Source organism: SAR202 cluster bacterium (genome assembly GCA_009392515.1).
GTDB lineage: Bacteria > Chloroflexota > Dehalococcoidia > Lucifugimonadales > UBA6952 > UBA6952.
The window spans coordinates 1-57,671 of record VFGE01000026.1; the positions used below are offsets into that span (position 1 = coordinate 1).

Annotated in this window: 62 protein-coding genes and 1 tRNA gene (1 of these 63 running past the window's edge); 37 read left to right on the forward strand and 26 right to left on the reverse strand. The window is 33.2% G+C overall.

The window, feature by feature from the left end:
- From FI695_03055 to FI695_03110, 12 genes are all read left to right on the forward strand, one after another.
- Positions 1–243: ATP:cob(I)alamin adenosyltransferase (locus FI695_03055; GenBank protein ID MQG50938.1), on the forward strand; the 243-nt coding region annotated here is incomplete at its 5' end.
- A gap of 30 nt (positions 244–273) precedes the next feature.
- A complete protein-coding gene (gene hisH, locus FI695_03060; protein MQG50939.1) occupies positions 274–879 on the forward strand; it encodes an imidazole glycerol phosphate synthase subunit HisH in 606 nt (201 codons plus the stop codon).
- 14 nt (positions 880–893) lie between these two features.
- Positions 894–1,619 (forward strand): 1-(5-phosphoribosyl)-5-[(5-phosphoribosylamino)methylideneamino]imidazole-4-carboxamide isomerase, encoded by a 726-nt coding sequence (gene hisA, locus FI695_03065; protein MQG50940.1) that lies wholly within the window; start codon positions 894–896, stop codon positions 1,617–1,619.
- The gene (hisF, locus tag FI695_03070) at positions 1,619–2,395 is read left to right on the forward strand and encodes an imidazole glycerol phosphate synthase subunit HisF (protein MQG50941.1); all 777 of its coding nucleotides are present in this window, start codon (positions 1,619–1,621) and stop codon (positions 2,393–2,395) included. The genes hisA and hisF overlap by 1 nt, the downstream gene beginning before the upstream one ends.
- 28 nt (positions 2,396–2,423) lie before the next feature.
- Positions 2,424–3,125, forward strand: coding sequence for an HAD-IIIA family hydrolase (locus FI695_03075; GenBank protein MQG50942.1), 702 nt, complete (start codon positions 2,424–2,426; stop codon positions 3,123–3,125).
- 28 nt (positions 3,126–3,153) lie between these two features.
- Complete coding sequence (locus FI695_03080; GenBank protein ID MQG50943.1) at positions 3,154–3,774, forward strand: bifunctional phosphoribosyl-AMP cyclohydrolase/phosphoribosyl-ATP diphosphatase HisIE; 621 nt, start codon at positions 3,154–3,156, stop codon at positions 3,772–3,774.
- 3 nt (positions 3,775–3,777) lie between these two features.
- On the forward strand, positions 3,778–3,990 hold the full coding sequence (locus tag FI695_03085; protein ID MQG50944.1) for a hypothetical protein: 213 nt from the start codon (positions 3,778–3,780) through the stop codon (positions 3,988–3,990).
- Positions 3,983–5,059, forward strand: coding sequence for a glycine cleavage system aminomethyltransferase GcvT (gene gcvT / locus FI695_03090; GenBank protein ID MQG50945.1), 1,077 nt, complete (start codon positions 3,983–3,985; stop codon positions 5,057–5,059). The genes FI695_03085 and gcvT overlap by 8 nt, the downstream gene beginning before the upstream one ends.
- A 3-nt stretch (positions 5,060–5,062) precedes the next feature.
- Positions 5,063–5,446, forward strand: a complete 384-nt coding sequence (gene gcvH, locus FI695_03095) for a glycine cleavage system protein GcvH (GenBank protein ID MQG50946.1) — start codon at positions 5,063–5,065, stop codon at positions 5,444–5,446.
- Positions 5,447–5,456: 10 nt separating this feature from the next.
- Positions 5,457–6,776: an aminomethyl-transferring glycine dehydrogenase subunit GcvPA gene (locus FI695_03100; GenBank protein ID MQG50947.1), complete on the forward strand. Its 1,320-nt coding sequence runs from the start codon at positions 5,457–5,459 to the stop codon at positions 6,774–6,776.
- A gap of 13 nt (positions 6,777–6,789) precedes the next feature.
- Entirely contained in the window at positions 6,790–8,247 is a 1,458-nt protein-coding gene (locus tag FI695_03105; GenBank protein MQG50948.1) for a glycine dehydrogenase subunit 2, read from the forward strand.
- Positions 8,248–8,256: 9 nt separating this feature from the next.
- On the forward strand, positions 8,257–8,619 hold the full coding sequence (locus FI695_03110; protein ID MQG50949.1) for a hypothetical protein: 363 nt from the start codon (positions 8,257–8,259) through the stop codon (positions 8,617–8,619).
- Between the two features lie 2 nt (positions 8,620–8,621).
- Here the strand turns inward: FI695_03110 and FI695_03115 are convergent, their stop codons facing one another.
- From FI695_03115 to moaD, 3 genes are all read right to left on the reverse strand, one after another.
- Positions 8,622–9,062 (reverse strand): Lrp/AsnC family transcriptional regulator, encoded by a 441-nt coding sequence (locus tag FI695_03115; protein MQG50950.1) that lies wholly within the window; start codon positions 9,060–9,062, stop codon positions 8,622–8,624.
- 138 nt (positions 9,063–9,200) lie between these two features.
- Positions 9,201–9,629 carry a molybdenum cofactor biosynthesis protein MoaE gene (locus FI695_03120; GenBank protein ID MQG50951.1) on the reverse strand — a complete coding sequence of 143 codons (429 nt, stop codon included), beginning with the start codon at positions 9,627–9,629 and terminating at the stop codon, positions 9,201–9,203.
- The gene (gene moaD, locus FI695_03125; protein ID MQG50952.1) at positions 9,619–9,864 is read right to left on the reverse strand and encodes a molybdopterin converting factor subunit 1; all 246 of its coding nucleotides are present in this window, start codon (positions 9,862–9,864) and stop codon (positions 9,619–9,621) included. Before moaD ends, FI695_03120 begins: the two co-directional genes overlap by 11 nt.
- 197 nt (positions 9,865–10,061) lie before the next feature.
- Here moaD and FI695_03130 point away from each other — a divergent pair, with 197 nt between their 5' ends.
- Entirely contained in the window at positions 10,062–13,187 is a 3,126-nt protein-coding gene (locus tag FI695_03130; protein MQG50953.1) for an isoleucine--tRNA ligase, read from the forward strand.
- Between the two features lie 10 nt (positions 13,188–13,197).
- Here FI695_03130 and FI695_03135 read toward each other — a convergent pair whose 3' ends face one another.
- Entirely contained in the window at positions 13,198–14,385 is a 1,188-nt protein-coding gene (locus tag FI695_03135; protein ID MQG50954.1) for a trypsin-like serine protease, read from the reverse strand.
- A gap of 25 nt (positions 14,386–14,410) precedes the next feature.
- Positions 14,411–15,145 carry a ribonuclease PH gene (locus tag FI695_03140; protein MQG50955.1) on the reverse strand — a complete coding sequence of 245 codons (735 nt, stop codon included), beginning with the start codon at positions 15,143–15,145 and terminating at the stop codon, positions 14,411–14,413.
- Between the two features lie 168 nt (positions 15,146–15,313).
- Between FI695_03140 and FI695_03145 the strand changes: the two genes are divergently transcribed.
- A complete protein-coding gene (locus tag FI695_03145; protein MQG50956.1) occupies positions 15,314–16,231 on the forward strand; it encodes a branched-chain amino acid transaminase in 918 nt (305 codons plus the stop codon).
- Here FI695_03145 and FI695_03150 read toward each other — a convergent pair whose 3' ends face one another.
- From FI695_03150 to FI695_03190, 9 genes are all read right to left on the reverse strand, one after another.
- Positions 16,232–17,440, reverse strand: a complete 1,209-nt coding sequence (locus FI695_03150; GenBank protein ID MQG50957.1) for a glycosyltransferase family 1 protein — start codon at positions 17,438–17,440, stop codon at positions 16,232–16,234.
- A gap of 14 nt (positions 17,441–17,454) precedes the next feature.
- Positions 17,455–18,438, reverse strand: a complete 984-nt coding sequence (locus FI695_03155) for a GNAT family N-acetyltransferase (GenBank protein MQG50958.1) — start codon at positions 18,436–18,438, stop codon at positions 17,455–17,457.
- A gap of 9 nt (positions 18,439–18,447) precedes the next feature.
- A complete protein-coding gene (locus tag FI695_03160; GenBank protein MQG50959.1) occupies positions 18,448–19,506 on the reverse strand; it encodes a threonine synthase in 1,059 nt (352 codons plus the stop codon).
- A gap of 91 nt (positions 19,507–19,597) precedes the next feature.
- Positions 19,598–20,902: a homoserine dehydrogenase gene (locus tag FI695_03165; protein MQG50960.1), complete on the reverse strand. Its 1,305-nt coding sequence runs from the start codon at positions 20,900–20,902 to the stop codon at positions 19,598–19,600.
- 10 nt (positions 20,903–20,912) lie between these two features.
- Entirely contained in the window at positions 20,913–21,941 is a 1,029-nt protein-coding gene (locus tag FI695_03170) for a hypothetical protein (GenBank protein MQG50961.1), read from the reverse strand.
- Positions 21,942–21,946: 5 nt separating this feature from the next.
- A complete protein-coding gene (gene rpsR / locus FI695_03175) occupies positions 21,947–22,288 on the reverse strand; it encodes a 30S ribosomal protein S18 (GenBank protein MQG50962.1) in 342 nt (113 codons plus the stop codon).
- A 24-nt stretch (positions 22,289–22,312) separates the two neighbouring features.
- Entirely contained in the window at positions 22,313–22,759 is a 447-nt protein-coding gene (locus FI695_03180) for a single-stranded DNA-binding protein (GenBank protein ID MQG50963.1), read from the reverse strand.
- 31 nt (positions 22,760–22,790) lie between these two features.
- Entirely contained in the window at positions 22,791–23,075 is a 285-nt protein-coding gene (gene rpsF, locus FI695_03185; GenBank protein ID MQG50964.1) for a 30S ribosomal protein S6, read from the reverse strand.
- Positions 23,076–23,164: 89 nt separating this feature from the next.
- Positions 23,165–24,058, reverse strand: coding sequence for a homocysteine S-methyltransferase family protein (locus tag FI695_03190; GenBank protein MQG50965.1), 894 nt, complete (start codon positions 24,056–24,058; stop codon positions 23,165–23,167).
- Between the two features lie 79 nt (positions 24,059–24,137).
- Between FI695_03190 and FI695_03195 the strand changes: the two genes are divergently transcribed.
- Positions 24,138–24,836 carry an HAD family hydrolase gene (locus FI695_03195; GenBank protein MQG50966.1) on the forward strand — a complete coding sequence of 233 codons (699 nt, stop codon included), beginning with the start codon at positions 24,138–24,140 and terminating at the stop codon, positions 24,834–24,836.
- A 9-nt stretch (positions 24,837–24,845) separates the two neighbouring features.
- Here the strand turns inward: FI695_03195 and FI695_03200 are convergent, their stop codons facing one another.
- From FI695_03200 to FI695_03210, 3 genes are read right to left on the reverse strand one after another with little or no spacing between them, the layout of a single operon-like run.
- Entirely contained in the window at positions 24,846–25,436 is a 591-nt protein-coding gene (locus tag FI695_03200) for a CDP-alcohol phosphatidyltransferase family protein (protein MQG50967.1), read from the reverse strand.
- Positions 25,411–26,523: a glycosyltransferase family 4 protein gene (locus FI695_03205; protein ID MQG50968.1), complete on the reverse strand. Its 1,113-nt coding sequence runs from the start codon at positions 26,521–26,523 to the stop codon at positions 25,411–25,413. Before FI695_03205 ends, FI695_03200 begins: the two co-directional genes overlap by 26 nt.
- 8 nt (positions 26,524–26,531) lie before the next feature.
- A complete protein-coding gene (locus FI695_03210; protein ID MQG50969.1) occupies positions 26,532–27,614 on the reverse strand; it encodes an inositol-3-phosphate synthase in 1,083 nt (360 codons plus the stop codon).
- 143 nt (positions 27,615–27,757) lie between these two features.
- Here FI695_03210 and gatA point away from each other — a divergent pair, with 143 nt between their 5' ends.
- Positions 27,758–29,209, forward strand: a complete 1,452-nt coding sequence (gene gatA, locus FI695_03215) for an Asp-tRNA(Asn)/Glu-tRNA(Gln) amidotransferase subunit GatA (protein ID MQG50970.1) — start codon at positions 27,758–27,760, stop codon at positions 29,207–29,209.
- On the opposite strand, the gene FI695_03220 is transcribed toward gatA, so the two are convergent.
- The 3 genes from FI695_03220 to FI695_03230 all read right to left on the reverse strand — a co-directional run bounded on the left by FI695_03220 (position 29,195) and on the right by FI695_03230 (position 32,872).
- Positions 29,195–29,458, reverse strand: a complete 264-nt coding sequence (locus FI695_03220; protein ID MQG50971.1) for a MoaD/ThiS family protein — start codon at positions 29,456–29,458, stop codon at positions 29,195–29,197. The two genes, gatA and FI695_03220, sit on opposite strands and share 15 nt — an antisense overlap.
- A 10-nt stretch (positions 29,459–29,468) precedes the next feature.
- On the reverse strand, positions 29,469–31,766 hold the full coding sequence (locus FI695_03225) for a xanthine dehydrogenase family protein molybdopterin-binding subunit (GenBank protein ID MQG50972.1): 2,298 nt from the start codon (positions 31,764–31,766) through the stop codon (positions 29,469–29,471).
- Between the two features lie 134 nt (positions 31,767–31,900).
- On the reverse strand, positions 31,901–32,872 hold the full coding sequence (locus FI695_03230; GenBank protein ID MQG50973.1) for a CPBP family intramembrane metalloprotease: 972 nt from the start codon (positions 32,870–32,872) through the stop codon (positions 31,901–31,903).
- Positions 32,873–32,987: 115 nt separating this feature from the next.
- On the opposite strand from FI695_03230, the gene FI695_03235 reads away from it, so the two are divergent.
- From FI695_03235 to FI695_03255, 5 genes are all read left to right on the forward strand, one after another.
- Positions 32,988–33,959: a hypothetical protein gene (locus FI695_03235; GenBank protein MQG50974.1), complete on the forward strand. Its 972-nt coding sequence runs from the start codon at positions 32,988–32,990 to the stop codon at positions 33,957–33,959.
- Between the two features lie 10 nt (positions 33,960–33,969).
- Entirely contained in the window at positions 33,970–34,803 is an 834-nt protein-coding gene (locus FI695_03240; protein ID MQG50975.1) for an alpha/beta hydrolase, read from the forward strand.
- Between the two features lie 164 nt (positions 34,804–34,967).
- Positions 34,968–35,513, forward strand: coding sequence for a hypothetical protein (locus tag FI695_03245; protein ID MQG50976.1), 546 nt, complete (start codon positions 34,968–34,970; stop codon positions 35,511–35,513).
- Positions 35,514–35,578: 65 nt separating this feature from the next.
- Positions 35,579–35,656, forward strand: a tRNA-Asp gene (locus tag FI695_03250).
- 46 nt (positions 35,657–35,702) lie between these two features.
- The gene (locus FI695_03255; protein ID MQG50977.1) at positions 35,703–36,908 is read left to right on the forward strand and encodes a CoA transferase; all 1,206 of its coding nucleotides are present in this window, start codon (positions 35,703–35,705) and stop codon (positions 36,906–36,908) included.
- Here FI695_03255 and FI695_03260 read toward each other — a convergent pair whose 3' ends face one another.
- Positions 36,909–37,937 (reverse strand): putative sulfate exporter family transporter, encoded by a 1,029-nt coding sequence (locus FI695_03260; protein ID MQG50978.1) that lies wholly within the window; start codon positions 37,935–37,937, stop codon positions 36,909–36,911.
- 148 nt (positions 37,938–38,085) lie between these two features.
- Between FI695_03260 and FI695_03265 the strand changes: the two genes are divergently transcribed.
- Positions 38,086–38,997 (forward strand): NAD-dependent epimerase/dehydratase family protein, encoded by a 912-nt coding sequence (locus FI695_03265; GenBank protein ID MQG50979.1) that lies wholly within the window; start codon positions 38,086–38,088, stop codon positions 38,995–38,997.
- Here the strand turns inward: FI695_03265 and FI695_03270 are convergent.
- Positions 38,994–39,923 carry a YvcK family protein gene (locus FI695_03270; GenBank protein MQG50980.1) on the reverse strand — a complete coding sequence of 310 codons (930 nt, stop codon included), beginning with the start codon at positions 39,921–39,923 and terminating at the stop codon, positions 38,994–38,996. The two genes, FI695_03265 and FI695_03270, sit on opposite strands and share 4 nt — an antisense overlap.
- Positions 39,924–39,986: 63 nt before the next feature.
- Here FI695_03270 and FI695_03275 point away from each other — a divergent pair, with 63 nt between their 5' ends.
- The 6 genes from FI695_03275 to FI695_03300 all read left to right on the forward strand — a co-directional run bounded on the left by FI695_03275 (position 39,987) and on the right by FI695_03300 (position 45,830).
- Positions 39,987–40,667: a (d)CMP kinase gene (locus FI695_03275; GenBank protein MQG50981.1), complete on the forward strand. Its 681-nt coding sequence runs from the start codon at positions 39,987–39,989 to the stop codon at positions 40,665–40,667.
- On the forward strand, positions 40,664–41,275 hold the full coding sequence (locus tag FI695_03280) for a 1-acyl-sn-glycerol-3-phosphate acyltransferase (GenBank protein ID MQG50982.1): 612 nt from the start codon (positions 40,664–40,666) through the stop codon (positions 41,273–41,275). Before FI695_03275 ends, FI695_03280 begins: the two co-directional genes overlap by 4 nt.
- 3 nt (positions 41,276–41,278) lie before the next feature.
- Positions 41,279–43,123: a glutamine--fructose-6-phosphate transaminase (isomerizing) gene (glmS, locus tag FI695_03285; GenBank protein MQG50983.1), complete on the forward strand. Its 1,845-nt coding sequence runs from the start codon at positions 41,279–41,281 to the stop codon at positions 43,121–43,123.
- A 1-nt stretch (position 43,124) separates the two neighbouring features.
- Positions 43,125–44,291, forward strand: coding sequence for an acyl-CoA dehydrogenase (locus FI695_03290; protein MQG50984.1), 1,167 nt, complete (start codon positions 43,125–43,127; stop codon positions 44,289–44,291).
- A 23-nt stretch (positions 44,292–44,314) separates the two neighbouring features.
- Positions 44,315–45,508: a CoA transferase gene (locus tag FI695_03295; GenBank protein ID MQG50985.1), complete on the forward strand. Its 1,194-nt coding sequence runs from the start codon at positions 44,315–44,317 to the stop codon at positions 45,506–45,508.
- Between the two features lie 103 nt (positions 45,509–45,611).
- Positions 45,612–45,830, forward strand: a complete 219-nt coding sequence (locus FI695_03300; protein ID MQG50986.1) for a hypothetical protein — start codon at positions 45,612–45,614, stop codon at positions 45,828–45,830.
- A gap of 1 nt (position 45,831) precedes the next feature.
- Here FI695_03300 and FI695_03305 read toward each other — a convergent pair whose 3' ends face one another.
- The 4 genes from FI695_03305 to FI695_03320 all read right to left on the reverse strand — a co-directional run bounded on the left by FI695_03305 (position 45,832) and on the right by FI695_03320 (position 49,749).
- A complete protein-coding gene (locus FI695_03305) occupies positions 45,832–46,248 on the reverse strand; it encodes a hypothetical protein (protein ID MQG50987.1) in 417 nt (138 codons plus the stop codon).
- Between the two features lie 19 nt (positions 46,249–46,267).
- On the reverse strand, positions 46,268–47,170 hold the full coding sequence (locus FI695_03310; GenBank protein MQG50988.1) for an ABC transporter permease subunit: 903 nt from the start codon (positions 47,168–47,170) through the stop codon (positions 46,268–46,270).
- 130 nt (positions 47,171–47,300) lie between these two features.
- Entirely contained in the window at positions 47,301–48,341 is a 1,041-nt protein-coding gene (locus FI695_03315) for a betaine/proline/choline family ABC transporter ATP-binding protein (GenBank protein ID MQG50989.1), read from the reverse strand.
- A 373-nt stretch (positions 48,342–48,714) separates the two neighbouring features.
- Positions 48,715–49,749, reverse strand: coding sequence for a hypothetical protein (locus tag FI695_03320; GenBank protein MQG50990.1), 1,035 nt, complete (start codon positions 49,747–49,749; stop codon positions 48,715–48,717).
- A gap of 231 nt (positions 49,750–49,980) precedes the next feature.
- Here FI695_03320 and FI695_03325 point away from each other — a divergent pair, with 231 nt between their 5' ends.
- The 9 genes from FI695_03325 to FI695_03365 all read left to right on the forward strand — a co-directional run.
- On the forward strand, positions 49,981–50,694 hold the full coding sequence (locus FI695_03325) for a response regulator transcription factor (GenBank protein ID MQG50991.1): 714 nt from the start codon (positions 49,981–49,983) through the stop codon (positions 50,692–50,694).
- A 10-nt stretch (positions 50,695–50,704) separates the two neighbouring features.
- Positions 50,705–52,114 carry a PAS domain-containing protein gene (locus FI695_03330; GenBank protein MQG50992.1) on the forward strand — a complete coding sequence of 470 codons (1,410 nt, stop codon included), beginning with the start codon at positions 50,705–50,707 and terminating at the stop codon, positions 52,112–52,114.
- Positions 52,115–52,290: 176 nt separating this feature from the next.
- On the forward strand, positions 52,291–53,202 hold the full coding sequence (locus FI695_03335) for a PstS family phosphate ABC transporter substrate-binding protein (protein ID MQG50993.1): 912 nt from the start codon (positions 52,291–52,293) through the stop codon (positions 53,200–53,202).
- A gap of 14 nt (positions 53,203–53,216) precedes the next feature.
- On the forward strand, positions 53,217–54,149 hold the full coding sequence (gene pstC / locus FI695_03340) for a phosphate ABC transporter permease subunit PstC (GenBank protein MQG50994.1): 933 nt from the start codon (positions 53,217–53,219) through the stop codon (positions 54,147–54,149).
- Positions 54,149–55,039 (forward strand): phosphate ABC transporter permease PstA, encoded by an 891-nt coding sequence (pstA, locus tag FI695_03345; GenBank protein MQG50995.1) that lies wholly within the window; start codon positions 54,149–54,151, stop codon positions 55,037–55,039. The genes pstC and pstA overlap by 1 nt, the downstream gene beginning before the upstream one ends.
- Positions 55,036–55,812, forward strand: a complete 777-nt coding sequence (gene pstB / locus FI695_03350) for a phosphate ABC transporter ATP-binding protein (GenBank protein ID MQG50996.1) — start codon at positions 55,036–55,038, stop codon at positions 55,810–55,812. The genes pstA and pstB overlap by 4 nt, the downstream gene beginning before the upstream one ends.
- An 89-nt stretch (positions 55,813–55,901) precedes the next feature.
- The gene (phoU, locus tag FI695_03355) at positions 55,902–56,564 is read left to right on the forward strand and encodes a phosphate signaling complex protein PhoU (GenBank protein ID MQG50997.1); all 663 of its coding nucleotides are present in this window, start codon (positions 55,902–55,904) and stop codon (positions 56,562–56,564) included.
- Between the two features lie 148 nt (positions 56,565–56,712).
- Positions 56,713–57,309: a CvpA family protein gene (locus FI695_03360; GenBank protein ID MQG50998.1), complete on the forward strand. Its 597-nt coding sequence runs from the start codon at positions 56,713–56,715 to the stop codon at positions 57,307–57,309.
- Positions 57,310–57,333: 24 nt separating this feature from the next.
- Positions 57,334–57,671: the 5' end (the start) of an MBL fold metallo-hydrolase gene (locus FI695_03365; GenBank protein MQG50999.1), read on the forward strand. Its footprint extends 520 nt past the window's final position; 338 of the gene's 858 nt are visible here — the first part of the coding sequence; its start codon is at positions 57,334–57,336; the stop codon falls past the right edge of the window.

Below are 57,671 nucleotides of genomic sequence, written 5' to 3' on the forward strand. Positions count from 1 at the left end.
TCTTTTGTTATTCCTGGATCTAATTCTTGTTCGGCTGCTATAGATGTAAGTCGATCCGTTGCCAGACGAGCTGAACGTTTAGTAGTAAATATGCATGAACAGAATTTATTGAATAATGATCTAATATTGGTTTATTTAAACCGGTTAGCTGACACACTTTTTGCATTAGCCAGATATGCTGAAATCGATACAGGATTTGATTCTTTGGATAAGGCAAAAATTGATTATGACTTGGGTAGATAGTATCTATAAATAAAGCTTTGGGGTGTGAATTTGGATACTGCGATTGTAGATTATGGTACAGGAAACATACGAAGTGTCCTGAAAGCAATTGAATCTTTAGGATACTCTGCTGAGGTTATTGATACGCCAGAAAAAATCAATTCTGCAAAATCCCTCATAATACCTGGTCAAGGATCCAGTGGATATGCTATGAAAAAACTTAGAGAAAAGGGACTGATCAACCCTATTATTGATTATATAAAAGCTCAAAGACCTTATTTTGGCGTTTGCTTAGGTCTGCAACTTTTAATGCAAACATCTGAAGAAGACCCTGAACCATGTTTAGGCGTAATACCTGGAGAGGTGAAAAAATTTCAACACGAATTAAAAATTCCTCACATGGGATGGAATCAAGTAGAATTTACAAACCACAACTCTGTTTTTTCAGATATTCCAGATGAATCTTTTTTTTATTTTGTGCATAGCTATTATGTAGACCCATTAGATAAGAATATTGTGATAGGAAAAACAGACTATGGATTGAATTTTTGTAGCGCTATTGCTATGGACAATGTTATTGCCACACAATTTCATCCAGAAAAAAGTGGAGAAATTGGCTTGAGCTTATATAAAAACTTTTTAGCTAATATTAAATAATTTAAGGAATTATTATGGAAATTATTCCTGCTATAGACCTCTTAGATCATAATGTTGTTCGTTTATATCAAGGAGATTTTAATAAAAAAACGATTTACTCTGCAAACCCGATTGAGTTGGTTAAAAAATGGGAAAGTTTAGGTATCAATCGTGTCCATATTGTGGATTTAGAGGGTGCAAGATACGGTAAATTTACTAACATCAATGTGATTGAACAAATATGTAAACTTTCTACTCTTGATGTAGAAGTTGGTGGCGGTATAAGAAATCGTGATGTTGCTCATTCATTGATTGATGCTGGAGTAGATACAGTAATAGTTGGAACAATAGCTATACGTGACAAAGAAGAAGTGTTAACAATTGCTCAAGAAATAGGAGCTAGTAGAGTTGCTATTGCTTTAGATGCTAGAAATGACAAAGTAGCAGTAGATGGTTGGGAAAATAATACTGAAACAACAATTTCGAATATAATCCATGATTACCAAAAATATAATATAAATAAATACATCTATACAGATATCGACAAAGATGGCACTGAAGAAGGACCAAATCGTTTAAAATTAATTGAACTGTTAAATACAAAAAATATAGAATTAATTGCTTCAGGCGGTATTGGTTCTATTCAAGATATAGAAAATTTATCTTCTTTATCTTTGTTTGGACTTATTATAGGAAAAGCCTTATACAGTGGTACAGTAGATATTTCCGAGGCAATTAAACTCACCAAGAAAGGTTATTAATGCTTACAAAGAGAATAATTCCTTGTTTAGATGTGAAACTAGGTCGCGTTGTCAAAGGTGTTCAATTTCTCGATCATGTAGATGCTGGTGACCCTGTTGAACTTGCTAGATATTATAATCAACAAGGTGCCGATGAATTAGTTTTTTACGATATTACAGCTTCTTCTGATGATCGTAATATTATGATTGAAGTGGTTTCTCAAACTGCGGAACAAGTATTTATACCCCTAACTGTAGGAGGAGGTATAAGGACAATAGAAGATGTGAACAAAATGTTACTTGCTGGAGCAGATAAAGTTTCAATAAATACAGCAGCTGTTCAAAGACCTGACTTTATTGAAGAGTCTGCTAAAGCTTTTGGTAGCCAATGTATTGTGGTAGGCATCGATGTTATTCGTTATAAAAATGGAAAAGAAGTGAGTTGGACTGTTAAAACCCATACAGGTAGAGATGGGGGAAGATCTACAGGTCTAGATGCTGTTGAATGGGTTAAACAAGTTGTGGAACTTGGTGCAGGGGAAATTGTTTTGAATAGTATTGATTCAGATGGTATGTTGTCTGGATATGATATTGAACTTTTACAAGCTGTTTCTGAATATGCAACAATACCAGTTGTAGCTAGTGGAGGAGCGGGAACACTTGGTGACTTTTCAGAAGCTATAACTTATGGTAATGCTGATGCTGTTTTAGCAGCCTCTATATTCCATTTCAATAAATATTCAATCATGGATGTGAAAAAACACTTATTTTCACAAAATATATCAGTACGGATTTGACTGCTTATATAAAGAATAGGAAGTAAAAATGGTAGAAAAAAAAGTATTAATATTTGATATGTATGAAACTTTAGTTATCAATACAACTGAACTCTGGACCCCAACATTTAATTCAATAGTTAATGAATTAGGTTTACATGTTTCTGGAAAATCTTTATGGGATTTATGGAAACCTCTAGAGGTAACATTTCGTGAGGAAAGATATGGGCCTGATTATCCATTTAAATCATATAGGCAAGCTTGGACTGAATGTTTTGAAAAAGTTTTTAATGATATGGAAGATGTTAAGGAAGGTGCTTCAGATTATGCAGCTGAAATGTGTGTGGAAGGATGGTCAACCAGAGACGCTTACCCTGAATCAAAAAAGGTCTTAGATGTTTTGAAAGAACATGGATTTCTTATTGTTCTCTTATCAAATGCAGATATTGACTCAATTGAAAATCTAATTAAACTTCATAAATTTGATTTTGACTTTGTGGCGTGTTCAGAAAAAATTCAATCTTATAAACCAGAAGAAACTGCATACAATTATGTTTTACAAAATATGGGTATTTCTCCAGAATCCTGTCTTTATATCGGCGATTCTCAACATGATGATGTATTTGGTTCTAATAGGGTAGGTATGGATAGTGCATGGGTGAATCGTTATAATAATTCCCTTGACCCAGATTTACCAAAACCACAATATATATTAAAAAATTTGGAAGATTTAATACAGATATTGTTATGAAATAAATACCGTTTAAGTTGAGGTTCTTATGAAAGTTAAATTAGATATAAATGGATTGATTCCAATTATTTGTCAAGATTCAATTACTAACCAAGTTTTAATGTTGGGTTGGGGCAATATAGAATCAATAAACAAAACTATTGAATCTAATAAAGTCTGGTTTTACAGTCGAAGTAGAAATGAATTATGGTTGAAAGGAGAAACTTCAGGTAATTTTCTTAATCTTATATCTTTAACTCATGACTGTGATAACGATGTGATTTTAGCTATGGTTAGACCAGATGGCCCTGCGTGTCACAAGGGTGAAATTTCTTGTTTCCATGATAATTTTACCGGGAATATTACTGAAATAGAATATTCTGAAACAACTAGTAGTATCATTGATCAACTATTTTCGACAATTGGTAATAGAAAAAAAGAATTACCAAACGGTAGCTACACATCAAAACTATTTCAAGACGGCACACCTCGGATAGCTCAAAAGGTTGTTGAAGAATCTGGAGAAGTAGCCATCGCGGCTACCCTTTCTGATAAGAATGAACTTGTAAATGAAACAGCTGATTTGATATATCATATTCTAGTTTTATTACAAAGCTCGGATGTAGAATTAAGCCATGTATATGAAGAATTAATTTCTAGAATGAAGTGATTAATGCATAAATGGGAAAAATATTGGATTGCTTCAGGAATAATCACCATGATTGGATTTCTTCTGGTTTACTTTTATCCATCATTAGCTGAGCCCATAGGACTAGTTTTGGTATGGTTAGTTGGATTATTAGGTTTATTTACATTAATTTCATTTATTATTTTTTTACTTATTAGATTTAAACAATTAAAGAAGACAAAAACAAAAAATGGGTAAACGAACCACTTTATATAATAATTATTTTGAAAAAGCAAAGATTGTTGATTTTCACGGCTGGGATCTTCCTATTCAGTTTAGTGGAATTATAAATGAAGTTAAATCAGTAAGATCAAATGTAGGAATATTTGATGTTTCTCATATGGGAAGAATTATTTGTAATGGAGAATTAGTAGATGAGTTTTTGAATTACCTATTGACAGGAGATTTGCTGAATCTTGAGATTAACCAGGCTTCATATATGTTTTTATGTAATGAATATTGTGGAATTATAGACGATTTAGTAGCTTACAAAACTGATGCAAACGAAATCATGATTGTTTGTAATGCTAGTAATAAAGAGCAAGTAATAACTGTTTTGAAAAGATATCAATATTTAAACTCCGATTTTGGTAATATCATGATAGAAGACTTTACAGATACTTCTGGCATGATTGCAGTTCAGGGACCAATGTCACAAGAAATAATGTGTAAATTGTTTAATATTGATCAACTAAGTATTAGAAGATTTAGACTTACACGAATTTCTTGCGAACAAGAAGATGTGATAATATCTAGAACCGGATATACAGGCGAAAATGGGTTTGAAATAATTTCAAGTGCAAAATTATCCTCTATATTATGGGATAAATTAATAAATCTCGGTGCTATACCATGCGGACTTGGATCACGTGATGTGTTGCGTATAGAGGCAGGATTATCATTGCATGGAAATGATATTTCTTCCGATATAAACCCTAAAGAAGCACAATTAGAGAGATTTGTTACTAACACTAAAGAAACTCTTTATAAACAAGCGTGGGATAATATCCAAAATACGCCTACAAAAAAAACGTTAATAGGGTTTATAATTAAAGGCAGGGGAATTCCAAGGATTAATAACTCGATATTTCTCAAGGGAGAATCAATTGGATATGTTACCAGTGGGACATTTTCACCAACTTTGGATTTGTCCATAGGATTAGGATATGTTACTAAAAAACTAGATCCAAATTCAAATATAGAGGTTGAAATACGGGAAAAGAAATTTGATGCAATTGTTACAAAACTACCTTTTCTAAGGAGATAATATATGAGTCAAAATGAAATACGATATTCGAAAGAGCATGAATGGGTGAAATCTACTGAAGAAGGCTTAGTACTCATTGGTGTTACAAAATTTGCACAGGAACAAATGGGAGACGTAGTTTATGTCGAAATAGATGACGTAGGCACATCTTGTGATCAATTTGCAAAAGTTGGTGAAATTGAATCTGTTAAGGCAGTATCTGATTTATATACCCCTATAGGTGGTGAAATAGTTGAAATAAATCAAGAACTTATTAATAATCCTGAACTTGTTAATAACGACCCATTAAATGAGGGGTGGATGTTAAAGATAAAAGTTTTAGATATTCAAGAAATCAATAACTTGATGACTGAAGAAGAATATAATAAATATATTCAACAATTATAAAAGGATTTATATGAATAAACAGTTTCCATATATTGGGAATAGTGAAATTGAACAGGAAGCAATTCTTGAGTATTTAGGGATTAAATCTGCAGAAGATCTGTTTGTAGATATTCCAGAGGAATATAGAGACAGTAACCTTTCTGAAATACCATCTAGCATATCTGAAATGCAACTAGTAGAACATTTAACATTATTATCAGAAAAAAATATAAATCCTAATCCATCAAAATCTTTTATTGGTGCTGGTGCATATCATCATTACATTCCATCAACAGTTTTATCTTTAGCACAACGTGGAGAGTATTTAACTTCTTACACTCCTTATCAGGCTGAAGTAAGTCAAGGTACATTACAAGTCACTTATGAATTACAAAGCTTAATTAGCGAGTTATATGCAATGGATGTTGCTAATGCAGGGATGTATGAAGGTGGTTCAAGTTTGGCAGAAGCAGCTTTGATGGCTTGCCGGGTAAAAAATATATATAAGGTTGCCTGTTTATCCACAATAGCTCCGAGGTATAAGGAAGTTTTACAATCATACTTAGCCCCACAGTCCATTGAATTAATATTTTTGGATACTAATGATTTAGATATGAAAAAAGACGAATATGCTTGCTTGATAGTTCAATACCCAAATTTTTATGGTTCTATTGAAGAAATGGGATATCTTTCCAATATAGCACATGAATCTAATGCATTATTTGTAGTATCAGCTGATCCACTCGCAACAGTTATGTACAAGGCTCCAGGAGATTATGGGGCAGATATAGTTGTGGGGGAAGGACAAAGACTAGGTATCCCAATATCATTCGGTGGCCCTTATATTGGTCTTTTTGCTTGTAAAAGTGAATACCTTCGTCAAATGCCTGGTCGTATTGTTGGTAAAACTATTGATAAGAGAGGTGATTCTGCTTTTGTTCTAACTTTACAAACTCGGGAGCAGCACATTAGAAGAGAAAGAGCTACTTCTAATATATGTACCAGTGAAGCTTTGATGGGATTAATGATGACTATATATGTAGCAACACTTGGTAAATCAGGATTAAAACAAGTAGCTTCTTCATGCTTTCACAATGCTCATTATGCGGCAGAACAGATTTCTAAAATAGATGGTTTCGAGTTAATTAATTCTCAGCCCTTTTTTAATGAATTTGTTATATCTTGTCCAATATCACCTAAACTCATTAATAAAAATCTTAACAAACTAGGAATTATTGGGGGTTTAGATATAAGTGATCAAGTTGATAATGGGGTATTGTTTTGTTTTACTGAAATTCATTCTAAGGAATCCATTGATTTCTTAGTAGACAGTCTTAAACAGGTAAATTAATGGGATATCTAATATGAGTGAGTATAATAAAATGCCTTTGTTGATGGATTTAAGTCGAAAGGATAAATTTGGAGTCAGTTTATCTGATATAGATGTACCATTGGCAGATTTACCGGAATCGTCACTTTTGCGTGAAGATATACAATTACCAGAGTTGTCACAGTTAGATGTTGTTCGATACTTTACAAATTTAAGTCAAATGAATTATTCAATTGATACACAATTCTATCCTTTAGGTAGTTGTACTATGAAGTATAACCCTAAAATTAATGATCAATTAGCATCTCTTAAAGGATTTAGTAATATACATCCGTTGGCTGAACAATCTTTGGTTCAAGGATCTTTAGAATTGATGTTTAATCTACAAAATTATCTATCCAATATTTCAGGGATGACTGCGACTAGTTTATCTACTATGGCTGGTGCTCAGGGGGAGTTAGCTGGAGTCTTAATGATAAAAGCTTTTCATGAGAAACAATCTTCTTCTTCAAAACGGAATATAATTTTAATACCAGATAGTGCACATGGAACAAATCCAGCATCAGCATCAATGGCAGGTTTCTCTGTAAAATCTATTCCTTCAGACCAAAACGGGAATATGGATATCGATATTTTAAAAGAGAACGCTAATGAAAATCTCGCAGGTATTATGTTGACTCTTCCGAGTACATTAGGGTTATTTGATAATCAAATCGTTGAAATATGTAAGATAATTCACGAAGCTGGTGGTTTAGTATACGGCGATGGAGCAAATATGAATGCATGGATGGGTCAGACTAAATTAGGTGATTTGGGATTTGATGTTATTCATATAAACCTACATAAAACCTTTAGTACCCCTCATGGAGGAGGAGGTCCTGGAGCTGGCCCAGTTTGTGTAAATGATACTTTGTTAAATTATTTACCTGGTCCAATAGTTGAGCGAAATAATAACATATATGAATTTATTGAAATGCCATATACGATAGGTCACCTTGGTGCTTTTCATGGAAATTTTGGAGTGTTAGTAAGAGCTTATTGTTATATCAGGGCTCTAGGTAAAGAAGGTATACCAGAAGTAAGTAAAAATGCTGTTATGAATGCGAATTATATTATGAATAAATTAAAACATGCATATGATATAGGATTTGAAAATAGATCTATATGTATGCACGAAGTTGTATTTACAGCTAAAAAACAAAAACAAAATGGAGTTAAAGGCTTAGATATAGCGAAAAGATTACTAGATTATGGTTATCATGCACCAACTATGTATTTCCCTTTAATTGTAGATGAAGCTTTGATGGTTGAGCCTACTGAGTCTGAATCAAAGGACACCTTAGATAAATTTATTGATGCTATGTTGCAAATTGCAGATGAATGTGAAAATAATTCTGAATTATTACACGAGGCACCTCATAATACACCTGTACAAAGACTAGATGAAGCTTTAGCTGCACGAAAACCAAACCTCAGATGGTCTAGAGAATAATGATGTTTTATGAAAAAAGATGTTGAAAACGAAATTGAAGAACTCTTAGAACAGATAGAAAATAAATATCAAAATCATAATAATCCATCTTTGCTTGATTATGTAGTATCAATAATTAAGAAACTGAACATTGTAAAAATTTTCAGCTCGATATTAATAATAATTTTATCTATATTAATGATCACCAATGGCGTTATTACTTTAGAATCTTTGGCAATATTAGCTGTTTTCTTAATTATTATTGTTATTGGTTTTTCAATATTTAGGCAATACCAAAGACCAGTGAAACGTTGGAGAGGTGAAATAATTGAAGATTATTACAACAGAAAAACAGTTATTCAAATATTAAAATCATTTTTTACAAAAAAATGATTTTACCCTAAAAGTCCGAAACCACGTTTACGTATTGCAAGGTTTACAAACGTCTCTGATCTTTTGATTCCTGGAGCTGTAGCAATACTTGTTCTCAATAATTTTCCTAATTCTTCTGTAGAAGGTACCGCAACCCAAACAAAAATATCGAAAGAACCTGTAGTTAGTGCGACATATTGGGTTTCTCGAAGGTTTGATAAGTAATTTGCCACATCGTCAATTTTGTCAGGGTCACTTTCAATTCCAATTAGCGCAACAGTGTTGTAGCCAATCTTTTGAGGATCGGGTATAGCCATAATTCTTACTGTTTCGTTTTGAATTAGTTTTCGTATTCTTCGGCGTATAGTACCTTCACTAACACCTAAATCTCTAGCTATTTCTGCATTTGAAATTCTACCGTTGTCACGAAGAATTTGAATGATTTTTTCATCAAGTCTGTCCATAAATTGTGCTTATCCTTTAATTAAGTTGTGAATATTATCACAATTAAATTATATAAAAAGTTGTTGGAAATAACAACAATATATGAATTATAAAACTTGTTTATTAAATATATTAACGATATTCGTACATAAAGTGCATTAAGAATTAATCCAAGATGCACTATTTTCAAAGTGTTCTTTTTTCCAAATAGGAACATCTTTTTTCAGCCGATTTATTACGTATTGAATTGCATCAAATGAGGCTTGTCTGTGAGCTGAGGAAACTGACACAACAAGACTAGTTTCGCCAATATCAACCGTCCCTATTCTGTGAGCAACAATAATATCGTGTATTTCCCATCTTTCAAAAATTTCTTTTTCAATTTCTTCAAGCATTAATTTAGCCATAGGTTCGTAACATTCATATTCTAATTTTGTTACTTTTTGTCCGTCAGTATATTCTCTTGTTACACCTTCGAATACTAAAATCGAACCACAGGATTCCTTTGATAATTCTTCGGTATATTTAGTAGTATTTAATATATTTTTTGTTATATATATCAAGTTTTCCCTTTTCTTATCCTCCACTAGCTGGAGGGATCAGTGCCATTTCGTCATTATTATTTAATTTATAGCTATTTTCGACATATGTCATATTCACAGCAATCATAATGCTTTCAAAGTAAGGTGCAATGTCTGGTATTTCTTTTTTTACGATATCGATTACATCACTCACAATAGCTGTTTCAGACACATCTAATTGTAATGAAGATTGCTTTGCAATTTCTCTTAGATTTGCAAATAAAAGTATGTTTATTTTCAATTGGTGCCTACTTTACATGGAGTTTGTTAATTATATTATATGATTTAGTAATATATAAATCAAAAAACTCTATCATAAGCTATTTACTTTATATCCTTGATTACATAGTTATAATAATCTTTTGTCTCATATAGATTGTTAAAAAACCAGTGAAATAGTAATATTATTTAAACTACACTTTACTAGGAGAAATTTAAATGTTTGAACCCGTTAATTCTAGACCAGATTTTATAGGTCTAGAATATGAAATGATGAAATTTTGGGATGAAGAAAGCATTGTTCAGCAATACTTAAATAAAAACAATGATGCAGATAAAAAATATTCATTTATTGATGGACCTATTACAGCAAATAACCCTATGGGAGTTCATCACGCATGGGGGAGAACTTACAAAGATTTATATCAACGATATAAAACAATGCAAGGGTATGAGCAAAGGTATCAAAATGGATTTGATGGACAGGGGCTTTGGATTGAAGTTGAAGTAGAAAAAGAACTTGGTTTCAAATCGAAAAAAGATATTGAAAAATTTGGTATTGATAAATTTGTTGAATTATGTAAACAAAGAGTAGATAAGTTTTCAGGTATACAAACAGAACAATCTATCCGCTTAGGTTATTGGATGGATTGGGATAACTCTTATCATACTAAATCAGATGAAAATAATTACACTATATGGCATTTCTTAAAAGTATGTTATGAAAAAGGTCTTTTGTATGAAGGTAATGACGTTATGCCATGGTGCAGAAGATGCGGAACTGGTTTGTCCGAACATGAAATTGTTACAGAAGGATATCAAGAAGTTACTCATAAAAGTGTGTTTGTAAAATTTCAAATACAAAATACTGATAATGAATTTTTAATAATCTGGACGACCACACCTTGGACTCTTCCTGCAAATATTGCTGCTGCTGTTAATCCTGAATCTATATATATCAAGGTGGAACAAAACCAAGAATATTATTATATTGCCAAAAATACTGTTTCATTTTTGAAAGGCCCATATGAAATTGTGGAAGAAATTAAAGGTGAAACTTTAGTTGGAATGGAATATATTGGCCCTTTTGACAATTTAACAATACAGAAAGAAGTAATTCATAAAGTTATCCCGTGGGAAGAAGTGGGTGATGAGGGAACTGGTATTGTACATATTGCACCTGGTGCTGGTAAGGAAGATTATGCTTTAGGAAAAAAATATAATCTAACAACTATTGCTCCAATTGATGATTCTGGAGACTATGTTGAAGGTTTTGACAAATATACTGGTATGAATGTGTCTAATGTAAATGATGAGATATTCAAAGAACTGAAAGAGAAAAATATTTTATACAAAATAGAACAGATTAAGCATAGATATCCAGTTTGTTGGAGGTGTGGTGAAGAATTAGTATTTCGTTTAGTCTCTGAATGGTTTATTTCAGTTGACCCTTTTCGAGAACAAATTATGGATGTTACCCGTAAGATTAAATGGATACCAGAGTTTGGATTAGCTCGAGAATTAGATTGGCTAAAAAATATGGACGACTGGATGATTTCAAAAAAGCGATATTATGGCTTGGCTTTACCAATTTATAAATGTGAAGAATGTAACGAATTTGAAGTCATTGGATCTGAGTTTGAACTCAAAGAACGAGCAATTGAAGGTTGGGATTTATTTGAAGGTCACTCACCACATAAACCTTGGGTCGATTATGTCAAAATCGATTGTAAAAGTTGTAAATCTCCTTTATCAAGAATTAAAGATGTAGGTAATCCATGGTTAGATGCAGGTATAGTTCCTTATTCAACTTTGAAATATAGATCTGATAAAGATTATTGGAGCAAATGGTTCCCAGCTGATTGGATTTCTGAAAGCTTTCCGGGACAATTTCGAAACTGGTTTTATTCTATGTTGGCAATGAGTACTGTTTTGGAAAATACAGAACCATATCAAAATGTGTTTAGTTACGCTTTGATGCGCGATGAAAAAGGTGATGAAATGCACAAAAGCAAAGGTAACGCAATATGGTTTGAAGATGCAGCGGATGAAATGGGAGTTGACTCCATGCGTTGGTTATATTCTCGTCAAAATCCAGCTAATAATCTTAACTTTGGTTTTAACGTTGCAAATGAGGTTAAGAGAAGATTTTTAATTCCATTATGGAATGTATATTCATTTTTTGTAACTTATGCAAATATTGATGACTTCATCCCTTCCCAAGAAGATCGAAGATATACTAATTATTTGGATAGATGGATTATCTCTGAACTAAATGAATTAGTAGAATTTGTGACAAATAACTTGGATAATTATGATTCGGCAGCAGCGAGTTATAAAGTTGAAGAATTTATAGAGTTGCTATCAAATTGGTATGTTAGAAGGAATAGAAGAAGATTTTGGAAGTCTGAAAATGACGAAGATAAACAACTTGCATATCAGGCTCTGTATGAATGTTTGAATACTTTGTGTCATTTATTAGCGCCATTTATGCCATTTATAACAGATAAAATTTATCAAAATCTTGTTCGTTCACATAGTAATCAAAGTCCTAAAAGTGTTCATTTAGGTCATTGGCCGAAGCCTGATGCAAGTCTTATTGACCCCAATTTATCATCTCAGGTTAGACTATCAAAAACTCTTGTTAGTTTGGGTAGGTCTGTTCGACAAAAAACAGGTATAAGAGTAAGACAACCTATTTCACAAATCATAATATCAGGAGCATTTATTTCTGATAATGAATTACAAGAATATATGAATCAACAAATTAGTGAAGAATTAAACGTCAAAGAAGTTATTTTTGATAATCAGATAGAAGGAATTTTTAAATATATTGTAAATTTAAGGTATGATTTATTAGGCCCAAGGTTAGGAAATGATATTAATATTGTTGCAAATGGCCTGAAAAATATAGATTCTGATTTAATTGCCAGAGAAGTGATATCTAAAGGTAGTGTTCAGATTGATGGTATTGATATAGATAAGGAAGAACTAAATATTCAGATTGAGGATATAAGCCATTTTTCTTCTATATATGAAAATAACTATGTAGTATCACTTAATACGACCTTAGATGCAAATTTAATTAATGAAGGTATAGCAAGAGAATTTATTCATAATGTACAAAATATTCGCAAGGAAGCTGGATTTAATATCGAAGATAGAATCTCTATTGAATTTCAAGGTGAAAGAGAATTAAGTGAAGCTATACTACAGTTTGAAAAGTATATTAGCTCAGAAACTTTAGCTTTAAAGATTGAAGAATCTAATCTAAATCACAGTGGTGATTTTAAATCTACAATCCTTGGTAAAGAGATTAGTTTGAATATTTCTAAAGTAATTTAATAATTGAGTTTTATAATCTAGGCTGTTCTTCTAAGGTAATTGTGATGTTTTGGATAGTTTTATCTCTAATTATTGTTACAATTATTTCTTGACCAATAGATAAATAACCTGTTTGTCTTAATGTTTGTAGTTCCTTCACATTTCTAATAGGTTTTTCATCAATTTCTACTATGATATCATTTGCTAGAAGCCCCCCTTTTTCAGCAGGACCATTAGGGGAAATAGATCTGATTAACACCCCTTCTGTAACATTGAGATCAAGTTCTTCAATAATTTGTAAATCAATGTCTTGCGCACCTATTCCTATCCAGGGCCATATAACTCTTCCATTTTGAATTAATTGTTGCATAATCGTATGAGCTGTCTCTGAACTTATTGCAAATCCAATTCCGTCAGTACTTGATTCTACATATTTAATTGTATTTATACCTATAACATCTCCATTTAAGTTTAATAAAGGGCCACCACTATTCCCAGGATTAATTACAGCATCCGTTTGTATTAATTCTGTTAAATATGTACTATCGATAGCTAATTCCCTTTCTAGTGCACTTACAATACCTAACGTAACTGTAGGTTCTCCTTCAAGACCAATGGCGTTGCCTATGGCTACTACCCAGTCACCAACACGAAGATTATTATCGGTTGATATAGACAATGGAGTTAGTCCAGATTTATTTACTTTAATTACAGCTAAGTCAGTAAGAGGGTCTTGCCCGATTAATTCTGCTTCTGATTTTGTTTCGTCATCAAATGATACAGTTATAACATTAGCGAGATCGACAACGTGGCTGTTAGTTAATATATATCCATCTTCTGAAATAATTATTCCACTGCCTGCTCCTTCACTATCTTGTCTTCCGAAAAAGGTATTTTGTGTACTACTAATTACTATTGATACAACCCCTGGTCTAGTTAATTCAACCAAGTCAGCAATCGAAGGGAGTACATTTAAATTTGGTAGACTTGAGTTTGGATTATTTGTATCTGCTTTACTTTCTATTGATTTTTTAAGATTTTTTAACTCGTTTCTAATATTAGTTATTTCATTAAGAAGTTGTTTATTTTCTTCAATAATTTCTGCATTGGTGTTTTCATTTTTATTATCTTCATTATTTGAGCGCAAAGAATCGCAACTAATGATTGTAGTCGACAATATCAATATTAAGGTTGTGATTATATATTTTTGTATATTCATGTTTTTATTTGTTAATTATATATAATTATAAACGAAATTTTTCGCTATTTGTCAGAGCAGTGTTTTGAATATCAACCAGATAATCAATACCTTTTGCGCCTAGTTGGATCATTTCATTTGCCGTATCGATAGAAAAAGGTGCTTGCTCTGCTGTACCTTGTATTTCAATAATTTCATGTTTGTGAGTCATAACGATATTCATATCTACATCAGCAATACTATCTTCTTCATAGCATAGGTCTAATAATAAGTTACCAGATACTATTCCAACACTTACTGCAGCTAATTGAGACTTTAATGGGCTGTATTCTAGGGTTTTTTCTAGAATCATTTTGCTGAATGCTTTCTGTAATGCAACATAGGATCCAGTAATTGCCGCTGTTCTTGTACCACCATCAGCTTGAAGTACATCACAATCAATATATATTGTGCGTTCTCCAATCATAGATAAATCAGTTATAGCTCTGAGTGATCTTCCTATCAAACGTTGTATTTCTTGAGAACGTCCCTTTGGGCGACTACTTGACTCTCTTTGCGTTCTAGTGTGAGTGGATCTTGGTAGCATAGAATATTCTGCTGTTATCCAACCTTTTCCAGTAGATCGCAAAAATAAAGGCACAGTATTTTCAATTGATACCGCACAAATTATTTTGGTTGCTCCAACCTCAATCAAAACAGAACCTTCTGCATATTCTTGAATATTGTGTAAGATATTAGTTTTGCGAGGTTCTTTATTACTTCTCCCGTCTTTTCTTAACACCTATTTCTCCTTGTATTTATTTTATTTAATTATAACTATAAAGCTGCAAAAATGGTATCTTCACTGGTTTTTTTAATATTCTACGTATCTATGATTTTGTTGTTTTTATAAAACGTGATATTATTTATAATCACAGTGAATTCAATTTTTGTCGAAAGGAGCAAAAATATGCCTGAAATAGCTTTTCACAAAGGTGAGTTCGTCCCTTTGAAAGATGCATCAGTTGGTGTAATGACACATGCTTTGCATTACGGTACTGCTGTGTTTGAGGGTATTAGAGGTAATTGGAATGAAGAAGATGAATCGACCTATATTTTTAAGCTCAAAGAACACTATGAAAGACTTTTATCGGGTTGTAAATTGATGCGTATAAAAGTTCCTTATACAGTAGATGAATTGTGTAATCTTACCAAAGAATTAGTCGAAAAATGTGAATATAATCAAGATGTATATATAAGACCTTTAGCTTATAAAGGGGCAGAACGTGTTGCTTATTTAGACCTGAGTAAATTAGAAGATGATGGATTTACTATTGTAGTTGTTCCATTAGGAGATTATTTAGATACTGAAAAAGCTGTTAAATGTTGTACTTCTTCATATCGAAGAATGGAGGACTATATTATACCTCCTCATTTGAAAATCAGCGGTTTATATGTGAATAGTATTCTTGCTAAAACTGAAGCTATTGTCGCTGGATTTGATGAAGCTATATTATTAAACCAACAAGGGAGAGTTTCTGAAGGTACAGGAGAAAATATTTTTATATATCGAAACGGAAAGTTATCAACACCACCGTTGATCGATAATCTTTTACCTGGTATCACTCGAGATTGTGTAGTTGATATAGTCAAAAATGAACTTGGCTTTGATGTAGAAGAAAGAAGTATTCCGCGGTCTGAATTATATTTAGCAGACGAAATCTTTTTGACAGGAACAGCTGCACATGTACAAGGTGTAGGATCTATTGATAATCACGATATTGGTGATGGACAAATGGGACCACTAACACGAGAAATTCAATCGTTATATTTTGATATTGTTACTGGTAGAAATATTAAATATAGTCATTGGTGTACAAAGGCATAATTAATTTATTAAGTTTTCATATATTTGTGATGTTTTTAATGCAAATGAGTCCCAAGTCATATCTTTGGATTTCTTATACCCGTTTTCTGCTATCTGGATGTTCAAATCAACGTTTGTAAGTAATTTTTCTATAGCAGAAGCAAGTTTTTGGGGAGAGTTAACTTCTACTAATACTCCATTATATTGATTCTGGATTATAGACTCTAATCCAGGAACTTTAGTTCCAATTACTGTGGTTTTACATGCCATTGCTTCTAAAGCTACTAATCCAAAGCTTTCATAATGAGAAGGTATAATACAAAGGCTCGCTGCATTGTAGTACAATGGTAGTTGTGCTTGCTCAATAGTACCTATAAATGTTATATGTTTTTCTAATTTGTATCTTCTAATTAACTCGAAAGATTGATCTGTTGCATCATTTTGTATTCTGTTATCACCTATAACTAACAGTTTAGGTTTTTTATCTGGATTTAGATATTTCATTGCTTCAATAAGAACAGGTAAGCCTTTTATAGGGTCAATTCTTCCCACATAAATAATTATAGGTCCTTTCCCCATTCCAATTTGTTTTAATGAATTCATTTTATTTTTTGGTTTAAATAACGATAAATCTACACCAGGAGGAATAATTTTTACCTTTGATGAATCTATTTGATATCTATTAGTAAGAACTTCCAATTCATGGTTAGTAGAAACTATAATAGTGCCTGTACTTTTGACAATTTCTTGTTCTTTTTCTAGTCGTATTTGAGATTCTTTTTGTTGTCCTTTAATTTGGTTTTTAATTTCTGCTAGTGTGTGAAATGTTACTACATTATTTATGCCTAAAACTTGACTTAAATCTTTACCAATTATTCCTGATAACCAATAGTGACTATGAATAATATCATAGATGATGTTATGTTCATTAATATAATTAATAAGTTGTCTTTTGAAGGTTTCTATATGGTTGTATAAGTCTTCTTTTGAGATATTTTGCTGAACTGTATTTAAGTGTATAACTTTAATATTTGTAGTTATATTTGTTATTTTCTCAGTACATTCTGAATGATCTATAGTAAAAATATCAATTGAAAACCCTAATTTCTCTAGAGCAAGACTTAATTGAAGAACATATACATTCATACCACCTGCAGACTCGGTACCCAATTTACCAAGAGGGCAGGTATGAAATGATAAAACTAATAAATTCTTTTTAGATTTATTCAAAACATTAGTTAGTGTTATTTTTTCATTAATTTAATAGTGTATATTGTTGTGTTTTGAGCACCGAGATGATACTTGTAACTTTCATCACCCCGAAGGAAATCAAAACATTCAAAATTATATTCTATTGAGTGCTTTAATGAAGTAGCATTGAGTAATAACCCGCAACTTAAATGTTGATAATCTGGATCAAATCCACTGTTGTATAAGTATCGAATATTATTATAGTCAAACGCTATACAAGCTGAAACTTTTTTATTGTCAATTTCCATAAAATAGAGCCTGGTCCAATTTTCTTTGGATAATTCTAAGCAAAGATTTTTAAAGTATATTTTCATTATAGGGGTTAAAAACTCAGCTTTATGATGTCCACTTTTTGACATTAATTCAAAGAACTCTTCCATCGAGTTTTCTATGTCTACACTAGCAGTTAATTGTTGAATCGTATGATTTGATTGATCATCTAATCTCCTAAACTTTCTTCTTAATTCGTGCCTGTCTTTTTTATTGAGAATAGAAAGATAGGATTCCCAATCTTTGGGTAATTCTATCAATGGGCAAACATCTTCAGTAGATTTATCAAAGCTCCATTCTTTGTTTTTTGCTAATTTTTCCATGAAAGGTATAGTTGCAGAGGTTTCAGGGATCGAATTGATTTCTATTAAATCATAATTAATGTTTTCAAAAAATATCCCAACTTCTTTAAAGAATTCATTTTCATAATTCGGTACAATAAGAAAATCTTGATAATCATATACATCCTTGTTGCCGATTAAAGTTAATTTTTTATCTCCATTTAGCATGAATGGAGCTATTCCAATTACTTCGTTATTGTTAGATATTTCTAAGATATTTAAACTGTTATTAGTGTGAAAGATACTGAACCAAGTTTTTTGCCATTCTATTGTCTGAAATATTGAATGTCGAGGTATTCTTGATAGTACTGTTTTCCAAATATCTGATACTGAATCAAAGCTTTCATGAATTTTTATATTTTCCAATTTACTCCTTTATAAATTCAAAATAGCTTTTTTTACAGTTTCAATTTCTGGCTTAATCTGTATAGGCTTTGAATTGAATTGTTTTTCAGCTAATTCTGGTTCTTTTAGTCCAGAACCGGTTACAACACAAACTATTGTTTTATCTTTAATACTTGCAGGATTTGTTAAGTTGGTTTTAATTAATCCTGCTAAAGAAGCAGCAGAAGCTGGTTCGCAGAATATACCTTCCTTACTAGCTAACATTTCATAAGCTGAAAGTATTTCTTGATCAGTTACAGAATCTATAGCTCCATTGGATTCATTACGAGCTGTTATCGCACTTTCCCAACTAGCAGGGTTCCCTATACGAATTGCTGAGGCGACTGTTTCAGGTTTTTCTACAGGTTGTCCACTAACTAATGGTGCCGCACCTGCTGCTTGATATCCCATCAATCTAGGTAATTTGGTGGATTTTTCATATTTTAAATATTCAGTAAATCCTTTCCAATATGCTGTTATATTTCCTGCATTTCCAACTGGAATAAATAAAAAGTCAGGTGAATCGTTTAACTCATCAATTATTTCAAAAGCAGCAGTCTTTTGACCTTCAATCCTATAAGGATTAATTGAATTTACAATTGTTATATTGTTGTTGTTGGACAAATCTCGAATGATTGATAATCCTTGGTCAAAATTACCATCTATACTTATAATCTTAGCGCCATAAGCAATTGCTTGAGCTAATTTACCAGAAGCTATTTTGCCATTTGGAACTATTACGATCGTTTTTAATCCAAATCTCGCTCCATATGCAGCGGCAGAAGCACTAGTATTCCCAGTAGATGCACAGGCTATTATTTCGCTTTTCGATTCTAATGCTTTTGATATAGCAAAAACCATACCTCGGTCTTTAAATGAACCAGTAGGGTTACAACCTTCGAACTTAAAATATAAATTCTTACAACCCATGGATTTAATAATATTTGTGGATTTTATTAGAGGGGTTTGACCTTCACCCATAGTGATTATAGGAGTGTCTTTATTTATAGGTAAATATTTTTTATAGTTTTGTATTACGCCTAGATTCATTAATCAACCGATTAGTTTCATTAGTATATAGCAAGCTAAGTTTAGCATAAACTTGTGTTTGATAGTAGTTATTCCCTATGGGATTTTAGTTCTAATTCAAGTCTTCGATTCTTACAAGACTATCAATAGATTTAATTTGACTTGATTTCTTAATATTTGTAATAGCTGTATTTAAATTATTTACTACAGCTGGGTGGGTTATCATTACTAGTTCTGCTATATTGTCGGATTGATTATGAGTCGTTTGAAGAACTGATGCTATACTTATATTATATTTTCCTAGAATACTAGATATTTCTGCTAGTACCCCAGGTTTATCTAGTACTGACATTCTCATATAGTAAGAAGAACTTGTATAACTATAGTCTACATAATTAATCGTATAATCACGGGTGTTCTCTGTAGAATTCACATTATTATTTGATATATTATTTGCAATAGAAATTATGTCTCCTAAAATTGCACTTGAAGTTGATTTAGGTCCTGCTCCTTCACCATGAAAAATAATATTACCAATAGGATCACCTTGAATTTCTATGGCGTTATAAACACCTTCTACTTTTGCTAACAAATGATCATTGGAAATTAAGCATGGATGAACTCTTAGGGAAACATTATCGCGATTCAATTCTCCAATCGCAAGAAGTTTAATCGTATAACCTAAATCCTTAGCATATTTAAAATCTACAGCTGAAAGTTTAGTGATCCCTTCTCTGTATATATTTTTTTCAGTTATCTTATTATTTAATACAATTGAAGCCAGTATGGATAGTTTGTAAGTAGCATCAATACCTTCTATATCGCTTGTAGGATCTGATTCTGCATATCCAAGATGTTGAGCTTGTTTTAGAGCATCTTCAAAGGTTTGTGTTCTTGAGGACATATTCGAAAGAATATAATTAGTTGTTCCATTAATAATAGCGTTTATTCTGGTAATATTGTTAGCAATTAAACTATGGTATAAGGGGCCAATTATAGGTATACCCGCTCCAACACTTGCTTCATACAATAATAAAACCCCATTATTTTTTGATTGACTTAATAACTCATGCCCATATTTTGACATTACAAGTTTATTAGCAGTTACTATATTGATTTTTTTATCTATAGCTTTGTTTATCATTTCAAGAGCAATATGATCTCCACCAATTAATTCTACGATGAGGTTTATATTCTTATCATTAAAGATATCATCGGGATTATTAGTAATTATATCTGGAGACAGGTAGTTTGGCCTTTGTTTTGTAATATCATTGATCAATACTTTTGATAAATTTATTTGTACATTTGATTTTGGGTTATTTATAACATTTTTGTTATGAAGCAACTGATATGCAACTTCAGTACCGACAGTCCCTAATCCAAGTAATCCAACATTTATATTTTGCGTTTCCATTAATTAAAACCTAACTAACGTAGCGGTTAATTTTTTCTACCATCCATTGGTAGTCTTGAGAATTGAAATCAATCCGTACGTTTAATTTATCTCGCTGCTCGTCTAGCCAAGAATTTGTTGCATTTTGTTTTAATATTTTTGTCATTTTTTCTTGTAAAGGTTGAGGTTCTGGGCCAGCAGTTATTTGAACTATCACTGAATTTTGATTAGTTAATATTGGTTCGCTGAAAGTATTTAATTCCATATTGAAAATAGTTGGGTCAAGCTCTGGGAAAGCGCCTTCCGGTACCCACCCAACTAGACCATTGTCGTCAGCATATGCATCGTTTTTCATATATATTCGTGCAAGTTGACTAAAATCAGCACCAGATTGCAATTGTTGGTAGGCCTGTTCTGCCATAGTTATTTCACTAAATTTTATATATTTCAAGTTTACTGAATTGGCAATAGTTGGAATCCTATCACCTAGATATTCAGTAAGTTTAGTTCTCAAAAGACCCATTTGGATTAAGTCTCTATATTCCTTGTCGCTGTATTTTGTAATATTAAGATAACTTTGATATGTTTCTACAAACTCTCTATCTAGTGCATCTTTATCTGATTGATCTGCAGTTGTTGTCCTAGGGTAATGAACATTTCTAATTTCTTGGTCAATTTCATCGCTTGTTACATATAAATTGATAGTAGGGGTCGTTTGGCGCAAAAGTTCATGATCTGTCATTGCATTTAATGTTTCAAATGGTAGTAGAGATAGTTTAACTTCAGATCCGAAAGCAGCTTCCGCAGCAGCATTTGCTTTCGTTCTCTTAAGCAGATCTCTGAGTTGTATTTCTGTTTCACCAACAGAAATAACAACTTTATTTTCAGGCATTACGTATGTCCAGTAATATCCTATTGCAGGAATTAATAATACTATCATTAATAATATTATTGTAAATATGATTATAGGTAGAGTTCGTTTATTGGATTCTCTTTGTGATAAGCGATGTTGTTCACGCAACGTCATGCGGTTTTTAGATTCGTTATTAATATTCGCCATTTTGACTAAGATCTATTTGAATAATTTCTATTATTTGAACGTCTATCAATAGGATTAAGCAATACATGTTCTGCAGCAAAAGGAAGTAATGCTATTTCACGCGCTTTTTTGATTTCTCTAGTTAAATAAGTTTGGCACTTTAAGCATGTACCAGTTTTTCTTCTTGGCTCAATTTTACCTCTATCAGATATATATCGTTGTAAAAGAGTAGCATCTTTGTAAGTAATAATACTTGAAACAGGTTTGCCTTTGCGTTCAAAACATGGCTGACATATTTTAATTCGACTATTATAACGATTGTTTGGTCGTCTTCTGTTATTTGGACGCGATCTGTTTTGTGTGGTCATTTTTATTCTTCTCCTGGATTAATGTTAAAAAGGTAGGTCGTCAGTTTCAATGGGTTTGTCAGAAGGTGTATCAGTAAAATTATAGTTATTTGAATCATTATTATCAAAAGTAGATGGTTCGTTATCTGAGGATTGAGAAGGATTTCTGTCTAGAAATAATACTCTGCTTGCAATTATCTCATTTCTATATCGCGTTTGTCCGTCTTGTCCATCCCATTGTCTACTTTTCAATCTACCTTCTACAAAAGTTCTACGTCCCTTTGCAAGATATTGATTACATTGTTCTGCTAAAGCATTCCAAGCAACTACGGTAAACCATTCCGTTTCTTGATGTCTTTCCCCATCATTTGAAGTGTATGATCTGCTTGTAGCAACTCGAAATGATGTAACAGGGCTTCCACTAGGTGTGTATCTCATTTCAGGCTCAGTACCAATATTGCCTATAACCATAATTTTATTAAAGCCTACCATTCCAACCTCCTCAGCAATTCAAACGTGTTTATCAATCTTTTGTGGTAAGTAAATGTCGCAAAATATCTTCATTGCTACGTATATTTCCCTCAATAGTTGTGACCTTTGCAGGGTCTATATTGATTAAGGATGAAGCATAATTTCCTTCTCGAAATTTATTAATGGGGTAGGCCAATTTTCTCATTCCCCATCTATCCCAATCTTCTATAGTTCCCTCATTAGAATTAACTAAAGTAGATAAATTATTTATAATTTTATCCGAATTCTCCTGATCTACCTCGGGACTTATAACAATCACTAATTCATACTGTTTCAATTCTTATATCCTTTTTACCCAATTTATATTGAAGAAAGATTATAGCATGAAATTTTAAATTACGCATATTTTTCATTAGAATCATATGTTTATCCCAATAGTTTCTTTATTACTTTGATGTGTTCTGGGGTTGTACTACAGCATCCTCCTACAATCGATGCTCCGCTATTAATCCATTTAGCAACCTCTTCAGAATAAGATTTTTCATCAATTATTTCACTAGATTCTTTTTGTGACCTTTCTGGATCTAATTCTGTTTTATGCCCAGTTGTATTAACTAAAACAGAATTAGCATAGCCGCCTATTGGTTTATTAGTTAACTTACTCAGCGTTTCAATTCCTTGTGTTATCAAATTAGCGCCACCACAATTGACTAAATATGCTGCTGCGTCAAGGTAGGATATTGCATTATATGCATCCTCTAGCTTTTCACCACTGGGTAAAGTGTTGTGTTTTGTGCCTTGTAACGTCCAACTCATCCATGTCTCTGTTCCTGTATTAAGTCCAGCACGTAAAGCAGTTTCGGCTTCAACACTACTAGCCATCGTTTCACAAATAATAATATCAACTTTATTTTTTAATATAGACGCTATTTCTTGATAATAATCAGCCATTACTTCTTTTTCCAATATTAAATCAGCTCGATAACTAGTTTCGAGTGGTGGTAAAGATCCGAGGATCTTTACGTTCGCACCTGATTTCTTTACGGCTTTTTTTGCGATATCAATTGCCCGGAGGGTTAGTTCTTCAAGTTTATAAGCAATATTCGCTCGTGATAAAATTGGTTGGGTTAAAGCATAATTGTTAATGATTATGTGATCTGCACCTGCACATATATAATCATAATGTATTTCTTCAACCACCGTTGGATTATCAATTAATTCTTGAGCTGACCAAATAGACTCGATATGTGATGGTACATTATATCCTCTGCGTTTTATTTCGGTACCGGTCCCACCATCTAAAAGTTTTACGTTTTTCATATTTTCTCTTTTACTGTCTTTAATCCAATTATATGTAATAATGTATTTCAAATAACTCAATAGTTACAAGGTAGATTTAATGATAAAAACAATATTTTTTGATTTTTTTGGGACGTTGGCAAAGTTTTATCCTGAGAGAGAAGAAATACAAATTCAAGCTTTGAATCAATTTGATTTAAATACCACTCCTGAAAAAATTAAATATGGTTACAAATTTGCCGACTCTTATATGGAAAAAATTAATTCTAGCGATAAACCTCTTTCATTAATGGACATTACCGAGAGAAGTATTTTTTTTAGTGAGTATGAATCTTTGATTTTAGAACATGCAGGTTTAAATGTAGATTTGATAACTGCTGGGAATATATGGCAAGCTGTCCAAAAGATACCGTATGGATTTAAACTATATGATGATGTTATACCGGTTTTTGATCATCTACATACTCTTGGTTATAAATTAGGCATTATTACAAATATGGGTAAAAATCTATATGGGATTTCTGATCAATTAGGAATATCGCAATATTTATCTCATATAATTACTTCAGAAGAAGTAGGTATAGGGAAACCTAGACCAGAGATTTTCCAAGCTGCACTAAAGGCGTCAAATTCTACTATTAATGAAATTATTCATGTGGGAGATTCTTATGATTCAGATATAGCAGGTGCTATAGCTTTAGATATCAAAGCCATTCTTATACAACGTGATGACGAACAGCATAATGCTCAGTATCAATTTATGATAAATGACTTAAAATCTCTCTATAAATATATTTAAATACTAAAGTTATTTGCTTATCGTCCGTAGTCTTTGAATAAATGAAATTAGGGATGTCAAACAAACAATTACCATTGCGATGATAAATTGGTTTGTGAATAGGCCGATTAATAATATTATCAATCTTTCTGGACGAGTAACTATACCACTTTCTTTCATTTGTATACCAAGACCTTCGCCTCTAGCTCTGGCATAACTTACAAGAAATGACAATCCTAGAGTTATAATTGGTAAAATAGCCCACTCATAGTTTTCTTGATTAATAAATAAATATGTGGCACCAATAAATATAGCTAATTCTTGTATTCTATCGATGACTGAGTCTAAAAATGCGCCAAAAACTGATTCCTTGCCATATTTTCTTGCTAATGATCCATCAAATAAGTCAGCAACTGCTCCAAAAATTAAAAAAATTGCTGCTAAGATTAAATTATTTAAGCCTATAAGGACTGCAGCTATAATTCCAAGGATTAGACCAAAAACTGAGAGTAAATTTGGAGATATTTTTAGCTTATAAAAAACAGAAACTATAGGTGATTCAATTTTGTTTAACACGTTATCTCTTATATAATTTCTATAATCCATTTTGTGCCTTTTCATAGCAATCTAATATTTTATCAACCAATATATTCCAGTTATATTGTCGTACTCTATACTTGCCATTTTGAGCAATACTTTTTCTTAAATCATTATTATTTATAAGTTTTTCAATACATTGATATATAGATGATACAGAATTAGGTTCGAATAAAAAACCATTTTTACCATGTTCAATAACATTTTTAAAACCATTTATATTGGATGCAATTACAGGAGTCCCACATGCCATTGCTTCTGTAAGTACTATACCAAAACTTTCATTTCCTGTGTTAGGAGCACAAAATAAATCTGCTGTTTGGTAGTACATGCGTTTTTCATATTGATCAGTGATAGGTCCAGTACAAACAATATCAGTAGAATTTATTGATTTAATTATATTCACACAATCTTTGTCAAGATTACCCGGGCCAATAATTATTAATCGAATTGCATATTTTTTTTTAAGTTCTATATAAGCTTGTAATAGGTATTTTAACCCTTTTCTTTTTTCTAATCTTCCGAGAAATAATATATTAAATTTATTGTCTCTATATTTATCTAAAGGATTAGATTTTTGTGAAAGAAAATCTAAATCGATTCCATTGGGTATTACAGTATATTCTCCTGGAAAGTGTTTTTGGACATATTCTTTTGCTGATGCTGAAACCGTAATTTTACTGGAGAGTCTGTTTATAAATTTGGTTAAATACCATTTAGTAAATTTGTATGCGTTGTCCTTGTCATTATAGGCATGAAAAGTTCCAATATTTACTGAGGTTGAATGAGAAAGTATTTTTAAAGGTAATGAGGGCATAAGTGGTTCATGTAGATGGATAATATCAAATTTTTCTTTATCGAGTATTTTTTTAATTTTCTTGGTTCCCCAGAAATTTAAAGATATTCGAGCTATGGATCCTGAAACAGGAATCGGAATAGAATTTCCAATTGGGATTATTTGATTTGAGTAGTTATTATTTGTACTATTTATTGGCCCTATATATTTCACTTCGTGGCCACGATTTATCAAATGCTCCCCTAGTTGAAACATGTGAGAAACAACACCCCCGGGATAATTTAAGTCATAAGGGGACACCTGCGCGATTTTCATACTTATAATTATTCTATAGGTTTTATAAAGTCCTCAACCATTTGATGGGCTTCATCGTCGGTATATTGTATTGGTGGAGATTTCATAAAATATGAAGAAGGTCCAGTTAGTGACCCACTAACTTCTCGGTCTAGGGCAATTTTACAACATCTAACAGCATCAACAACCACACCTGCTGAATTAGGGCTATCCCATACTTCGAGTTTTAGTTCTAAATTTAACGGAACATTACCGAAGGTAGTTCCTTCTATTCTGATGTGGCACCATTTTCGGTCTTCGAGCCATGGTACATAATCACTAGGCCCTACATGAACGTTATCTTTACCCACATCATAAGGAAGCTGTGAAGTAACCGCGTTGGTTTTAGATTCTTTCTTAGATTCTAAACGCTCTCTTTCCAGCATATTCATAAAATCAGTGTTGCCTCCAAAGTTTAATTGATATGTTCTATCAACTCGAACTCCACGATCTTTAAATAGATTAGTTAGTACACGATGAGTAATAGTAGCGCCCACTTGAGATTTAATATCATCTCCTACAATAGGAACACCAGCATCTTGAAAACGTCTTTGCCAATATGGTTCTCTTGCAATAAATACTGGAATACAATTTACAACACCAACTTTTGCAGAGAGTGCTTGTTCCATATACCATTTTGTTGCCTGTTCGGATCCGACAGGAAGATAGTTAATTAATACATCAACTTCACGTTCTTCAAGAATACTAGCTATAGATGGCATAGAATCTTCAGGATCTGGTGCCTTTTCTATAACTTCAGAAAGATATTTCCCAATTCCGTCATGCGTCATTCCTCTTTCAACGGTTACCCCTGTTTTTGGAACATCGTGGAAAGCAACAGTGTTATTCATCCCTGAAAATATAGCTTCAGATAAATCCTTACCTACTTTATCTTTATCCACATCAAATGCAGCGACAACCTCAATATCTCCTATATGATAATCTCCTAAGACAGGGTGCATAAGCCCAGGAATAAATTCATTTTCATCAGCTTCTCGGTATTTATGTATACCTTGAACAAAAGAAGAGGCACAATTACCTACTCCGACAATAGCTACTTTGATTTTGCTCAATTTGGCATCCTCTCTTTAACGATCTATTTAATATTAATAACGATTAATAATTATTGAGTTACAATAGCTAATAATGATACCAGTAAGCTATAACGTTAGCAAGGTTTTATGGTACTATACTTTTAGTTTATATAAATGAAATTATGGTGATTATGATGAGTGATAATAATTTTGCATATATGGACATCCAGCAACTATCTAAGTTGATGAAAAATTTAGAAGTATCCCCTGTTGAAATTGTACAAACATTTTTAGATAGAATAGATGAACATGATTCAAAAATTAATTCTTTTATTTCAGTTTTTTCTCAAGAAAGTTTAAAAGAAGCTAAGAGAATTGAAAAACTTTTTTTGGATAAAGAAATTGTAAGTCCTTTACAAGGTATTCCCGTAGGATTAAAAGACCTTATATATACAAAAAATCAATTAACAACTGGTGGATCCAAAATACTAAAGGATTATATTCCAGACTATGATGCCACTGTAACATCAAAACTCAGAGAATCAAACGCGATAATATTGGGTAAAACAGCTTTATTAGAATTCGCTATGGGCGGGACAATGACTAATGAATATTTTGGATCTACATATAATCCTTGGAATCTAGATCATTTTCCAGGTGGTTCAAGTAGTGGGTCTGGTGCAGCTGTAGCTGCTGGTTTGGTGACCTGCGCTTTAGGCACAGATACAGGAGGTTCTGTGAGAGGTCCTGCACATAATTCTGGAATAGTTGGGTTAAAACCTACATTTGGCCGTGTTAGTCGACATGGAGTTATTCCTTTGAGTTGGTCTTTAGATCACGTAGGCCCTATGACTCGTACTGTTAAGGATTGCATTTTATTGCTGAACGCTATAGAAGGGTATGATGATACTGATCCTTATTCCGTATCTATGGATCCTATTAATATAGACATAAATGGAAATTTTGATTTACAAGGTAAAACAATCGGGATTTTTACTGCATTTACTGAAGATATATTGAGTAAAGACGTTGAAATAAATATACAGCGAATGTTAGATTCATTTAAATCTTTAGGGGTTAAAATTGTCGAAATTGGTTTAGATCAATTGAGTAAATCTGAGGCACAACAAGGTCCAATACTATATGACATCATAGTAGGACCCGAATCATCTGCTTATCATTATACAAATATGAAAGAAAATATTGATTCATATGGAAGTCATCCCCGAAGGCGTTTGGAAGCAGGATTGCACGTTATGGGGCATCAATATGTTAATGCTCAAAGACAAAAAAGATTAATTACAGAGAAAATAAAATCTTTTTTTAATCAATGTGATGTAATTATAGCTCCCGCAAATTTTATGGCTGCACCTAAATTAGATGATTCTAATCCTTCAGAAGATCCAATTCGAAATGCATTACGTCGAAGCTTTACCAGTATGTTTAATATTACAGGTTTGCCATCACTCATCGTGCCGATTGGATTTGATGCACAAGGATTGCCCATAGGGTGCCAAATAGTTGCAAATCATTATCAAGAAAATACAATATTCAAGTTTGCATTAGAATTTGAGAAAATATCTGACTGGAATCATCATTATTCAACTGTAGATGAGTACTTATCCGCCTCCTAGTGCAGGTAAGAAGTGAACTTCACTATTCTCATTTACTTTTTCAAGTACACCAATACTTCCGACATTCCCATCAATAATAACGGATAGCCCAGGCATAATATCATCTTCATATATTAAAACTTCAGAAATTCCTGGGAAAAGGATTTCAAGATTAGTTATAACTGTTCTTATATTTTTACCCTCAACTTCAACAGTACCGGTAAATCCAGTTGTTTCTCGCATTTCTTGATTAAACCAAACACTTGCCATAGCTAATAAATTATTTGTTATTATCTATTGCTTCAAGCACTCTCGCAGGATTCATTGGTAATTGAGTTAATCTAGTGCCAATAGCTTGTTTAATAGCATTCGAAAGTGCTGCTAGAGGAGGCACTATACATACTTCACCAACTCCTCGGACGCCGTATGGATGACTTGGATTTGCAACTTCAACAATTACTGTGTCAAGCATTGGTAAATCAAGCGCAGTTGGCATTCTGTAGTCAAGAAAACTTGCGTTCATCATTTTACCTTCATCATTGTAGAAATATTCTTCATTTAATGCCCAGCCAATTCCTTGTGCTACTCCACCTTGCATTTGCCCTTCGACATATGTTGGATGAATTGCCTTACCCGCATCTTGTACAGAGGTATAACGTAAAATTGTTACCTTACCTGTGTCTGGATCAACTTCGACATCTACGATATGTGTTGCAAATGCATTACCTGGCGATCCAGGGCTTACTGTAGCACGTCCAATAATTGGTCCCCCAGTAGCATTAAGTTTTCCTGCCATTTCTTTGAATGTCATTCTAAGTTGTGAATCAGAACTATGTTTGATTTCTCCATTTTCATATTCAACATCACTTGTTTCTACATCCCAGATTTTGGCTGCTCGTTCAATCATTTGTCTTTTGATATCTAATCCAGCTTCATAGCAAGCAATACCAGTTTTAAAGGCAACTCCACTACCACCAGTAACTGAAGTGAATCCTATAGTATCAGTATCTCCAATTGATGGTTTGATATTTGTAGCATCAATACCTAATACTTCAGCTAGTTGCATTGAAACAGCTGTTCTAGATCCGCCAATATCTGGAGAACCTTCAACTAAATTAATTGTACCGTCAGCTGTGACACTTGCTATAGCACTTGATGGTCCACTTCCGTTAAACCAGAATCCTGAAGCAATACCTCTGCCTCGATATGGACCTTCTAACTTACTTTTATAATGTTCATGTTCTTTAGCAGCTTGTAATGTTTCTAGAAAACCAATTTTGCCGAAAACTGGTCCAGTAGCTTGTCTGGTTCCTTCTTTTGAGCCATTAATTGCACGAAATTCTAATGGCTCGATACCAAGTTTTTCTGCTAGTTCATCAACAGCAATTTCCATTGCAAAAGATGCTGTTGGAGAACCTGGTGCTCTATATGCGGTAGATTTGGGAAGATTTGTGCAAATATCATAACCTTCTATGTGAGCATTAGGTATATCATATGGAGCTGTCATACAGCGAGCTCCAGGCAACACAGGAGATCCAGGAAAAGCCCCTGATCCATAATATAGTTTTGCCTGAACTGCTGTAATTTTACCATTAGATTTAGCACCTAATTTTATTTTGACATTAGTTGCTGAAGTTGGACCAGTTCCTTCAAACACTTCAGTACGGTTCAATGTTATTTTTACAGGAGAACCTCCTGATTTTTTTGAAAGCATAGCGGCAATAGGTTCGGAATAAACTATTGTTTTTCCACCAAATCCTCCACCTATCTCCATTTGAATTGATTTGATTTTAGATTGAGGAATCCCTAATAACATTGCAGTTAAATCTCTCATAGCAAAATGCCCTTGACTACTTGTCCACATTGTTAAATAGCCATCTGATCCCCATCTAACAGTACTTGTTTGAGGCTCGATGTATCCTTGATGTACAGCTTCAGTTTTTGTTTCTTTTTCAACAATAACATCGGCATCTTTGAAACCTTTTTCAATATCTCCAAGTGCAAATTCAAATTTATTAGCTAAGTTTGTTTGTTTATCTTTAGGAAGCTCTTCTGCACTAACGCCACCTGCCCGAATAGTGGTAGAGTTTATTGTGACTAGTCTATCATGAAGTATAGGTGCATCTGGTTTTATTGCTTCTTCAGGACGCATAACTGGTTTAAGGACTTCATACTCAACTTCTATAAGATCTAAAGCTTGCTCCGCAATTATTTTTGATGTTGCCGAAACACCTGCAACTGCATGTCCTTTGAATAGCACTTTATCTTTAGCAATACAAAAATTACTCAAAAACATAGGATTTTGCATTGCACCTTCTCCTAAGTCAACAGCTAATCCATTGAGTATAGGAAAGTCATCAGATGTGACGACAGCTATTACACCAGGCAATTCTAATGCTTTTGTAGCATCAATTTTTATAATCTTAGCATGAGCGTGTGGGCTTCGAAGGATTTTACCGTGAATATATCCAGCAGGATGTACATCTCCTGAATAATTAGCAGCACCAGTAACTTTGTCTGTAGCATCGTATCTTTTGACTCTTTTACCAACAGTGTCATATTCAGTTTCAGATAATATTATATTTGATTTGTAATCTGGTTTTAGCACAAAGCCCTCCTCGATATTTTCATTTTCGAATTAGATCACTTCAATTTGTATACTAATTAATCAATTGTACATGACTTGTTACATTAATAAAATAGTCTATTTGTTTATTTCTTCTTTAAATTACTATAGGATTTCACCAAATATGAAAAACCTATTCCCCATTTGTATTTTTTTGCAAGAATTACATATGGAATAAACAAGGTAAAAAATACACTCATAAAGACATCTGTCCAAGTTATTCCTGTTTGTTCAATTCCAATATCATAAAATAAAGCGGGGGTAGTAATTACAGAATTCTTTGTTGTAATAAAGAGAAAAACAAACAAATTATTAGCTAGATGAAATCCAAAAGGTAATTCTAATCCATTGCCTTTAATGGCAATCAAAGCCCAAATAGTACCTGTAGCCATTAATATTGTCATATATTTTGCCATTCCGTAAGTAGTTTCTGGGTTAGCCAGATGAGCAACCATAAACAAGCTACCAACAATGAGAGATAAAAGCACTGGATTTTTTGTAAATAAACCCAATCCTTGTAAAAAATACCCTCTAAATAGTATTTCTTCAAATCCTACTTGAATTGGTGTTATGATCAAGGCAATTAATATAAATATTATATAAGTTACAAAAGAAAAATTTGGGTTAAATTCTAACCCGGTAGAACATTCAATAGATTTATCAATTATATTTTGACAATCATTGCTTGCGAGAGCTAATAGAATCAAGGGTATACCTGATATAAGAAGTGATATTACTATCGCAAATATAATTCGGTCATATTGTATTGTTTTAAATCCAGTAAGATATGAGATAAGTGTTCGTTTGTGGATATATTTTGCTACAAAAATAAATGCTACCAACCCAAATAAGAAACCTGACATTAAAGTTATAAAATTTAAAATAGTATATGGACTATTCCCTGATTGTAATAATTCATCTGTGTTAGGGTGAAGTAGAATTGGTATTATACCTAATATTTGCCATCCTGAAAAAATTAAGATTATACCTAATATCCAGTTTAAAAATTGATTACTATGATTTCTAGCTAATGTACTAAACTCATTGGGTATTTGCACAAAAATACCTCCAAAAAAATAAACTAATCAGATTGTTTATTTGTTTATAAAAAAATCGCATTATTTAATACTCTTATTATGTTAGGATAACACAAATCTTTATCAAATTTGCAATATGGAGGGTGTAAATATGAGGCTTGGAGATGGATCTTTTCAATATGAAGTTGTAGCCAATTGGGAAAAATTACCTGAAGAATATCGTTGGGATGAAGTGGGTGGTGTAGGAGTAGATTCGAAGGATAATGTTTACGTATTTAATCGAGGCCCTCACCCTATGATCGTTTTTGATAAAGATGGAAATTTTTTAACCTCATGGGGTGAAGATTTCTTTATTCGCGCACATGGTTTAACTGTTGGCCCTGATGACATTTTGTATTGCACTGATGACGCAGATCATACAGTTAGGAAATGTACTACTGAAGGAGAAGTATTAATGACGATAGGTGTCCCCCAAACTCCCTCTCCTTATCAAAGTGCGAAACCTTTTAATCGATGTACTCATGTCGCTTTAGATCCTGAAACTCAAGATATTTATGTCTCAGATGGATACGGAAACTCAAGTATTCATAAATTCACTTCAAAAGGTGAACATTTGTTTTCTTGGGGTAGTGCGGGTACTGATCCAGGACAATTTAATATTCCACATAATATTATTACAGACAAAAACGGATTGGTTTATGTTGCTGACCGAGAAAATATGAGAGTGCAAATTTTTGATAAAAACGGAAATTTCCTTGACCAATGGAATAATATGCATAGAGCATGCGCTTTGTGTATAGATAAGGATCAGACTATTTATTTAGGAGAAATTGGTTCTAGTGGTGCAGTTAATCGAGAATTGCCAAATATTGGACCAAGAGTAAGTATTTATGAAACTAATGGAGATCTCATAACTCGATTAGGTACTGGTTACGGACTTGACAATGGTCAATTTATTGCTCCTCATGGAATTTGCGTGGATTCAAAAGGGAATATTTATGTTGGAGAAGTAACAAAGACTGAAATGAGTCATCAGTTTAGAAAGGACTCTTGGGAAGGCCCTGCTCCAACTAAGGCTCGAAGTTTTCAAAAACTAGCAAGAATATAAGGAGTTATTGATGAGAGAATTTACCAGCGATTATTACCAATCAAATAGTTTGAACCTTCATTATATAAATTATAAAACTAATGCTACAAAGCCTTTAATTATGCTTCATGGAATGAGGAGTTACGCACAGGCTTGGAATGATGTTGCTGAACAACTCGTCGACAATTTTGACATTTATGCTTTAGATCAGAGAGGGAGAGGTGATAGTGATTGGTCTCCTGATTATAATTATGACACAGAAGCATATGTTGATGACTTAACAAATTTTGTAAAAATAAAAGGATTTAATAATCTTTGTTTGATGGGTCATTCTATGGGTGGGAGTAATAGTATCGTTTTTGCATCAAAAAACCCTGAAATGGTTGAGAGTCTTGTTATTGTAGATATAGGCCCAAGCGTCTCTACTTCCATAGGAGGAGCACGGATAAATCAAGAATTGAGCGATACTCCTAAAGAATTTGAAAGTTTAGAGGATGTAAAGATTTTTTGGAGAAAGCAAAGGCCATCAATATCTGAGCATGCATTAAATGAAAGAGTGAATTTTACTATCAAGCAATTAGAATCAGGCAAATATGGATTTAAGTGGGATGTACAAGGTATAGCAAAAGGACGAATTCGTAATGATGGTGAATATATGTGGGATTGTGTGAAAAAAATTAAGTGTCCAACTTTATTGATCAGAGGGCATGAATCCGATATATTACAACATGATGTTGCTACACAGATGATTAAAGAAAATCACAACATTACATTAATTGAAATACCTGATGCAACGCATTATGTACACGATGATCAATTAGAACTTTTCAATAGAGAAGTTAGTATGTTTTATCAAAGAATCTAATATAATTACAGGGGAAAAATATGACTACACCAATATCCGTTAATAATGATTTATTTGATCTAAGTCTCATTGATCTAAATCAACAAAAAGTATATTTAAATAGCTACAAAGGCAAAAAACTCTGTATTTTTATGTGGGCGTCTTGGTGAGTATGTAGGGCACAATTGCCAGTTTGGCAAAAAACTTACAAGGAATTATTTGCAGATGATGATAACGTCGAATTTTTATCTGTAGCAATGGATGCAATTTATCATGATAAAGTTAAGCAATTTCATCAATCTGCTAAAGCAGAATTTACAACGTTAATTGATACTGATAATAGTTTAAGTAAATTAATGGGTTTTAAAGTTGTACCTAATATATTACTGATTAATTCCGATGGTGAATTAGAGTACTGGAAATTTGGGAAAGCTGATATAAGGAATGCATACTACAAAAATCTCATCAAAAGATGGATAAGTAGGGAAAAAATAAATATTTTACCTAAAGATAATTTTATTAATGCCAGTAATCAAAATCATCAATTATCGTTAGGTAAATTCAATGAATATGTAAATACAGGTAATTTAAGTGTTAACGAAGTAAGGGGATTAGAGCTCGACAACATGATTGTAAGAAAACAATTGTGGGCAAAAGAAAATCCTGAAAAGTTTTACCAGGGAAATATTGATTCTGATTGGCAAAAACAAAATCTAGAAAAGGGGATTTAAAGGATGTATTTTTTATAACACAACACAACTAGTATTGATTGTGTTATAATGTCCGAGTTTCATTTGGCCCGGTGGTGTAGTTGGTCTAACATACCACACTGTCAATGTGGAGATCGGGGGTTCGAATCCCCTCCGGGTCGCCATCCAAAAATATTAAATCTCCGTTTTCTTATAATTAAGGAGATATATATGACACTGCCATTGCAAGGTTTAAAGGTTATTGATATGTCCCAAGTTTACTTCGGCCCTGGTGGAGCTGTGTATCTTGCTGACCAAGGTGCCGATGTTATAAAAATAGAAACTATTCGAGGCGATGCCATGCGTCATCGGTATACTACCCCATATCTAACACAATGGAACATGAGTAAACCTTTTTTATCATTAAATAGAAATAAAAAAAGTATTTCATTAGATATTCGGACCGATGAGGGCAAAAAAATTGTTTCCCAATTATGTGAAACAGCTGATGTGTTTATATTGAATATGCGCCCGGGTACTGAAAAACAATTTGAATTAGACTTTGAGAGCTTGTCTAAATTAAACCCAAAATTGATCTATGTATCGATCAGTGGTTTTGGAAGTGAAGGACCTGATGCAAGCCTTCCTGGATACGATATAGTACTTCAAGCCAAATCTGGTGTTTTGTCATTGAGAAAATTTCCTGATGGAACTCCTGTACCTTATCCTATTATGTTTTCAGACATGTCGGGGTGTATGTCTCTTTCTTATTCGGTAATGTTGGCTCTTTGGGAACGTGAAAAAACTGGGAAAGGTCAAAAGATTGAGTGTTCATTATTCAATCAAGCTTTAGCAATGCAAATGCAGCAATTGATATGGATAGAAAATGATCAAGGAAGTCTTCCTGGAAACGCGCCATCAGCCATGGCTTCATGTTACGAATGTTTTGATGGTAAATGGATAGCTATAGTAGTAATGGAATCTAATCAATGGGCGGGATTATGCCGTGTATTAGATATTGAACATTTAATTAATGACCCTGACTATAGTAGTTATGAAAATCGTGTGAAGAATGCATCTGATTTATCAGAATTATTTACAGCTATTTTCCCAACTAAAAACAGTGAATATTGGATAGATAAATTAAATTATGAAGGTATCCCGTGTTCTATTGTACAAGAAAGAGATGATTTGCTAGACGATGCTCAAGTTATTTCAAATAAAATGATTGCTACAGATATACATCCCAAAGTCGGTAATGTGAGCTATGTTATGCCTCCATTTAAGATGTCACAGCATGATTATATTGAATCAGCTCGTTTGCCTGCTCCTTTGTTAGGAGAACACACTAAGGAAATCTTGAAAGATTTAGGGTATCATGACGAAGAAATTCAGTCTTTTTTAGATCGTAATATTGTTAATGAAAACCTAGAGTAACTATGGAGAAATATTACTACCTATAAGCAGGCTTATTGCTATCATAAACCCAATTACGCATATAATTGTTAAAGCTACTTTTGGTCCAACTTTAAGAACATCTTTTATATCTACTCCTAGACCTATGGCGACCATAGATACTACAAATAAATATTTTGATAATTGTCGAATTTGATTCCCAATATCAGCGGATATAACATCTACAGAGCGTAAAACAGAGAAAAATATAAATCCAATAACAAACCATGGGAAATAATTAAAAAGTGAAAAACTTCCAGAGTTTTCTTCTGATTCTTGTTTTGTATTTGAAGATGCAAAGCTTTTAATTAATTGTACAACAACAACCAGAGGCCCTAATAAAATTATTCGCGTGATTTTTACAACCGTTGCAACTGTAGCAGAAGTAGCACTGACTGTGGCAGATGCTGCATATACTTGAGCTACTGCGTATACAGCCATACCTGCAACAATACCATAGTGATACTCTGTTATACCAAAACTTGAAAATAGTAATGGCAATAGTATAATCTGTGCTGCTCCTAACACCGCGCTTATACCAATTACTGCACTTATATCTGTTGCACTTGCACCTATTATTGGAGCCATTACTGCAACTGCAGAATTTCCACAAATCGAATTCCCTACACCAATTAAAGTCGCAATTTTTTTATTTAATCCAAGTATCAAATGCCCAATTATATAGGCAATTATCATGCTTCCAACTACACCAAACAAAATAAGCAAAAATAGCGGTAATCCTGCGTCTAATATATCTGGCAAAAATATACTAGCTCCTAGTATCATTACCGAAAATTCAAGAATATGTTTACCAGCAAATTTTGCACCAGCGTTGTACCAATCAGATTTTGGCGAAACATTTTTGTATACGATTCCAATTATCAAGGCAAGTAAGAGGCTATCAATCAATAAATTCTGTACTTGTCGACTCATTACGAAAATTATGCTTCCTACTATGAAGCATAATAAAAGTCCTGGCGCTAATATTTTTATTTTTTCTTGATTAATCATATTAAACCTCGGTGTATTCTATTATTAGATTTAATTTGTTTCAATATATTTATAACTTTTTCTTACAATGAATTGCTACAATTCTATTTTGTAATACAATATATTCACCTAAATGATTTTTAATTTAAATGAGGATTAATTGAAAAAAATAATAGTTACAGGTGGTGCAGGATTTATTGGATCACATATTGTTGACCGTTTAATTATTGAGGGTTATGAAGTGGCGGTACTTGATAATATCTCGTCTGGAAATCGGTTAAATATTAATGATAAAGCAAAATTGTATGAGATTGATTTATATAATGGAGATATTGGTTCAGCTATACACGACTTTCAGCCCAATCTAGTGTTTCATTTAGCTGCACAAAGTAGTGTCTCGGTATCAGAATCAAACCCTACTGAAGATGCTACTAATAATATATTAGGTTCTTTGAATTTGTATAAGGCTTGTAAAAACACCTCAGTCGAAAAAATAATATTAAGTTCTACTGGAGGTGCTATATATGGAGATCAGAATGAATTCCCATGTTTAGAAAACTCATCTCTTAATCCAATTTCTCCTTATGGTGTTAGTAAACTAACCTCTGAAAAATACTTAGAAGTATTCGCTGGGCTATATGGATATCAATATACAATTCTTAGATATGGAAATGTATATGGACCTAGGCAAAGTCCGTCTGGAGAAGCAGGTGTTATTTCAATTTTTGCAGGACTTTTATTAAAAGGTAATTCAGTAAATATTTTTGGAGATGGATCTCAACTTAGGGATTATATTTATATATCTGATGTAGTAGAAGCTAATATATTGGCAATGAATGCTCCAAATAAATCGATTTATAATATTTCTACAAATAAAGCAACTTCTGTTATAGAAATTTTCACACTTATAAAATCTTTAACTAAGTCTACTAATAGTCCTACTTTTATGCCTAGAAGGAAATCAGATGTCGATAAAATTGTACTAAATAATTCAAAAGCCACAAAAGAATTGAAATGGTTGCCTCAGGTAGACATTGAAGATGGTATAGCTAGGACGGTCGATTATTTAAAAAATAATTAGGATAAAGTTTCTAGAATTGTAAAAATTGTATCAGTTAATTTCTTAGGATCATGATTTTTATTCAAATGATTATTTATTAGATCAGTATTAATGACTTTTATTTTGTCGATATATTCATATTTTTCATAATAAAGATCATTTCTTTCAGATGTATTAGATGTTTTTGTAGAGTTAGATATAACGTGTGTAATATCCACATTAGTATGTTTTTTAAATTCTGTTACATGATCAATTATGGTGAACCCAGAAGTTTCATTTTCATTGCTAATATTACATACAAATATAATCGGCTTTTTGATTTTGTTAACTGATTCTACCAAACCATCAAATAAGAAATTTGCAATTATGCTTGTGTATAAGCTTCCGGGTCCAATAATTACAGCATCACATACCTCAATGGCATTTTGGGCAGATTTATTTAAAGCTATATTTTGTGGTTCAATCCAGATATCAAGAATCTTTTCAATATTTCTCCCAATTTCTGATTCTCCATCTAATAATTTTTTGGATTCAGTTCGAGCTTTTAGAATAGCTTCTGGATTATCTGCAATTGGTATTACTTGACCTTGAATGTTTAATAATAAACCTGCTTTGTAGATAGCATTACTAAAGCTATTTTCTTGCTGATATAATGCAGCTATAAGCAAATTACCAATATTATGGTCATATAATTCTGAGTCACTTTTAAATCTATAATTTAGGGTGGATTTATATTCATTATCCAGGTTAGACAATGCTAGAAGGCAATTACGAATATCTCCAGGTGGCGCCATTTTAAAATCTCTTCTAATACGACCAGAACTTCCACCATCATCAGTAACCGTCACAATTGCTGTTATATTTTTAGTTTTATGTTTTAAACCTGAAAGTAAATTTGACAGGCCTGTACCACCGCCAATAGCCACTATTTTGGTATCTCTCAGCATATATATTCCTATAATTTACATAAACGTTGCATCCCAAATTAATATAGAGGTATCATAAACCTTATGACAAGTCTTAAAACAAAAGTGATAGCAATTGATGGGCCTGCTGCGTCTGGCAAAACAAGTGTCGGAAAAATTATAGCTGAGAAATTAAAGTTTAATTTTTTAGATACAGGTATAATGTATCGAGCTATTACCTATGCTGCTTTAAATTCAAGTGTTGATTTCAATCAAAAAATGACAGTGAGTGAATTTTTAGATAATGTAGATTTACAGATAATATTTCATAATTTTACAGATCTTAAGATAACTTTAAATAATATTGATATTTCGAAATCTTTACATTCTTTAGAAATTGATCAAAATGTCTCATATTACTCATCTTTTAAAGAAATAAGAAACTTTCTTGTTCAACAACAAAGGCAGATAGCAAATCGAGATAATATTGTTATGGTAGGGCGCGACATAGGTTCAGTGGTTGCTCCTGATAGTATAAAAATATTTTTAACAGCTTCGGTATCTGAAAGGGCAAAACGCCGACATAAAGAATTGATTGATTCAGGAGTATCTGCTGAATTGGATGAAATTGAATCTGAATTAGAAAGACGTGATGAACTAGACTCTCAAAGAAAAGAATCGCCATTAGTTATACCAGGAGACGCTACAATTGTAGTTAGTGACGGGATGATACTTGAAGGGGTAGTTAGTTTTATACTAAATAATATATTAGCGAGAAAATTATGATATATAATTTTTTGATTCTAGTAGGTAAAGTTTGTTATAAAATTTTTGCTAAAGTTACCGTTATTGGAAAACAAAATATACCTAAAAAAGGTTCAGTTTTAATCGTTTCTAATCATACAGCTAACTTAGATCCTGCTATATTGGCTGTTATGCTACCGAGAACCATTAATTTTGTGGGCAAAACTGAATTATTTAAGTATAAAATCACATCATTTTTAATGAAAGCACTACATGTTATTCCAATACGAAGATTTTATTTAGATCGTAAAGGTTTAGTGCGTATTTTTGAGGCAATTGAACAAGGTAAAGCTATCGGCTTTTTCCCCGAAGGAACACGCAGTGGCTCTTCAGGTCTAAAAAAAGGCAATCAAGGAGCTGCGTATATTGCGTCTAAATCTGGGGTGTCAGTTATACCAGTAGGAATCACTGGTACAAGTAAGATTAATTCATATTTAAGATTTCCTTTCCCTTTTTCAAAAATCGTGGTAAATATTGGAGAAGAAATTCAAATAGATGAAAATTGTGACTTAGAAACTGGTACTAATATCATTATGAATAAAATTGCTGAATTATTACCAGAGTCTTTAAGAGGTGCATACAAAGGTTAAATTATGTGTGGAATAGTTGGATATTTAGGATATAGGAATGCTCAAGACGTAATATTATCGAGTTTACAGAAACTCGAATATCGTGGTTATGATAGTTGTGGATTGGCTATTTTGAACTCTGAAAATACAATCGAATATATGAAAACCGCAGGAAAAATTAATGATTTAAAAGAAATGTTAATTGAAAATAGAATACCAGGAAACTTTGGTATAGGTCATACTCGTTGGGCAACACATGGGAAACCAGATGATAGAAATGCTCATCCTCATAGCGATGGAGACTCATCAGTATGGATTGTCCATAATGGAATAATTGAAAATTACCAGGAATTAAAAAATGAATTACAGTCCAAAGGATATAAATTTAAGTCTGAGACTGACAGTGAAATAATAGCTTTTTTGATTTCTGATTTATTAAAACAAGAATATTCTTTTATTGAATCAGTAGAAAAGACAGCACAAATGATAACAGGATCTCATTCAGTTTTAGCCATGGCCGATAAAGATATGCGAAAAGTAATAGGTTTCAGAAAAGGCCATGCTGGTGGATTAGTTGTTGGCTATGGAAATGATGAGATGTTTGTAGCAAGCGATATGTCTGCAATAGGTGAATACACTAATAAATTAGTATATCTAGAAACAGACCAATTGGTGATCTTAGATGATAATTCGGCCTCATATAAGGATATTGGTGGTGGATATTTTGAACCAGATCATAGTTTTATTGAGGTTCCAGATACTCATTTTAGTAAAGATGATTTTGATCACTATATGATAAAAGAAATAATAGAACAACCAAGAAGTATTTATAACAGTTTAAGTAATAAGATAATATTCAATGATGACAAAATAGAATTCGAAGACTTTATTTTGCCAAATAACTTTACAAAAGACATCAACAGGATAATTTTGACTGGTATGGGTACTAGTCTTTATGCATGTGAGATTGGTCAATACTACATTGAAAGCTTGGCAAACATTCCATGTCAAACTGAGGATGCTTCTGAATTAAGATATAAAGATAGTCCAATTGATGAAAACACATTGCTTATTTCGGTTACTCAATCTGGTGAAACTGCAGATACATTGGGAGCAATGTCTTTATTTCAAACTAAAGGTTGTAAACAAATACTAATTTCAAATTCTATCGGCTCTGCAGCAAGTAGGATTGCAGATATTGAAATAAATATCAATTCAGGAATTGAAATTGGTGTTGCTAGTACAAAGTCATTTACAGGATCAATTTTATCTTTATTATTTCTAGCGATTAAATTGGGTGCTGATAAAGGTACTTTACCAATACCTGAAGCTGAATCTTTAATACTCGACTCTACAAAATTACCAGATCTGATGAATCAAGTGGTAGAAATGAATCCTCAAATAGAAATGATGGCTAAAAAATACTCAAAATATAATCATTTTCTATATTTAGGGCGAGGATTTAATAAACCTGTTGCATTTGAAGGTGCACTTAAACTAAAAGAAGTAAGCTACATTCATGCTGAAGGATATTCGGCAGGACAAATGAAACATGGCCCGATTGCTTTAGTTGATAATAATATTCCAGTTATAGCTATGGCACTAACAGATAATTACTACGAAAAAATGAGAAACACTATTCAAGAAATTAAGGCAAGAAGCGGAATTTTAATTGGACTTGTAACTAAAGGGAATTACGATTTAGATGGATTAATAGATGATGTTATAGAGATACCAGAATGTCCTAAATATTTAACACCTTTCTTAACAATAATACCATTACAATTATTTTCTTATTATATTGCCTTCGAATTAGGTTATGACGTGGATCAACCACGTAATTTAGCTAAAACGGTTACTGTGGAATAATATGGATTTTACTTATAGTGAAACTCAAAAATCTATTATTGAATCTATCAAGTTATTAATGAATGACTTTGGTGATGATTATTGGCGAACGTGTGATAAAGAAGGTACGTTCCCGCATCAGTTTTATGATGCGGTTGCTAAAGGTGGTTGGCTTGGTATTGCTATGCCCCAGCAATACGGTGGGTCAAATCTTGGTATAAGCGAAGCATCAGTTTTGATGCAAACAATAAGTGAATCAGGCGGTGGTATGTCGGCAGCTTCAAGTATTCATATGAATATTTTTGGACCACATCCTATTGTTGTACATGGCACTGAAGAACAAAGATCTCGTTGGTTACCACCTTTGATACAAGGGAAAGAAAAATGTTGTTTTGGGGTAACTGAACCAGACGCAGGGCTTGATACAGGGAGCATTGCTACAAAAGCCGAGAAAACCGAAGGTGGTTATATAATTACTGGACAAAAAATCTGGACATCTACTGCTCAAATTGCCGATAAAATTATGATATTAGTTAGAACTACTCCAAAAGAAGAATGTGAAAAAAATATTGATGGACTAACTTTATTTTACACTGATTTTGATAGATCAAAAATTGAAGTTATTGAAATCGATAAAATGGGGAGAGCTGCGGTAGATAGTAATCAAATATTTATCGATGGTTTAGAAGTCCCTGAAGATGACCGTATAGGTGAAGAAAATAAGGGATTTTATTATTTATTAGATAGCCTCAATCCTGAAAGAATATTAATTGCAGCAGAAGCTTTAGGTATAGGAAGAAGCGCTTTAAATAGAGCAGTGGATTATGCTAATAATCGTATTATTTTCGATCGTCCAATAGGCAAAAATCAAAGTATACAGCACCCTCTTGCTGAAAACTGGGTCGAATTAGAAGCAGCAGAATTGTTAATTTTAAAAGCAGCATTTCAATATGATAATGGTGAAAATTCTGGGGGACTTGCTAACGCTGCAAAATACTTCGCTGCAGAAGCAGCGTTTAAAGCTGCAAATCAAGCAGTTATGACCTTAGGTGGCATGGGATATGCAAAAGATTTTCATGTTGAAAGATTATTACGTGAATCAATGATTCCGCGGTTAGCACCAGTTAGTGCGCAAATGGTATTAAATTATATTTCAGAACGTATACTTGGATTACCTAAATCCTATTGATTGGATAATTATTGATGGATAACATTACACACGCATTGCAAGGGATTAAAGTTTTAGATCTAACGCGAGTACTCGGTGGACCTTATGCAACCCAAATTCTTGCTGATCATGGAGCCGAAGTTATTAAAGTAGAGCCTGAATTTGGTGATGAAGTAAGAGATTGGGGCCCTCCATTTAATGATAGTATTGCGGCTTATTATATTAATCTTAATCGTAATAAAAAATTAATTTCAATTGATTTGCGACAAAAACAAGGACAAGATATCATTCTCAAACTATTAGAAGACTCAGATGTCCTAATTGAAAATTTCAAAACTGGAACAATGGAAAATTGGGGATTAGGGTTTGAGGATGTTCTAAGTAAGAAATTCCCAAAACTTATACATTGTCGTATATCTGGATTCGGATCTGATGGCCCACTTGGGGGATATCCCGGTTACGACGTTATTATCCAGGCTATGGCGGGAATGATGTCAATTAATGGCATGCCGGATAGTGGCACGGTTCGAATTGGCTCTCCTATAGTTGATATGGGGACAGGGTTATACAGTACGATTGGTATACTCATGGCATTACAAGAACGTAATGTTTCAGGAAGAGGCCAGTTTATTGATATGACACTTTATGATAGTGCAATTGCACTTATGCATCCGTATAATGCCAATTATTTATTATCTGGTATCCCTGGTACTCCGACTGGAAATGATCATCCAAATATTTCCCCATATGGTAAATTTAAAACACGTACTAATGAAATTGTAATAATGATTGGAAATAATAATGGATTTGCAAAACTTTGTAATGAACTAGGTTTAGAAGAATTGCTAAGTAATCCTAAATTTATAAATAATTCAGATAGAGTTCTAAATCGAGATGAATTAAATAAATTAATTGAAAATGCTCTTAAAGATGTCGATGGGGGAGAATTTTCAGAAAAGTTATTAGCTGCAGGAATACCTGCCGGTCCAGTCAGAAATATTCAAGAAACATTAGACCATCCACATACTGAGCACAGAGGTATGAAGATTACTGAAGGTAATTACCAAGGAATATCTTCTCCCATAAAGTTTAGTCGTTCAAAAACCGCTGGGGTGAAAATAAAACCTTCTAAAATAGGCGCAAATACCAGACAAATTTTAACATCTATAGGATATGATGATTCTGATATAGATGAAATGATACGCTCAGGTATAGTTAGCGAAAAGAACCAAGACTAGAATAATACATAACCATAATTTATTGGTTTTCCTCTTTATAATAGGATAGATATCAATTACAATGTATCTTGTTTAAATAACGTGTACTTTTGGGAGACGGGGAATGGATCCAAATAAAATAGGAATTTATTTCAGTTCTAATGAAAATAAAGTTGTAAGAATAACTTCACCATATTGGCTTCCTGAAGAGCCTGAATGGGTTATGGTTACAAATGAACCTAACGCTACTTTGTTGGCTGTAAGAGATTTAATTGTAGAAAAAAGTCTGGCTTCTGATGCTTCAGATGTTACTTGGGGAAGTTTACCCTTAAAAGACGAATAATTTATTCTTTTTTACCATAAGTATTGTATGGCGTTCCTGGTATTAATGAAAAATGCGTGTGGATTGCTAACCATACGTCGTTATACTTTTTTAGGATAACGGTTGCTCTGCCAGGCCTATCAAATCGATTACCTTCGGAATCGTATCCAATCGAACTCCAAGGGGTAATTCCCCAAGCTAATTCATTATTACCATCGGCTATAAGCTTATCAACTAAGAAGTGGAAATTATCGATATATGGCCATATGTTTTGCCATTGTTGAGCTTGTAAATCTTTTAAATTGGTAACAATGTCAACTTTTGTTCCGAAAGAACAAACATCGCTAGAGACAAGTTTTATTGCAGATTCAAAATCACGAGACTTGCAACATTCTCCAAATTTAATGTACCACTGTTTTACAATTTCGTGATAATTCATGTGTTAATTTAGTTTAATATTATTCGATGCTTGAACTTTGATTTCTATTATTGATATATCCTTGTGAGATACGGTCAATAACAATTGCTAGTACCACAATTCCCAAACCTGCAATCACGGCGTCGCCTTGTTCTAATTGACCCATTGCTCTAAACACATCAGCTCCAAGGCCTCCTGCACCTACCATTGCTGCAATTGTTACCATAGCAAGAGCCATCATAACCGTTTGGTTAATCCCTGCCATTATCGTTGGTATAGCCATGGGTATTTGGACTTTAGTTAGTAATTGCATTCGATTAGACCCAAAAGCTGTGCCTGCTTCAACAACAGCTATATCTACTTGTCTAATTCCAAGATTTGTTAAACGTATACAAGGAGGAATTGCGTATAGAACTGTTGCAAGAATAGCTGCAACATTTCCAAGCCCAAAAAACATTATTCCAGGGACGAGATATACAAAACTTGGCATAGTTTGCATGCCATCAAGTATAGGTTTAATTGCTGCATCGAATCGATTGCTACTTGCAGCTATAATACCTAGAGGGATACCAATAACTATAGAAATAAGTACAGCAATAACCATTATAGCAATAGTTACCATTGCACTTACCCACAAGTTAAAGAGTCCGAGTAAAAGTAACGCTATAGCTGACCCGATACCAACATTTCTCGAAGCTACTTTCCATCCAGCGTATAAAATAGCTAAAATTGTAAATGGCCATGGTACCCAAATTAGGAAGTCACGAATTTTACCGATCAATACTTTTGCTTGGTCACTCATCCAGTCAAACATCCACGCAAAGTTAACTACCAAAAAATCGACAAAATCATCTATAGCATTAGTTACAGGGGGACTGAAATTGACTGGAAAATCAGTTATTTGGGTGATTTTCAACAAATGAATAACCCAAGACAGTCCCATAACAATAACAAACACTACTAGACTAATCACGTATTTTATAATATATGATTTATCGTTTTCTTTCGATTCTTGTGTAGATAATTTTTCTTTTTCTAATGTAACACTCATAATTGTATTGTGATTTTAATTGTTATTCTTCGCTATATTCTTGTCGTGCACTTTGGGCTACTAGTTCAAGAATTTTTTCTTGAGGGACTACTCCAACAAGTTCATCTTTACTATCAACTACAGGAATAGGATCTCCTGTTTCTAATACCAATGGAATCATGTCTTCAACAATGCTTTCAGGAGTCACGACATATCGTCTGTCAAATTCTTGAGATGAAGGTTTAACCATTATATTACTTACTGATGTCACCCTTGTTTTTGGAATATCGAATGTAAACTCCTCAACAAATGAATTAGCTGGGTTAGTAACAATTTCTTCTGGAGTACCTAACTGAGTAACTTCACCATCTCTCATGATCGCTATTCTATCACCAACAGTAATTGCTTCATCAAGATCGTGAGTAATAAAAACTATGGTTTTTTGAATGGTTTGTTGTAATTTTTTCAATTCGATTCTCATCTGTCTCCTAATCAATGGATCAAGACCACTAAAAGGTTCGTCCATGAGGAGAATGTCAGGTTCAACAGCAAGTGCTCTTGCTATACCAACTCTTTGCTGCATACCTCCACTCAATTCTGAAGGATAGGATGATTCCCAGCCAGCAAGACCAACAAGTTCTAATACCTCTAATGCCTTTTGATTCCTAGTTTCAGTATCTATTTTTTGGACTTCTAATCCATAAGCAGCATTTTCTAGTACTGTCCTATGTGGGAAAAGGCCAAAGTGCTGGAATACCATCGCAACGGTATGTCTTCTGAAATTTTCTAGTTCTTGATTGTTGTATTGAAGAACATCTTGATTGTTTATGAGAATGGAGCCAGAAGTTGGGTCTATTAATCTGATTAAGGCTCTAACAAGAGTGGATTTACCACTTCCGGATAATCCCATTACTACGAATGTTTCACCGGGGTTAATTGATAAGTTGACGTTTCGGAGAGCTACGACCTGATTAAATTCATCTTGAATTTCAGATCGGGTTTTATTTATGTTTTCGGGTTCAAAAACAATTTCTGGATCGTTTCCAAACACTTTCCATAAATTCACTATCTCGATATTAGACATACAATACTCGTTTCTTTTTAAACGGTAATTGGTAGCGGTATTAGATGAGTGATTAATAAATATAAGGAAATAATTGTGGGGTTTTGAATAATGGGAATATAATTAAAATCTATCCATAAAATTCAGATGCAAATCTATTAATATATACAAATCCAATAACTATGCGTTTTAAATGATCGCTAACCAAAATCTCCATTAAGCACAGTCTCAGCCTCCTTAATTGGTGATCACCTTAAGGGTATCTAATAAACTACACTATGTCAAACAAAATTAGCTCTTTTCAAATCTATCATGATATCTTTTTGTCAAAATAATACAAATAAAAAAGAGGGGTTAAAAAACCCCTCTTTTATTAAGGCATATTGATTTTAGATTATGCAGCTAAGGATTCAATAATTCTGTCTTTAGCATCTGCTGTTACCCAGCTGTGCCAAGCATCATTGTTATTGAGATACCATATAGCTGTATTTCGGTATGCTTCTTCGCTCGTAGCGGCATCATCTTTTATCTCACCATAATGACCTTCTGCAGCTAACTGGTTAGTTGCATTCCAATCCCACTTTTCTAAGAAAGCGCGAAGTTCTTCATAGCCTTCACCTTGATAATCAGAGTGTAATGCGATCAAAATCTCTGCTGTAGGGAAACCACAACCGAGAGCTGGATCATTATCTGCACACTCTGAAGGGTCAGGTTGTTCTAAGACTCTCATATCAAGTGTATTAGCGAGCTTTGTTGGTCCCCAGTAGTAGAATAATACTGGTTCCTCTTTCAAATAAGCTCCTTCAATAGCAGCATCAAGTGCACCCATTGTGCCAGGATCCCGAAGTTCTACAATGTCGGAAAGACCATAAGCTTCGATTTGTCCTTCATTAACTGCTCGGCATGCCCATTGTGCCATACAACCGTAAAGTACAGCTTTTCCTCCACTGTCAGCTTCTGCAAACAGTGCTTGAAACTCTGGTTTCTTCAGGTCTTCGACACTTTTTAATCCAGGATTTGCATCTTGCAAATATCCAGGAATAATAAATGTGCTTTGCCAGTTATCTTCCAAACTTTTACCTGTGGAAAATACTTGTCCTTCAGCAGTTGCCTCAGCCCATGCGTCTTTTTGATTTGGTAGCCAGATTTCCATTGAAATATCAATGTCACCTTTTATCAAACCTTGGAATAATGGAACTGTAGCACCTTCTATCATATCAGTTTCATAGCCGTAGCCGTTTTCTACAATGTATCTAGCGACTCCACTTTGAACCAACGCACTATCCCAGTTGAGACCTGCAAAGACTAAAGTTTCACCTTCGCCTTCAAGTCCACTACCAGTTACATCATCAATAGCATCACAAGCTGTGAACGCAACAGTTGAAATCATCATTATGATTGTTAATATAAACTTACTTTTTACTTTCATAATGACCTCCTCTCATAGGTTGCTCATTATTCCATATGAATACTCATGAGTCAACTTCATTTTGCACTTTTCGCGTCTTTTTTGGGGTCAATTTTCTTTAATTATTTTCGAATCTGAATACGGATTTCGTAAAAATTCAAAAAATCGTAAAAATTCAAAAAATTATGAATTATTTAAACATTTATCGAAAGTTACAAAGTAGATTATAATAAATAATATTTATGGTTTGTTATGAAAAAAAATAAAATTCTGATAGTTGAAGATGAGACAAATATAGCCGACTCGGTAAAGTTAAATTTAGAAGCCGAGGGTTATGAAGTTGAATATACTACTGATGGTCAAATGGGTTTGCATTATGCAAGAACATTAAATCCTGATTTGATTATATTAGATATTATGCTTCCCAAACTTGATGGATTTGAAGTAAATAAAATCATTCAAAAAGAACTATCAATTCCAGTTATTTTTTTGACAGCAAAATCAGATGAAATATCAACTGTTTTAGGACTAGAACTTGGTGCTGATGATTATATTTCAAAGCCTTTTTCAATGCGTGAATTGATTTCGAGAGTTAAAGCTGTGTTACGAAGATTGGAAAATACAAAATCTCATTCAATCTCATCACAAATAAATAATAATCCACAAAAAGGAAAATTTATTTATGATGACATCGAAATTGATATTGATGGCCGTAGAGTATTAAGAAATGGCAATTTAATTCACTTAAAACCTAAAGAATTTGAAATTTTAGTATATTTATCTTCAAATCAAGGCATGGCAATTTCTAGAGACACATTGCTAGACAAAATCTGGGGAATTGATTACTTTGGTGATAAGCGAACTGTTGATGTACATTTAAGATGGTTGAGAAAAAAAATCGAATTAGATTCACAAAAACCAAAGCATCTTATAACAGTAAGGAATGTTGGTTATCGATTCGATTAACTAGGGTGCTATGAAAACATTTATATTTATAAGATATATTTATACTGTAATGTTCATTACTATAATAAATCTTGTAGTATCCATCATTAGTTTTTTTTATGTGCTACTTAACGGTGACCCTTTTACATATTTGGTAATTTTTTCTTTTTGGATTGGTTTATCATTAATTTCACTCATTTCATTATATAAATGGTACAACAATTTCCAATCTAGGGACCTTCTTATGTCACAATTGCCAAATATTGCCGAAGGTTTTGGAGAAGGCCATTCTCCAAGAGATATTCAAGAAATATATTTGAGTGCTGAGACGCAGGAATTAGTTGATCTGTTATTACCTGTTCGTTCATTGGTTAATAATATTATATCCATGATATTTAGCTTCAAATTTGAACAAGACACCTTAGAAGCTTTATTAGAAGCGATGGCAGATGGAGTATTACTTGTTGATACAGAAGGCCAAATTCTTAGAATGAATTCTGCTGCTTCTCAATTACTTTACATCGATAGCGATCAATTAAAATCTAATCAAAGTTTTATGGGACTTGTTTTTGATCATGAACTTGCAAATTTAGTTCATCTAGCTTTAGAAAATAATAGTATAGCTCAAGATGAAATAGAATTACTTCGTCCAAACAAGATCATGGACGCTATAGTAACTCCTATACAAAATTCTACTAATCAAGAAGTTGTTATAACACTACATGATCTAACAGAAATAAGACGAATCAATACAACAAGAAAAGAATTCGTAAACAACGTATCACATGAACTAAAGACTCCTCTTACAGCCGTTAAGGCAATGGTTGAAACAATGGAAAATGGAGTTCTTCCTAAAAGTAGGCAAAAAGAATATTTTACGAAAATTAATGATGAAATTGATCGAATGACCACTATAGTAACTGAACTATTAAAATTATCTGGCATTGAAAGAGATAATTACCAAGAAAGTTTTGATACAGTCGACATTAATAAATTAGTGTCTCAGGTAAGTGATAATTTTAAAGATATTCTCGAAAAGAAATTAATTTTATTGGAATTAGATTTATTCCCTTCTCCTCTAGTAATAAATTGCAATCAGTACCATATCACAGAAGTGATCACCAACTTAATCGATAATGCGACAAAATTCACTCCTGAAAATGGAGTAATTACTTTGGCAACAAAATCTTCAGATGACTTTGTTATTGTTCAATGTAAAGATACTGGTATTGGAATTTCTGAAGAAGACATGCCTCATATATTTGAACGTTTTTATAAAGTTGATAAATCTCGTTCTGATACAGGAACTGGATTAGGGTTATCTATAGCTAAACATATTTTGGAAAACCATCAAGGTAATATTGTAGTTAATAGTAACGTTAATGATGGCTCTGAGTTTATAATTACTTTACCTCTTGATAAAACAAATATTACCCCATAATAGCGATCTTTATACGTTCATCGAATGTTAATAAATCGTTAAAATAAATATACCAGTACAAACCCTATAATTATTAATATAGAAATTAAATAAGTTATAGGGAGATACAATTGATAAATATTTTCAAACATACTGGAAAAACCATAAGACTAACGTCTTTATTAATAATTTTATCAATGTTACTTTTCGCAGTTGCCTGTAGCTCCGATAATAAAGATGAAAATGGTATAAGTGAAGGTTTGGAAGGTGTGATTGAAATTGATGGTTCAAGTACTGTGTATCCAATTACTGAAGCAGTAGCTGAAGAGTATCGCAAGAAAGAAAAGGATGTTCAGGTTAATGTTGCAGTTTCTGGTACTGGAGGAGGGTTTAAGAGATTTTGTCCTGGTGAAACTGATATTTCCAATGCTTCTCGACCAATCAAGGAGAAAGAACAACAACTTTGTGAAGCAAATGGGGTAGAGTATGTTGATGTGACTATTGCTCTCGACGGTCTTTCTGTACTAGTTAGTCCTAAAAATGATTTTGTGGATTGTTTAACAATAGAAGAACTAAACAATATGTGGAAACCAGAATCTACAATCAATAACTGGAAAGATGTTAGGGCAGGATTCCCAGATAAGGAATTAGTACTTTATGGTCCAGATACAGATTCAGGAACATTTGATTACTTTACTGACGAGGTAAATGGTGACGAAGGTGTTTCACGATCAGACTATACCGCATCTGCTGATGATAACGTTTTGGTTACAGGTATCTCTGGTTCCGCAGGATCTTTGGGATACTTTGGTTACGCATACTATGTTGAGAATATAGATAAATTAAAAGCTGTTGGTATTGACGCTGGTAATGGTTGTGTAATTCCAAGTAATGACACTGTAGCAGGTGGTGCATATCCATTAGCAAGACCCATTTACCTTTATATCGATCCAGCTAAATTGAATAAATATGAACATGTTTCTGATTTTGTCGAATTCTATATGGATCATGTAGCTGAGCTTTCAGAAGAAGTAGGGTACACTGCTTTGCCTAGTTATGCTGATCAGATTGCAAAAATTAATGCAGCTAAACTACAACCAAGTAACTAAATGGAAAGACTGATATGCTTAACAATCAAGCAGAATTCAAAAACAAGACACACATGGGGCTGTCAAAACGACGAGTAATTACTGGTAAAATTGCAGAAATAGTTTTCTTTTTATGTGCTGTTATTTCAATTATCACTACTGTAGGGATTGTAGTAAGTTTATTATCACAATCTCTATATTTCTTTTTTGAAGTCACTTTATGGGAGTTTTTAACAGGTACGCGATGGGCGCCTATCCTCAAACCTCAGAGTTTTGGAGTTTTGCCCTTAGTCACGGGTACGTTATTAGTCTCAGGTATAGCGGCTCTTTTTGCTGTTCCAATAGGTTTAGCTACGGCAGTTTTTCTATCAGAATATGCTCCTGATCGAGTTCGTAAAATCGCAAAACCATTTCTTGAAATACTTGCGGGTATTCCAACAGTTGTATACGGGTATTTTGCTTTAACTTTTGTTACACCTAAATTACAGATTATTTTACCTGACTTAATTATTTTTAATGCTTTAAGCGCAGGTTTAGTTATGGGTTTGATGATTATTCCAATGGTTTCATCACTGAGTGAAGATGCTATGGTTTCAGTATCTCGTTCTTTAAGAGAGGGAGCTTATGCACTAGGTGCGACACGTAGTGAAGTTGCATGGAAAGTCGTTGTTCCTGCCGCTTTATCTGGTATTGTTGCATCTTTCATCTTAGCAATTTCTCGAGCAATAGGTGAAACAATGCTTGTCACTATTGCAGCAGGAGCTACCCCACGTATGTCTTTAGACCCTTTGCAAAGTATTCAAACAATGACTGCTTTTATCGTACAACTTAGTCTTGGAGAAACCCCTCATGGGTCAATTGAGTATAATACTATTTTTGCTGTCGGATTACTCTTATTTGTCATGACATTAACTATGAATCTGATTGGTCATTTGATTGTTAGAAAATGGCAACAGGTGGATAAATAATGATTAAAAACATTCTTAAAAAAGAAAACTATAACCAAAATCTTAATAGCCGTTATACTAAGGGTAAATTATATTTCACAGTATTCTTTACTGCCTTGATGATAGCTATTATCGGATTGGCCATACTCCTTTTTCAAATAATTTCACAGGGAACAGAAATGTTAAGTTGGACTTTCGTTTCCAGTTATCCATCTCGTTTTCCTGAAAAAGCTGGAATTTTGTCAGCACTAGTTGGATCCATATGGCTTATGGGACTTACTGGAATATTTGCTGTTCCACTTGGTATAGGTACTGCTGTTTATCTTGAAGAGTACGCTCCCAAAAATAAATTCACTCAATTCCTAGAAATTAATATTTCAAATCTGGCAGGAGTACCATCTATAGTATATGGTTTGTTAGGTCTTGCTGTTTTTGTTGGAGCTTTGAATATGGGGCGAACTTTGATAGCAGGAGCCTTAACTATGGCTTTACTAGTTATGCCAATTGTTATCCTTGCATCTCGAGAAGCTATTAAACAAGTACCTTATTCACATAGAGAAGCAGCCTATGCTCTTGGTGCTACTCGTTGGGAAGTAGTAAGGTCAGTTGTTCTTCCATCTGCAATTCCTGGAATCATGACTGGAGCAATATTGTCGATGTCCAGAGCAGTTGGAGAAGCTGCCCCAGTTTTAGCTGTTAGTGCGCTAGTATATTTAACTTTTGTCCCTACAGATCCTTTTGATAGATTTACTGTTATGCCAATACAAATATATAATTGGGTGTCTAGACCACAGGATGGGTTTAGAGAGCTTGCTGCCTCAGGAATAATATTGCTTTTGGTTTTACTCTTATCAATGAACTCAATAGCAATTTACATTCGTAGCAAATATCAAAATAAATCGGAGGAATGATGGTAACCGATGAATATATATTAAGTTCTGATAACCTGAATGTTTATTATGGTAATTTTCAGGCTCTTGCTAATGTCTCAATTAAAATAAAACCAAACATTGTAACAGCATTAATCGGTCCATCTGGTTGTGGTAAAAGTACCTTGCTTCGATGTTTTAATCGTATGAATGATCTTATACCAATATTCTCATTAGATGGTTCTATCAAATATAAATCTCAGGAGTTGTATGATGATACAACTGACGCTACAAATATTAGATCACAGATAGGAATGGTTTTTCAGAAACCTAATCCATTTCCTAAAAGTATATACGATAATGTAGCTTTTGGTTTGAAAATTAATGGGTATACAGGTAATTATGATGAAGCAATTGAAAATTCATTACGAAGAGCAGCATTGTGGGAAGAAGTTAAAGACAGGCTCAACAAAAGTGCAATTGGTTTATCTGGTGGTCAGCAACAAAGACTTTGTATTGCCCGTGCTCTAGCTGTAAATCCTGAAGTTTTACTTATGGATGAACCTGCTTCTGCATTGGATCCCATAGGGACATTAGCAATTGAAGAATTGATACGTGAGTTAGCAGGAAGCGTCACAATTGTTATTGTAACTCATAATATGCAACAAGCAGCTCGTGTGTCTGATGAAACAGCATTTTTAATGGTAAATGATAATCGGGCTGGATATTTAGTTGAACATGATTATACAGATAAAATATTCACCAACCCATCCGAAGAACGAACAGAGGCTTATATAACTGGCAGATTTAGTTAAATACAGAGTGCTTGCAAAATAATAAAGATACTGATAAAGTCCCTTGAAATATAATTACAGCAAGGCAGGAGGTAATTATGGAAAATAGAATGAGATCAGATTACAGTAAAAACCTACAGGCCTTGCAAGACGGATTATTGATTTTAGGAAGTATGGTTGATAAAGCAATCCATAAATCTATCCAATCTCTTAAAGATAGAAACTTACAATTAGCACAAACAGTAATAGATGAAGATGATCTTATAGATCAAAAACGTTTTGAATTAGAAAATTCTGCAGTTACGTTACTGGCTACTCAATCGCCAATGGCTGCTGATTTACGTCTTATTATTTCAGCATTACATATTGCAGTAGAGCTAGAGCGTATGGGGGATTATGCAGAAGGTATAGCACGCATAAGCCAAACTATTGGGGAACAACCCACTCTAAAACCATTAATTGATTTGCCCAAGATGACAGATTTAGCTACTGCAATGTTACGTAAAAGTTTATTAGCTTATACTTCTAGAGATATGGATTTAGCTATTGAAGTATGCAAGTCAGATGATGCTGTAGATTCGCTTTATGAGGATGTCTATCACGAACTTGTGGGATTTATGATTAAAGATCCAGATACCGTTCAAAGGGCTACATACTTACTGTGGGTATCTCATGATGTAGAACGAATAGCTGATCGTGCTACTAATATAGCCGAAAGAGTAATTTATTTAATTACTGGAGAACTTTCAGAAATAGATATTTCTACTTATTGAACAAAATAATTACTTCTGTACTAGTTACCACTGGTACAAATCCCAAAAATGTGTATAATTGCTGTAGATAAAATAAGAATATTCTGAATTTTACTAAATATTCTTCATGGTAATCGTATAAATATTAATAATATTTAAGGAGGCTTTTATGAACTGGGTAGATTTAGTACTAGCAGTCGTAGGTATTTTTGCTCTCTATCAAGGATACAAAATGGGCTTAGTAGGTGCGTTATGTAACTTAGTGGGACTGTTTGTTGGTATATGGGTAGCTGCCAATTTCAATGACGTAATTATGGGTGCAATTTTGGAGCAAGGCAACATTGGCGTTTCACTTGCTACCTTACTTTCATACATCGTTATCATTGTGGGTGTTTTTATGGGTGCCCAAATTGTCCGAAGGATTATCAAAACAGCAATGAATATTGTTCTACTAGGATGGGTAGATAGTTTAGGGGCAGTTGTTGTAGGTGTTCTATTTGGGATACTTGCATGTGAAGCTGTGATTTTGGGATTTGCAAGAATGGCTAGCGATGCAACATATGAAGAACCAAATCCAGCTACAATTATTTCTGAAATGACAGGTCTAAGAGGAGCAGTTGCCGGTGGGTTAACAGAATCTTCCTTGACACCTTCATTTATTGAAATTGTTGAAGCAATTCCTGCAAGTGCATTTGGAATGATTCCTGGTGACCTTGGTGCAGCTTTAGATGAAGTTGCAGCAGAAATTGAAGCTGTTAATGCATAATATTCATTTGTAGATTTAATATCTATGATAGAAAATAATATTCACATAGGGGGTCTCACATTAAAAGTGTTGTCTGACGGCATACTAGAGTTTGACCCCTGTGTGTTTTTCCCTTCAACTAATGAGGATGATTGGATTCCTCATAAATCCCATTTAAACAGTGATTCAAATGTGGTTTTTGAATTATCGTGCTATTTGATTAAATCTCAGTCCCATACTGTTCTAGTTGATACTGGGATGGGACCAAATCCCAATATAGAAGATCCAAATTTCCCAGAATTAAGTAATGCTTGGGGTATTTTTGATAAATCTTTATCTAAAAATCATATTGATCCCAGTGATATAGATCATGTTGTATTTAC

Excerpts from the sequence above, each read along its gene's own strand:
- hisA (MQG50940.1), top strand. The coding sequence starts at position 894 with ATGGAAATTATTCCTGCTATAGACCTCTTAGATCATAATGTTGTTCGT.
- hisF (MQG50941.1), top strand. The coding sequence starts at position 1,619 with ATGCTTACAAAGAGAATAATTCCTTGTTTAGATGTGAAACTAGGTCGC.
- FI695_03075 (MQG50942.1), top strand. The coding sequence starts at position 2,424 with ATGGTAGAAAAAAAAGTATTAATATTTGATATGTATGAAACTTTAGTT.
- FI695_03080 (MQG50943.1), top strand. The coding sequence starts at position 3,154 with ATGAAAGTTAAATTAGATATAAATGGATTGATTCCAATTATTTGTCAA.
- FI695_03085 (MQG50944.1), top strand. The coding sequence starts at position 3,778 with ATGCATAAATGGGAAAAATATTGGATTGCTTCAGGAATAATCACCATG.
- gcvT (MQG50945.1), top strand. The coding sequence starts at position 3,983 with ATGGGTAAACGAACCACTTTATATAATAATTATTTTGAAAAAGCAAAG.
- gcvH (MQG50946.1), top strand. The coding sequence starts at position 5,063 with ATGAGTCAAAATGAAATACGATATTCGAAAGAGCATGAATGGGTGAAA.
- FI695_03100 (MQG50947.1), top strand. The coding sequence starts at position 5,457 with ATGAATAAACAGTTTCCATATATTGGGAATAGTGAAATTGAACAGGAA.
- FI695_03105 (MQG50948.1), top strand. The coding sequence starts at position 6,790 with ATGAGTGAGTATAATAAAATGCCTTTGTTGATGGATTTAAGTCGAAAG.
- FI695_03110 (MQG50949.1), top strand. The coding sequence starts at position 8,257 with ATGAAAAAAGATGTTGAAAACGAAATTGAAGAACTCTTAGAACAGATA.
- FI695_03115 (MQG50950.1), bottom strand. The coding sequence starts at position 9,062 with ATGGACAGACTTGATGAAAAAATCATTCAAATTCTTCGTGACAACGGT.
- FI695_03130 (MQG50953.1), top strand. The coding sequence starts at position 10,062 with ATGTTTGAACCCGTTAATTCTAGACCAGATTTTATAGGTCTAGAATAT.
- FI695_03135 (MQG50954.1), bottom strand. The coding sequence starts at position 14,385 with ATGAATATACAAAAATATATAATCACAACCTTAATATTGATATTGTCG.
- FI695_03145 (MQG50956.1), top strand. The coding sequence starts at position 15,314 with ATGCCTGAAATAGCTTTTCACAAAGGTGAGTTCGTCCCTTTGAAAGAT.
- FI695_03160 (MQG50959.1), bottom strand. The coding sequence starts at position 19,506 with ATGAATCTAGGCGTAATACAAAACTATAAAAAATATTTACCTATAAAT.
- FI695_03165 (MQG50960.1), bottom strand. The coding sequence starts at position 20,902 with ATGGAAACGCAAAATATAAATGTTGGATTACTTGGATTAGGGACTGTC.
- FI695_03170 (MQG50961.1), bottom strand. The coding sequence starts at position 21,941 with ATGGCGAATATTAATAACGAATCTAAAAACCGCATGACGTTGCGTGAA.
- rpsR (MQG50962.1), bottom strand. The coding sequence starts at position 22,288 with ATGACCACACAAAACAGATCGCGTCCAAATAACAGAAGACGACCAAAC.
- FI695_03180 (MQG50963.1), bottom strand. The coding sequence starts at position 22,759 with ATGGTAGGCTTTAATAAAATTATGGTTATAGGCAATATTGGTACTGAG.
- FI695_03190 (MQG50965.1), bottom strand. The coding sequence starts at position 24,058 with ATGAAAAACGTAAAACTTTTAGATGGTGGGACCGGTACCGAAATAAAA.
- FI695_03195 (MQG50966.1), top strand. The coding sequence starts at position 24,138 with ATGATAAAAACAATATTTTTTGATTTTTTTGGGACGTTGGCAAAGTTT.
- FI695_03200 (MQG50967.1), bottom strand. The coding sequence starts at position 25,436 with ATGAAAAGGCACAAAATGGATTATAGAAATTATATAAGAGATAACGTG.
- FI695_03205 (MQG50968.1), bottom strand. The coding sequence starts at position 26,523 with ATGAAAATCGCGCAGGTGTCCCCTTATGACTTAAATTATCCCGGGGGT.
- gatA (MQG50970.1), top strand. The coding sequence starts at position 27,758 with ATGGTGATTATGATGAGTGATAATAATTTTGCATATATGGACATCCAG.
- FI695_03220 (MQG50971.1), bottom strand. The coding sequence starts at position 29,458 with ATGGCAAGTGTTTGGTTTAATCAAGAAATGCGAGAAACAACTGGATTT.
- FI695_03235 (MQG50974.1), top strand. The coding sequence starts at position 32,988 with ATGGAGGGTGTAAATATGAGGCTTGGAGATGGATCTTTTCAATATGAA.
- FI695_03240 (MQG50975.1), top strand. The coding sequence starts at position 33,970 with ATGAGAGAATTTACCAGCGATTATTACCAATCAAATAGTTTGAACCTT.
- FI695_03255 (MQG50977.1), top strand. The coding sequence starts at position 35,703 with ATGACACTGCCATTGCAAGGTTTAAAGGTTATTGATATGTCCCAAGTT.
- FI695_03260 (MQG50978.1), bottom strand. The coding sequence starts at position 37,937 with ATGATTAATCAAGAAAAAATAAAAATATTAGCGCCAGGACTTTTATTA.
- FI695_03270 (MQG50980.1), bottom strand. The coding sequence starts at position 39,923 with ATGCTGAGAGATACCAAAATAGTGGCTATTGGCGGTGGTACAGGCCTG.
- FI695_03275 (MQG50981.1), top strand. The coding sequence starts at position 39,987 with ATGACAAGTCTTAAAACAAAAGTGATAGCAATTGATGGGCCTGCTGCG.
- FI695_03280 (MQG50982.1), top strand. The coding sequence starts at position 40,664 with ATGATATATAATTTTTTGATTCTAGTAGGTAAAGTTTGTTATAAAATT.
- glmS (MQG50983.1), top strand. The coding sequence starts at position 41,279 with ATGTGTGGAATAGTTGGATATTTAGGATATAGGAATGCTCAAGACGTA.
- FI695_03290 (MQG50984.1), top strand. The coding sequence starts at position 43,125 with ATGGATTTTACTTATAGTGAAACTCAAAAATCTATTATTGAATCTATC.
- FI695_03300 (MQG50986.1), top strand. The coding sequence starts at position 45,612 with ATGGATCCAAATAAAATAGGAATTTATTTCAGTTCTAATGAAAATAAA.
- FI695_03305 (MQG50987.1), bottom strand. The coding sequence starts at position 46,248 with ATGAATTATCACGAAATTGTAAAACAGTGGTACATTAAATTTGGAGAA.
- FI695_03310 (MQG50988.1), bottom strand. The coding sequence starts at position 47,170 with ATGGGACTGTCTTGGGTTATTCATTTGTTGAAAATCACCCAAATAACT.
- FI695_03315 (MQG50989.1), bottom strand. The coding sequence starts at position 48,341 with ATGTCTAATATCGAGATAGTGAATTTATGGAAAGTGTTTGGAAACGAT.
- FI695_03320 (MQG50990.1), bottom strand. The coding sequence starts at position 49,749 with ATGAAAGTAAAAAGTAAGTTTATATTAACAATCATAATGATGATTTCA.
- FI695_03325 (MQG50991.1), top strand. The coding sequence starts at position 49,981 with ATGAAAAAAAATAAAATTCTGATAGTTGAAGATGAGACAAATATAGCC.
- FI695_03330 (MQG50992.1), top strand. The coding sequence starts at position 50,705 with ATGAAAACATTTATATTTATAAGATATATTTATACTGTAATGTTCATT.
- FI695_03335 (MQG50993.1), top strand. The coding sequence starts at position 52,291 with ATGTTACTTTTCGCAGTTGCCTGTAGCTCCGATAATAAAGATGAAAAT.
- pstC (MQG50994.1), top strand. The coding sequence starts at position 53,217 with ATGCTTAACAATCAAGCAGAATTCAAAAACAAGACACACATGGGGCTG.
- pstA (MQG50995.1), top strand. The coding sequence starts at position 54,149 with ATGATTAAAAACATTCTTAAAAAAGAAAACTATAACCAAAATCTTAAT.
- pstB (MQG50996.1), top strand. The coding sequence starts at position 55,036 with ATGATGGTAACCGATGAATATATATTAAGTTCTGATAACCTGAATGTT.
- phoU (MQG50997.1), top strand. The coding sequence starts at position 55,902 with ATGAGATCAGATTACAGTAAAAACCTACAGGCCTTGCAAGACGGATTA.
- FI695_03360 (MQG50998.1), top strand. The coding sequence starts at position 56,713 with ATGAACTGGGTAGATTTAGTACTAGCAGTCGTAGGTATTTTTGCTCTC.